Annotated in this window: 55 protein-coding genes (2 of these 55 cut by a window edge); 29 read left to right on the plus strand and 26 right to left on the minus strand. The window is 59.0% G+C overall.

Annotated elements, in window-relative coordinates:
• A protein-coding gene (locus ACR0C6_RS02270) for a MarR family winged helix-turn-helix transcriptional regulator (protein ID WP_299894401.1) crosses the window boundary here: on the plus strand, positions 1–136 show its final stretch. 362 nt of this gene lie to the left of the window's left edge; only the last 136 of its 498 coding nucleotides appear in the window; its start codon lies off the left edge, out of view; the stop codon is at positions 134–136.
• 117 nt (positions 137–253) lie between these two features.
• Here the strand turns inward: ACR0C6_RS02270 and ACR0C6_RS02275 are convergent, their stop codons facing one another.
• Together ACR0C6_RS02275 and ACR0C6_RS02280 are read right to left on the minus strand one after the other, a co-directional pair.
• A complete protein-coding gene (locus ACR0C6_RS02275) occupies positions 254–955 on the minus strand; it encodes a DUF1194 domain-containing protein (RefSeq protein ID WP_480618114.1) in 702 nt (233 codons plus the stop codon).
• Positions 952–1,380 (minus strand): VOC family protein, encoded by a 429-nt coding sequence (locus ACR0C6_RS02280; RefSeq protein ID WP_171639216.1) that lies wholly within the window; start codon positions 1,378–1,380, stop codon positions 952–954. The genes ACR0C6_RS02275 and ACR0C6_RS02280 overlap by 4 nt, the downstream gene beginning before the upstream one ends.
• A 175-nt stretch (positions 1,381–1,555) precedes the next feature.
• Between ACR0C6_RS02280 and thyX the strand changes: the two genes are divergently transcribed.
• On the plus strand, positions 1,556–2,464 hold the full coding sequence (gene thyX / locus ACR0C6_RS02285) for an FAD-dependent thymidylate synthase (RefSeq protein WP_480618115.1): 909 nt from the start codon (positions 1,556–1,558) through the stop codon (positions 2,462–2,464).
• Between the two features lie 364 nt (positions 2,465–2,828).
• Here thyX and ACR0C6_RS02290 read toward each other — a convergent pair whose 3' ends face one another.
• Entirely contained in the window at positions 2,829–3,035 is a 207-nt protein-coding gene (locus ACR0C6_RS02290; protein ID WP_152458488.1) for a cold-shock protein, read from the minus strand.
• Between the two features lie 214 nt (positions 3,036–3,249).
• Between ACR0C6_RS02290 and ACR0C6_RS02295 the strand changes: the two genes are divergently transcribed.
• The gene (locus tag ACR0C6_RS02295; protein WP_171228027.1) at positions 3,250–3,567 is read left to right on the plus strand and encodes an ArsC/Spx/MgsR family protein; all 318 of its coding nucleotides are present in this window, start codon (positions 3,250–3,252) and stop codon (positions 3,565–3,567) included.
• Positions 3,568–3,607: 40 nt separating this feature from the next.
• The gene (locus ACR0C6_RS02300; RefSeq protein WP_224853107.1) at positions 3,608–3,976 is read left to right on the plus strand and encodes a hypothetical protein; all 369 of its coding nucleotides are present in this window, start codon (positions 3,608–3,610) and stop codon (positions 3,974–3,976) included.
• A gap of 1 nt (position 3,977) precedes the next feature.
• On the opposite strand, the gene ACR0C6_RS02305 is transcribed toward ACR0C6_RS02300, so the two are convergent.
• From ACR0C6_RS02305 to thrS, 5 genes are all read right to left on the minus strand, one after another.
• Positions 3,978–4,496, minus strand: a complete 519-nt coding sequence (locus tag ACR0C6_RS02305; RefSeq protein ID WP_480618116.1) for a DoxX family protein — start codon at positions 4,494–4,496, stop codon at positions 3,978–3,980.
• Positions 4,493–5,254, minus strand: a complete 762-nt coding sequence (locus ACR0C6_RS02310) for an HvfC/BufC family peptide modification chaperone (RefSeq protein ID WP_480618118.1) — start codon at positions 5,252–5,254, stop codon at positions 4,493–4,495. Before ACR0C6_RS02310 ends, ACR0C6_RS02305 begins: the two co-directional genes overlap by 4 nt.
• Positions 5,251–6,108, minus strand: a complete 858-nt coding sequence (gene bufB / locus ACR0C6_RS02315) for an MNIO family bufferin maturase (RefSeq protein WP_480618120.1) — start codon at positions 6,106–6,108, stop codon at positions 5,251–5,253. Before bufB ends, ACR0C6_RS02310 begins: the two co-directional genes overlap by 4 nt.
• 71 nt (positions 6,109–6,179) lie before the next feature.
• A complete protein-coding gene (locus ACR0C6_RS02320) occupies positions 6,180–6,482 on the minus strand; it encodes a BufA1 family periplasmic bufferin-type metallophore (protein ID WP_152458482.1) in 303 nt (100 codons plus the stop codon).
• Positions 6,483–6,703: 221 nt separating this feature from the next.
• Complete coding sequence (gene thrS / locus ACR0C6_RS02325) at positions 6,704–8,662, minus strand: threonine--tRNA ligase (protein ID WP_480618122.1); 1,959 nt, start codon at positions 8,660–8,662, stop codon at positions 6,704–6,706.
• A 193-nt stretch (positions 8,663–8,855) separates the two neighbouring features.
• Between thrS and ACR0C6_RS02330 the strand changes: the two genes are divergently transcribed.
• From ACR0C6_RS02330 to ACR0C6_RS02345, 4 genes are all read left to right on the plus strand, one after another.
• Entirely contained in the window at positions 8,856–9,605 is a 750-nt protein-coding gene (locus ACR0C6_RS02330; protein WP_480618808.1) for an alpha/beta fold hydrolase, read from the plus strand.
• Positions 9,605–10,597, plus strand: coding sequence for an alpha/beta hydrolase (locus tag ACR0C6_RS02335; protein ID WP_480618124.1), 993 nt, complete (start codon positions 9,605–9,607; stop codon positions 10,595–10,597). The genes ACR0C6_RS02330 and ACR0C6_RS02335 overlap by 1 nt, the downstream gene beginning before the upstream one ends.
• A 49-nt stretch (positions 10,598–10,646) precedes the next feature.
• On the plus strand, positions 10,647–11,261 hold the full coding sequence (locus ACR0C6_RS02340) for a hypothetical protein (protein WP_480618809.1): 615 nt from the start codon (positions 10,647–10,649) through the stop codon (positions 11,259–11,261).
• An 84-nt stretch (positions 11,262–11,345) separates the two neighbouring features.
• Positions 11,346–12,056 carry an alpha/beta fold hydrolase gene (locus ACR0C6_RS02345; protein ID WP_480618126.1) on the plus strand — a complete coding sequence of 237 codons (711 nt, stop codon included), beginning with the start codon at positions 11,346–11,348 and terminating at the stop codon, positions 12,054–12,056.
• Here ACR0C6_RS02345 and ACR0C6_RS02350 read toward each other — a convergent pair.
• Positions 12,053–12,646 carry a DUF6151 family protein gene (locus ACR0C6_RS02350; RefSeq protein WP_480618128.1) on the minus strand — a complete coding sequence of 198 codons (594 nt, stop codon included), beginning with the start codon at positions 12,644–12,646 and terminating at the stop codon, positions 12,053–12,055. The two genes, ACR0C6_RS02345 and ACR0C6_RS02350, sit on opposite strands and share 4 nt — an antisense overlap.
• On the minus strand, positions 12,646–13,917 hold the full coding sequence (phaZ, locus tag ACR0C6_RS02355) for a polyhydroxyalkanoate depolymerase (protein WP_480618130.1): 1,272 nt from the start codon (positions 13,915–13,917) through the stop codon (positions 12,646–12,648). Before phaZ ends, ACR0C6_RS02350 begins: the two co-directional genes overlap by 1 nt.
• Positions 13,918–14,028: 111 nt before the next feature.
• Here phaZ and ACR0C6_RS02360 point away from each other — a divergent pair, with 111 nt between their 5' ends.
• The 3 genes from ACR0C6_RS02360 to phaR all read left to right on the plus strand — a co-directional run bounded on the left by ACR0C6_RS02360 (position 14,029) and on the right by phaR (position 17,095).
• Positions 14,029–15,831 carry a PHA/PHB synthase family protein gene (locus ACR0C6_RS02360; RefSeq protein WP_480618132.1) on the plus strand — a complete coding sequence of 601 codons (1,803 nt, stop codon included), beginning with the start codon at positions 14,029–14,031 and terminating at the stop codon, positions 15,829–15,831.
• Positions 15,832–15,961: 130 nt separating this feature from the next.
• Positions 15,962–16,408, plus strand: a complete 447-nt coding sequence (locus ACR0C6_RS02365) for a phasin family protein (protein WP_152458475.1) — start codon at positions 15,962–15,964, stop codon at positions 16,406–16,408.
• Positions 16,409–16,543: 135 nt separating this feature from the next.
• Positions 16,544–17,095 carry a polyhydroxyalkanoate synthesis repressor PhaR gene (phaR, locus tag ACR0C6_RS02370; RefSeq protein ID WP_171115229.1) on the plus strand — a complete coding sequence of 184 codons (552 nt, stop codon included), beginning with the start codon at positions 16,544–16,546 and terminating at the stop codon, positions 17,093–17,095.
• Between the two features lie 64 nt (positions 17,096–17,159).
• Here phaR and ACR0C6_RS02375 read toward each other — a convergent pair whose 3' ends face one another.
• From ACR0C6_RS02375 to ACR0C6_RS02405, 7 genes are all read right to left on the minus strand, one after another.
• Positions 17,160–18,374, minus strand: coding sequence for a DegT/DnrJ/EryC1/StrS family aminotransferase (locus ACR0C6_RS02375; RefSeq protein ID WP_480618134.1), 1,215 nt, complete (start codon positions 18,372–18,374; stop codon positions 17,160–17,162).
• 113 nt (positions 18,375–18,487) lie between these two features.
• Positions 18,488–19,792 (minus strand): NAD(P)/FAD-dependent oxidoreductase, encoded by a 1,305-nt coding sequence (locus tag ACR0C6_RS02380; RefSeq protein WP_480618136.1) that lies wholly within the window; start codon positions 19,790–19,792, stop codon positions 18,488–18,490.
• An 8-nt stretch (positions 19,793–19,800) separates the two neighbouring features.
• Complete coding sequence (locus ACR0C6_RS02385; protein WP_480618138.1) at positions 19,801–21,159, minus strand: glutamine synthetase family protein; 1,359 nt, start codon at positions 21,157–21,159, stop codon at positions 19,801–19,803.
• On the minus strand, positions 21,159–21,839 hold the full coding sequence (locus tag ACR0C6_RS02390; RefSeq protein WP_171639229.1) for a type 1 glutamine amidotransferase: 681 nt from the start codon (positions 21,837–21,839) through the stop codon (positions 21,159–21,161). Before ACR0C6_RS02390 ends, ACR0C6_RS02385 begins: the two co-directional genes overlap by 1 nt.
• Before the next feature lie 58 nt (positions 21,840–21,897).
• Positions 21,898–23,217 carry a glutamine synthetase family protein gene (locus tag ACR0C6_RS02395; RefSeq protein ID WP_480618140.1) on the minus strand — a complete coding sequence of 440 codons (1,320 nt, stop codon included), beginning with the start codon at positions 23,215–23,217 and terminating at the stop codon, positions 21,898–21,900.
• A 133-nt stretch (positions 23,218–23,350) separates the two neighbouring features.
• On the minus strand, positions 23,351–25,537 hold the full coding sequence (locus tag ACR0C6_RS02400; protein WP_480618141.1) for a xanthine dehydrogenase family protein molybdopterin-binding subunit: 2,187 nt from the start codon (positions 25,535–25,537) through the stop codon (positions 23,351–23,353).
• A gap of 3 nt (positions 25,538–25,540) precedes the next feature.
• On the minus strand, positions 25,541–26,005 hold the full coding sequence (locus tag ACR0C6_RS02405) for a (2Fe-2S)-binding protein (protein ID WP_480445527.1): 465 nt from the start codon (positions 26,003–26,005) through the stop codon (positions 25,541–25,543).
• A gap of 141 nt (positions 26,006–26,146) precedes the next feature.
• Between ACR0C6_RS02405 and ACR0C6_RS02410 the strand changes: the two genes are divergently transcribed.
• From ACR0C6_RS02410 to ACR0C6_RS02430, 5 genes are all read left to right on the plus strand, one after another.
• Positions 26,147–26,749 carry a TetR/AcrR family transcriptional regulator gene (locus tag ACR0C6_RS02410; protein WP_152458466.1) on the plus strand — a complete coding sequence of 201 codons (603 nt, stop codon included), beginning with the start codon at positions 26,147–26,149 and terminating at the stop codon, positions 26,747–26,749.
• Between the two features lie 138 nt (positions 26,750–26,887).
• Entirely contained in the window at positions 26,888–27,883 is a 996-nt protein-coding gene (dusA, locus tag ACR0C6_RS02415) for a tRNA dihydrouridine(20/20a) synthase DusA (protein ID WP_480618142.1), read from the plus strand.
• A 15-nt stretch (positions 27,884–27,898) separates the two neighbouring features.
• Positions 27,899–28,723, plus strand: a complete 825-nt coding sequence (locus ACR0C6_RS02420) for a sulfite exporter TauE/SafE family protein (protein WP_480618143.1) — start codon at positions 27,899–27,901, stop codon at positions 28,721–28,723.
• Entirely contained in the window at positions 28,720–29,502 is a 783-nt protein-coding gene (locus ACR0C6_RS02425) for a hypothetical protein (protein ID WP_480618144.1), read from the plus strand. Before ACR0C6_RS02420 ends, ACR0C6_RS02425 begins: the two co-directional genes overlap by 4 nt.
• Positions 29,503–29,538: 36 nt before the next feature.
• Entirely contained in the window at positions 29,539–30,267 is a 729-nt protein-coding gene (locus ACR0C6_RS02430; RefSeq protein WP_480618145.1) for a SpoIIAA family protein, read from the plus strand.
• A 653-nt stretch (positions 30,268–30,920) separates the two neighbouring features.
• Here ACR0C6_RS02430 and ACR0C6_RS02435 read toward each other — a convergent pair.
• Genes ACR0C6_RS02435 through ccmI form a run of 3 tightly spaced genes read right to left on the minus strand, consistent with a single transcriptional unit; the run spans position 30,921 to position 32,853 of the window.
• Entirely contained in the window at positions 30,921–31,154 is a 234-nt protein-coding gene (locus ACR0C6_RS02435; protein ID WP_171167523.1) for a DUF1289 domain-containing protein, read from the minus strand.
• 17 nt (positions 31,155–31,171) lie between these two features.
• Positions 31,172–31,636: a Holliday junction resolvase RuvX gene (gene ruvX, locus ACR0C6_RS02440; protein WP_152458392.1), complete on the minus strand. Its 465-nt coding sequence runs from the start codon at positions 31,634–31,636 to the stop codon at positions 31,172–31,174.
• Positions 31,633–32,853, minus strand: coding sequence for a c-type cytochrome biogenesis protein CcmI (gene ccmI, locus ACR0C6_RS02445; protein WP_480618146.1), 1,221 nt, complete (start codon positions 32,851–32,853; stop codon positions 31,633–31,635). Before ccmI ends, ruvX begins: the two co-directional genes overlap by 4 nt.
• Positions 32,854–33,029: 176 nt before the next feature.
• On the opposite strand from ccmI, the gene ACR0C6_RS02450 reads away from it, so the two are divergent.
• From ACR0C6_RS02450 to ACR0C6_RS02465, 4 genes are all read left to right on the plus strand, one after another.
• Positions 33,030–34,274, plus strand: coding sequence for a sarcosine oxidase subunit beta family protein (locus ACR0C6_RS02450; RefSeq protein WP_171205004.1), 1,245 nt, complete (start codon positions 33,030–33,032; stop codon positions 34,272–34,274).
• Positions 34,275–34,349: 75 nt separating this feature from the next.
• On the plus strand, positions 34,350–34,679 hold the full coding sequence (locus ACR0C6_RS02455; protein WP_170610145.1) for a sarcosine oxidase subunit delta: 330 nt from the start codon (positions 34,350–34,352) through the stop codon (positions 34,677–34,679).
• 67 nt (positions 34,680–34,746) lie between these two features.
• Positions 34,747–37,761 carry a sarcosine oxidase subunit alpha family protein gene (locus tag ACR0C6_RS02460; RefSeq protein WP_480618148.1) on the plus strand — a complete coding sequence of 1,005 codons (3,015 nt, stop codon included), beginning with the start codon at positions 34,747–34,749 and terminating at the stop codon, positions 37,759–37,761.
• Positions 37,754–38,320 (plus strand): sarcosine oxidase subunit gamma, encoded by a 567-nt coding sequence (locus ACR0C6_RS02465; protein WP_480445515.1) that lies wholly within the window; start codon positions 37,754–37,756, stop codon positions 38,318–38,320. Before ACR0C6_RS02460 ends, ACR0C6_RS02465 begins: the two co-directional genes overlap by 8 nt.
• A 34-nt stretch (positions 38,321–38,354) precedes the next feature.
• On the opposite strand, the gene ACR0C6_RS02470 is transcribed toward ACR0C6_RS02465, so the two are convergent.
• The gene (locus ACR0C6_RS02470; protein ID WP_480618149.1) at positions 38,355–38,786 is read right to left on the minus strand and encodes a hypothetical protein; all 432 of its coding nucleotides are present in this window, start codon (positions 38,784–38,786) and stop codon (positions 38,355–38,357) included.
• Positions 38,787–38,849: 63 nt separating this feature from the next.
• Positions 38,850–39,611: an FkbM family methyltransferase gene (locus ACR0C6_RS02475; RefSeq protein WP_480618151.1), complete on the minus strand. Its 762-nt coding sequence runs from the start codon at positions 39,609–39,611 to the stop codon at positions 38,850–38,852.
• A 100-nt stretch (positions 39,612–39,711) separates the two neighbouring features.
• Here ACR0C6_RS02475 and ACR0C6_RS02480 point away from each other — a divergent pair, with 100 nt between their 5' ends.
• The 3 genes from ACR0C6_RS02480 to ACR0C6_RS02490 all read left to right on the plus strand — a co-directional run bounded on the left by ACR0C6_RS02480 (position 39,712) and on the right by ACR0C6_RS02490 (position 41,874).
• The gene (locus ACR0C6_RS02480; protein ID WP_171228054.1) at positions 39,712–40,311 is read left to right on the plus strand and encodes a superoxide dismutase; all 600 of its coding nucleotides are present in this window, start codon (positions 39,712–39,714) and stop codon (positions 40,309–40,311) included.
• A 4-nt stretch (positions 40,312–40,315) separates the two neighbouring features.
• Positions 40,316–41,194: a metallophosphoesterase gene (locus ACR0C6_RS02485; RefSeq protein WP_171167533.1), complete on the plus strand. Its 879-nt coding sequence runs from the start codon at positions 40,316–40,318 to the stop codon at positions 41,192–41,194.
• A 218-nt stretch (positions 41,195–41,412) separates the two neighbouring features.
• Entirely contained in the window at positions 41,413–41,874 is a 462-nt protein-coding gene (locus ACR0C6_RS02490; RefSeq protein WP_152458383.1) for a baeRF12 domain-containing protein, read from the plus strand.
• Positions 41,875–41,917: 43 nt separating this feature from the next.
• On the opposite strand, the gene ACR0C6_RS02495 is transcribed toward ACR0C6_RS02490, so the two are convergent.
• On the minus strand, positions 41,918–42,469 hold the full coding sequence (locus tag ACR0C6_RS02495; protein ID WP_171167536.1) for an LOG family protein: 552 nt from the start codon (positions 42,467–42,469) through the stop codon (positions 41,918–41,920).
• A gap of 127 nt (positions 42,470–42,596) precedes the next feature.
• Between ACR0C6_RS02495 and ACR0C6_RS02500 the strand changes: the two genes are divergently transcribed.
• The 3 genes from ACR0C6_RS02500 (at position 42,597) to ACR0C6_RS02510 (ending at position 46,308) form a co-directional block, all read left to right on the plus strand.
• Positions 42,597–43,970: a LysM peptidoglycan-binding domain-containing protein gene (locus ACR0C6_RS02500; RefSeq protein WP_480618153.1), complete on the plus strand. Its 1,374-nt coding sequence runs from the start codon at positions 42,597–42,599 to the stop codon at positions 43,968–43,970.
• A gap of 76 nt (positions 43,971–44,046) precedes the next feature.
• Positions 44,047–45,852, plus strand: a complete 1,806-nt coding sequence (locus ACR0C6_RS02505; RefSeq protein ID WP_480618155.1) for an ABCB family ABC transporter ATP-binding protein/permease — start codon at positions 44,047–44,049, stop codon at positions 45,850–45,852.
• A 57-nt stretch (positions 45,853–45,909) separates the two neighbouring features.
• Complete coding sequence (locus ACR0C6_RS02510) at positions 45,910–46,308, plus strand: DUF2147 domain-containing protein (protein ID WP_152458379.1); 399 nt, start codon at positions 45,910–45,912, stop codon at positions 46,306–46,308.
• 44 nt (positions 46,309–46,352) lie between these two features.
• Here the strand turns inward: ACR0C6_RS02510 and ACR0C6_RS02515 are convergent, their stop codons facing one another.
• Together ACR0C6_RS02515 and ACR0C6_RS02520 are read right to left on the minus strand one after the other, a co-directional pair.
• Positions 46,353–50,141, minus strand: coding sequence for an efflux RND transporter permease subunit (locus tag ACR0C6_RS02515; RefSeq protein WP_480618156.1), 3,789 nt, complete (start codon positions 50,139–50,141; stop codon positions 46,353–46,355).
• Positions 50,138–51,364 (minus strand): efflux RND transporter periplasmic adaptor subunit, encoded by a 1,227-nt coding sequence (locus tag ACR0C6_RS02520; protein ID WP_171639247.1) that lies wholly within the window; start codon positions 51,362–51,364, stop codon positions 50,138–50,140. Before ACR0C6_RS02520 ends, ACR0C6_RS02515 begins: the two co-directional genes overlap by 4 nt.
• Positions 51,365–51,590: 226 nt before the next feature.
• Between ACR0C6_RS02520 and ACR0C6_RS02525 the strand changes: the two genes are divergently transcribed.
• From ACR0C6_RS02525 to der, 3 genes are read left to right on the plus strand one after another with little or no spacing between them, the layout of a single operon-like run.
• Entirely contained in the window at positions 51,591–52,262 is a 672-nt protein-coding gene (locus tag ACR0C6_RS02525; RefSeq protein WP_480445504.1) for a hypothetical protein, read from the plus strand.
• Between the two features lie 44 nt (positions 52,263–52,306).
• Positions 52,307–53,629 carry a PQQ-like beta-propeller repeat protein gene (locus tag ACR0C6_RS02530; protein WP_480445503.1) on the plus strand — a complete coding sequence of 441 codons (1,323 nt, stop codon included), beginning with the start codon at positions 52,307–52,309 and terminating at the stop codon, positions 53,627–53,629.
• 49 nt (positions 53,630–53,678) lie between these two features.
• On the plus strand, positions 53,679–55,142 hold the full coding sequence (gene der / locus ACR0C6_RS02535; RefSeq protein ID WP_152458374.1) for a ribosome biogenesis GTPase Der: 1,464 nt from the start codon (positions 53,679–53,681) through the stop codon (positions 55,140–55,142).
• A gap of 44 nt (positions 55,143–55,186) precedes the next feature.
• Here the strand turns inward: der and ACR0C6_RS02540 are convergent, their stop codons facing one another.
• A protein-coding gene (locus ACR0C6_RS02540) for a hypothetical protein (protein WP_480445499.1) crosses the window boundary here: on the minus strand, positions 55,187–55,608 show its 3' portion. Its footprint extends 1 nt past the window's final position; the window shows 422 of its 423 coding nt (coding positions 2–423); its start codon straddles the right edge of the window (only 2 of its three bases are visible, at positions 55,607–55,608); its stop codon occupies positions 55,187–55,189.

Below are 55,608 nucleotides of genomic sequence, written 5' to 3' on the forward strand. Positions count from 1 at the left end.
GTCCGACCTGTTTGCGCGTCACGCCGAAGGATTGCAAAGCAGAGGCGTGTTGGAGTTGGAAGGTATCGAAGACATCACCACGTCGCTGCGCCGCGTGGAGCGATATTGGACCGACCAGATCCGATACATCTACTGACCGCGGCTGTGCGTCGCGCAGAACCAAACCCGTCCTGCAATGATGCACAGGCCTGGCGGCCTTGTTCAAATGCTGGTCCAGAGAACAGGCCCGTAAATGCAGCGCTCAGGCGCGGACTTATTGCGGGTTTTCATCAAGCGCACCAATCTGCAAACCGCTCAATTCCCGTTTCAGCTTTTTCCGCATGGCCCGTTCGAAATCTTCGAACCCCTGAGCGACCTCCAAAAAGGCACCGGGACCATGCAGAACATTGTTTTTAAAAAACGGGATCAGAAAAAGTTCGCCTTCAAAATCCGCCGCGTTGATCACGAGGCCATTGACCACCACATTCTGGAACGCGAAGTGACGATAGGCTATTTGCGGCCCATAGCCATCGTTGTTTGAACCATCTCCGGACAGGTCAATCGTTTGAAACAAGCAGTCGGGTGCCTGGTTCATCAAGGTAGACCCGTAAGCCAGGGCATAGCCCATGGCGGTCGCTGATCCGGAATCTGATCTCACAGAGGCACTTATCTGACCGGAGGCGAAAAGCAGGTCGGCAACATCTTCTATCAGCAACCAATTCAAAATGACGTGCTGGGTGGACCGACCGCTCCATTCGTAAACAGCCAAAGCAACCGGCATAGGAGAGGAAAAAAAGGCCTCCTGCACTTCGGGTGCGATCAGCGCAGCGGCCAAACCCTGCCGTTGCAGTACGTCCTCGGCCTCATCGACCGACACTGAAATGTCCATGGCCAATGCAAGGGCCAGACGACACGTCTCGGCCTTGATCGGGCTGGCCAGCGCGGCCAACCCAAGCGTTATGACCCACCGGATCACCAGTGGCCAACGCTTTCCATGCTGGCCCAGGGTTCCTTCGGCTCCAGAGCATCGCCGTTTTGCAAAAGCTCGATCGAGATATTGTCGGGTGAGCGCACAAAGGCCATGCGACCGTCACGCGGAGGGCGATTGATCGTGACGCCATTGTCCTGAAGGTGCTGGCAAACCTCGTAGATATTGTCGACGCCGTATGCGAGGTGACCGAAATGGCGGCTGTCGCTGGGAAGGCCATCATCACCGTCCCAGTTGTAGGTCAGCTCGATGGGCGCATCCTCCTGCTCCGGAGGGGCCATGAAAATCAGCGAAAACCGCCCGGCTTCGCTGTCATAGCGGCGTGTTTCCTTCAGTCCCAGAAGCTTGTAAAACGCCATGGATTTTTCCAGATCCTTCACGCGGACCATGGTGTGAAGATATGTCAGCGCCATTTTGGTCATCCTTTTCGACTCAGTTTGCAAAGAGCTTAGCGCGCCGACCTAGTGTGTCGAGACCGCTGGGTCTGGCGAACTGAATTTTGCGTGGGTTGCGGCATATATCGCGGTTTCGATGTTGCGGTTGGCGAGATATAGTAGGGAGCGACTCATTGCCAGAAAGGAAAACTTGATGCCGCTGTCCGCTGACCAACAGGCCGAGATCGAAGCGCAACGTGCCCAATCGCATCCCACTCGTCGCGTCGTTTCAGCGGGAATGGAAGATCACCTGTACACCGCGCATCAGGTTCTGGATCACGGCTTTGTCCGCGTGATTGATTATATGGGCGATGATGCGGCCATCTGTCAGGCCGCGCGTGTGTCTTACGGCAAGGGAACCAAATCGGTTCAGAATGACGAAGGTTTGATCCGGTACCTGATGCGGCACTGGCATTCGACCCCTTTCGAAATGTGCGAGGTCAAACTGCATGTAAAGCTGCCGGTCTTCGTGGCGCGGCAGTGGATTCGGCACCGTACGGCCAATGTAAATGAATACTCGGCGCGGTATTCGATTCTGGATCGTGAGTTCTATATTCCCGCAGCCGAAGATGTGGCCGCCCAATCAGAAGTGAACAATCAAGGCCGTGGCTCTGCTTTGGAAGGTGAAGAGGCCGCGCGTGTTCTGGACATCCTCAAGGCTGACAGCGCGCGGTGCTATGACAATTACGAGGCGATGATCAGCCAGGACGGGCAGCAGGGGCTGGCTCGAGAATTGGCCCGGATGAACCTGCCCGCAAACATCTATACGCAGTGGTACTGGAAGGTCGACCTGCACAACCTGTTCCATTTTCTGCGGCTGCGCGCTGATCCTCATGCTCAATATGAGATCCGCGTCTATGCTGATACGATGTGCAAGATCGTCGCCGACTGGGTGCCCTTTGCCTACAAAGCCTTCGAGGACTACCGTCTTGGGGCCGTCAACCTGTCGGCTCAGATGGTTGAAAGCCTGCGCCGCATGCTGGCGGGTGAGGAGGTCACGCAGGAAAGCTCGGGCATGACGGCGCGGGAGTGGCGCGAATTCGAAGAGATCATTCGCAAATAGAATTCGAATTGCCGCGCACCAATTTCTTCGGAGTGTCATGCCAAGCGGCCCATCGCCTGGGCAGTGTGTGGGTTCTTGCGACGCATGCACGATGACCTGAAATCGGAACGATGGGCGTCGCAACGTGCCAGCGCCGCCTCGAGCACACAATGAAAGCCTGGGAAATCCGGTTCGCGGGCGGGGCTGGAGGCTGGTCGCAGGAACCCTGGGTATCCGACACCACCGCGGCGGATATACACCATAGGCGCCGCGCAAATGAACAATCCGCGCGCGGGTAATGGAACAGGCCCGGTAGGGGGTGGTTGACGGCCGGAAATTGGCCGCCAACCTTAATGGATCCATCCCGCGATCAGCGGGGATGTCGTTACAACGGCTTCAATTCCGCAGCCATTTGTCGGCCGTCGCGTCCGTCCTGCAACTCGTACGAGACTTTCTGATTGTCTGCGAGTCCGGTGAGGCCGGACCGTTCTACGGCCGAGATATGTACAAACACATCTTTGCCCCCTTCATCAGGGGCAATAAAACCATAACCTTTAGTGGTATTGAACCATTTCACGGTGCCGGTTGGCATGTCCCGTGTCTCCTTCTACTTGCGCATTGTCCCACAAATTGGTGGGGGCTGTGGTCAGCGTCACCACAAAAACGACTGTTTGGCACTTGCTGAACAGTCCGTTTCGTGTGTTTCGCCTTTTTCAACATTGCACGGTGAAGTAAAAAATCAAGAATAACCGCCTGAAACTGGCAAGTTTGCCTAAAATGCAATCAAATGCAGGAGCAGTAAAAACATGCGCCTTTATGGGTTGAAAACCTGTGACACCTGTCGCAAAGCATTGAAAACATTGCCAGACGCAGAGTTCGTGGATGTCCGCAGCGATGGCGTGCCGGATGCTGTGCTGTCGCAGGCTCTTGCTGACTTCGGCGATGCTTTGCTCAACACCAGGTCAACGACATGGCGCGGATTGGATGACAACCAGCGCGCGAAAGCACCTTTGGAGCTTTTGAAACAACATCCCACCCTGATGAAGCGCCCGTTGATCGAGAAAGGCGGAGAGCTGTTTCTTGGCTGGACCGCGGAAACACGCACGCAGCTTGGCATTTCTTGAGGAATGCTTATGTGCCTGCAAGCAACAGTGAGGACGTTCAATGCGTAATGCCGCCATGATCTTGGGCGTGATTGCCGGGCTGATCGGGATGATCGTCGGGTTTTTCGGCTATGCGAAGGTGGTCGTCATCGATCACGTCGGCGAGATAGACGGCGTTCTGAGGCAGGTGGACAACCCTGACATGATTCAGGCTGTGTCGATCATTGCGCCTTTGTTGGCCATTGCCGGGGGCGCGATGGCGCCCGCGCGCGCCCTTGTTGCCGGGATCCTGCTGCTGATTTCAGCGGCGGCGATGTATTACGCATTCGGATTTGGTGTGTTCACCATGTTCCCGATCGCGTTTGCCGGGGTTGCCGGGGTGCTTGGGCTGGCGGCAGGTAAACCGGACCAGCCCAAAGCGCATTTCTAGGTCATTTCAGACGCAGGATCCGATCAAGTGAGATGGGGCCTGCACCGTTGATTACGATCACCAGCATCAGGAACGTCCACATCGTGCGCTGATCCATAATGGATGGCGCCGCGTCGAACAGGCTGCCCAGTTTCACGCCATGGCCGGTGACATCGACCAGGGTCTGCACCCAGATGAAACCGATCATACCCAAGGCCGCCAGGCGGGTGAACAGACCGACCAGCAGCAGCGCGGGAAGGACGAATTCTGCAACCGTGCCAAAGAAAATGACGACCCGTTGAAAGAACGTCATTTGGGATACGTCGTAAAGGACGGCTTCGGCGGCTTTGGGGAAAATCTGACCGAAGGCACCGGCCGAAGGTGAAAAGATCGAGCCGTCGATCTTCAGCATCGCCGAGTTCCAGTAATAGACCAGAAGAACCGCGACAAAGACCAGTCGCGCCAGCGTGGGTGTAAGCCAGTTGGACGCCAGGTCCATTTTTCCCAGAACATTGTTGTGAAGTGAGATCAGGGCAGTCATGTCTCCAGCCTTTCGATAGTCACAGAAGTTATTGCACCGCCCTGCAAAAGCAGTGCCAGAGTGGTTCCAAGGTCAAATTCCGGTTGCGCCGCAGCGGTTTTTTCAAATGCTTCACCGATCGTGTCGCCGCCTTGCATATGGGCGATCCAATCGGCGCCGCCGGCGGGCAGCAACTGGGCAACCGGGTCGAATTCCGGGCGCGTGATCAAAACATCCTCGGCGCGCGCATCGGGTTTCGGCGCGTCGGTTTCGGTGTTGAAACGCCAGATCGCGTGAATGGGCCAGTCCGAGCGTACCACCCGCATGGCCGGGGCAAAACGCAGCCGGGCTCGCATGACCTGTTCGGGGTCTACGGCCAGCGCGTCTGCCGGGGCGGGTTGGCTGTCGGCGGCGTGGTACGACTTGCGCAAGGCAAGTTCCAGCCGCGCCACATCCGGCAGGTAACCAAGATGGGCGAGCTGCTGCATTCCGGCCAGGAATTCGGGAAAGGCTTCACCATAGAACATCATCAACGGTGATGATGGCGGGTGCTGGCGCAGAAATATCCCGGCCAGCCCGTCCATGTTCTGTGGCCCCAGCAACTTGGTAATGACTGGAAACGCCTGATGCATCGCTTCGGTCAAGGACACGGCGACATTGTTGCGATAGACGCTGAACCGACGACCGGCTGGCTGCGCCTGGGCGTCCAGCAAACCTTCGGGGACAGGGGCTGACGCATCCATCATGGCCGCGCGAAATTCGGATTGCGAAACGCTCATGCCGGGATCCGTTCAAGGGCGGTCTGCGCGCGAACGGCCTCTTCCCGCAAAATGGACCAGTCCGGTACGTCGGTGTCCCATTCGATCAGGACGGGCTTCGGCCCGGTGCGTTCCAGCACGTAGTCCAACAGCGCCCAGACCGGATCGACGACTTCACGCCCGTGGCTGTCGATCAGCAGCGGGTGGCCGTGATCGTCTTCATCCTCGTCATGACCTCCAAGGTGGATTTCCCCCACTTTTTCCAATGGATAGGCATCGATGTAACCCTGAGGAGAGAAATCCAGATTGGTGGCAGAGACAAAGACGTTATTGACATCCAGCAACAAGCCACATCCGGTGCGACGTGCAATTTCGCGCAGAAAGTCCGGCTCGGACCAGGTGCTTTCTTCAAAAGCCAAATAGCTTGAGGGGTTTTCCAACAGCATCTGCCGTCCGACGGTGTCCTGAACCTGATCGATATGATCGCAAACGCGCGTCAGTGTTGTGTCGGTATAGGGCAGGGGCAGCAGGTCGTTGTAGAAATGGGTGTCATGTGTGGACCAGGCCAGGTGCTCGGAAAAGCTGGCGGGACTCAGCCAGCCCACCAGATGTTTCAGCCGGGCCAGGTGATCAGGGTCCAGCGCGCCTTCGCCGCCTATGGACAGGCCGACGCCATGGACCGAGATCGGGAATTGTTCGGAAAGGTGGCGCAGCTGCGCCAGAGGCCGCCCGCCGTCGCCCATGTAGTTCTCGGCATGGATTTCCAACCATGCGACGGGCTGTGCGTGTTCAAGTATCTGAGCGAAGTGTTGCGGCTTGTAACCAACGCCCGGCGCTGCGGGCAGACGGTTCGACCGTTGGGCATCATCCAGCATGGGTCAGTTCCTTGATCACGAAAGGGAAGGGGCGGGCGATAGTGCCCGCCCCTGAATTCGTCAGGCCGTTCTTATGCGGGCAGATCGCGATCCAGGGCTTCCAGCGAGCCTTTGCGCGGGGTGCCGTCCGCCTGTGCGGGCAGTTCGATATCCGCGCAGGTGCCTGCGTCAACCAGGGTCCATGCGTTGCCCTGATAATCAACGGTCGAGGTGCCCGCGCAGGTGGTGCCGGGGCCCGCGGCGCAGTCGTTCTGACCGGCCAGCGATACGCCATAGCATTTTTCCTTTGCCTGAGCGGATGCAGTGGTTGCGGCGCCCGATACGGCGGCTGCGACTGCGGTTGCGATAACCAGGGACTTGGCTGTGTTCGACATCTCGGTAATCCTCTTGATGACTGGGTATGTCTGCTTGTGACAATGACAAAGGTAGTAGCTTGATAGACAGAGTTGAATTCACGAGCCCGTGTCTCACAAGCACGTCAAAGGGCGGCTTGCCCTCTTGCAGCGTAATGCATTGTTTTTGATGAAGAAAGAGCGAATTGTTTCAACCTGGCCCCAATTCGGGGGCCAGATTCCCAGCAATATGCTGCCGATTGTTACAGCAAATCCGGCGGGGTGGCTGCCTGCGACAGCTCGTTTGTTACAACGTCAAGCGGTTGGACCTGCGTCTGTTTTTCGCCCAGACGCCGGACACTGACGGTGCGGTCTTCAACTTCGCGATGGCCGACGGCCAGAATGACCGGAACTTTGCCGATCGAGTGTTCACGAACCTTGTAGTTGATCTTTTCGTTGCGAATGTCGGCTTCGGCCCGCACACCGGCTGCGCGCAGCGTTTCGACCACTTCGGCGACATAGCCATCCGCATCGGAGGTGATGGACGCAACCACGACCTGACGCGGCGCAAGCCAGAAGGGCAGCTTGCCGGCGTGTTCTTCGATCAGGATACCGATGAAACGCTCGAACGAGCCCAGCGTCGCGCGATGCAGCATGACGGGGCGGTGCTTGCCGCCGTCAGCGCCGATATAGGTGGCATCAAGGCGTTCGGGCAGCACGAAGTCAACCTGATGCGTGCCGCATTGCCAATCGCGACCGATCGCATCCGTAAGAACAAATTCCAGCTTGGGACCATAAAAGGCGCCTTCACCGGGGTTGAGCTCCGGCTCGATCCCGGCAGCACGTGTCGCGCTGAGCAACGCGGCTTCGGCCTTGTCCCAGACTTCATCCGACCCCGACCGTTTCTCGGGGCGATCCGAGAATTTGACCGAGAAGTTCTCGAATCCCAGATCCTTGTAGATCCGGGACAGGAACCGGATGAACTCTGCGGTTTCTGACTCGATCTGGTCTTCGGTGCAGAAGATGTGCCCATCGTCCTGGGTAAAGCCGCGCACACGCATGATACCGTGCAGCGCACCTGACGGCTCATAGCGGTTGCAAGACCCGAACTCGGCCATGCGCAGCGGCAGGTCGCGATAGGATTTCAGGCCCTGATTGAAAATCTGCACATGACAGGGGCAGTTCATCGGCTTGAGCGCGTTGATCGCCTTTTCGCGGGCATGTTCCTCGTCCACTTCGACGATGAACATGTTTTCCTGATACTTGTCCCAATGGCCCGATGCTTCCCACAGTTTGCGGTCTACAACCTGCGGCGTATTGACCTCGACATAGCCGCCGTTGCGCTGCTGGCGGCGCATGTAGTCCTGCAACTGGGTGTAGATCGTCCAGCCGTTGGGGTGCCAGAAAATCTGGCCGGGGGCCTCTTCCTGCATGTGGAACAGGTCCATTTCGCGGCCCAGCTTGCGGTGGTCGCGCTTGGCGGCCTCTTCCAGCATATGCAGGTGCGCTTTCAGCTTTTCCTTTCCGGTGAAGGCCACACCATAGATACGCTGCAACATCGCACGGTCGCTGTCGCCTCGCCAATAGGCGCCGGCGATGGACATCAGCTTGAACGCATCCCCCGGAACCTGCCCGGTATGTTGCAGGTGCGGACCTCGGCACAGATCCTGCCAGTGCCCATGCCAGTACATGCGCAGCGGCTCGTCGCCGGGAATGGCCTCGATCAGCTCGACCTTGTAGGGCTCGTTGTTGGCCTTGTAGAACTCGATCGCGCGCTCGCGGTCCCAGACCTCGGTGGTGACGGGATCACGCTTGTTGATGATCTCTTTCATCTTTTTCTCGATGAGGCCGAGATCTTCCGGCGTGAACGGCTCTTCGCGGTCGAAGTCATAATACCAGCCGTTTTCGATGACGGGGCCGATGGTGACCTTGGTGGCGGGCCAGATTTCCTGAACCGCGCGCGCCATGATATGGGCCAGATCGTGGCGGATCAGCTCATTGGCCTGGGCCTCATCCTTCATGGTGTGGATGGCGATCTGCGCGTCGGATTCGATGGGCCATTGCAGGTCCCAGTGCTGGCCGTCAACGGTGGCCGAGATGGCCTTTTTGGCCAGCGAGGTCGAGATGTCGGCAGCCACCTGCGCGGGCGTGACGCCTGCGGCGTAGGTGCGTGCATTGCCATCGGGAAAGGTGAGAGAGACGGATTGAGAATCCAGGGCCATATCGGCTCTCCTCGTCGGTTTGGCGCCCACTGAACGCCCGGTTGCGGGTTATGTGTGTTCGGTCCATGTGGCAGGTGCAACAATTACTGTCAAGTGTCGCATGGTGCGTAGCTGACGCAACGGGAAATCGAATTCCGGAATTGCGACCATCGTGCTGCCGTGCATGATGTTGCCCAAAGAGAAAGAGGATTTCATGGCAGCGACGGATTTTCTGGAGACGCCGCAGGGGCGGCGACTGGCTTACCACAAGACCGAAGGGGCAGGACCGACCATCGTTTTTCTGGGCGGGCTCAAATCGGACATGGAAGGCACCAAGGCCGTGCATCTGGAAGCCTGGGCACAGGCGCGGGGGCAATCGTTCTTGCGGTTCGATTATTCCGGCCACGGCGAAAGCTCGGGCGCGTTCACCGAGGGCTGTATCGGTGACTGGCATCAGGACACATTGGCCGCGGTAAAGGCATTGACGGACGGACCTTTGATCGTGGTGGGTTCATCAATGGGGGGATGGCAGGCATTGCTGCTGGCCAAGGTCATGCCCGCGCGAATTGCTGGCATGGTCACAATCGCCGCCGCGCCGGATTTCACCGAGGACGGGTATTGGGCTTCGTTCAGCGACGAACAAAAAGCTGCGCTGGACACTGTCGGCCATGTCGAGCTGCCGTCCGACTATATGGAACCCTATATCATCACCAAGCGCATGATCGAAGATGGACGCCAGAATTTGGTTCTGCGGGGCGCTCTGGATCTGCCGTTCCCGGTTCGGTTTCTGCAAGGCACCGCAGACACGGCGGTTTCGACAGAAACAGCCGTGCGGCTGCTGGAACATGCTGCGGGTCCGGACATGCGGCTGCTGTTGGTCAAGGGGGCTGATCATCGCTTCTCGGACGAGAAGTGCCTGGGTTTGATCGAGACCGCGGTACTTGACGTGTTGGGAGAAGCCTGATGCGGCGCTTTGGTTGGTTTCTGGGGCGCGCTCTTCTGGCGCTGGTTGTTCTTGGCGGCCTGGTCTACTGGTTCGGCCCGCGCGAGGAAGTGAACCTGCACCCGACTTTTGATTCTCGGAAATTTGGTGAAGGTGTTCAGGTTTATTTTGAAAGCACCGAGTCTGCCTATGATGACATCGTTCCGGGTGTCGAAAAGCGCGTGATCTGGCAGGACGGGTTCAAGGAACAGCGCACGCCGTATTCTGTTCTGTACATCCACGGTTTTTCAGCAAGTTCCGAGGAAATCCGCCCCGTGCCTGATCTGGTGGCTGACGCTTTGGGCGCCAATCTGGTCTACACGCGGCTGCAAGGTCACGGTCGGGATGGGCCGGCAATGGCCAAGGGTACGGCCTCGGGCTGGATGCAGGATACCGCCGAAGGGCTGGCAGCGGCGCGTGCGGTCGGGGAAAAGGTGATCGTCATTTCCACCTCGACCGGAGGAACGCTGGCGGCGGCCGCTGCGTTGGATGCCGACCTCAGCCAGGATGTGGTCGGCATGGTTTTTGTCTCGCCGAACTTTGGTGTGAATACCGTCGCGGCGTGGGTGCCTTCGTTGCCTTGGGCAAGAAGTTGGTTGCCCGTTCTCATGGGGCAAGAACGCGATGTGTCAGGGCCGGACCCAGAGAAGAACAGGTACTGGACGTCGGTCTACCCGTGGGAAGCCGTCGTGCCGATGTCCGTGCTGGTGGATACGGTCTATGCGCTGGATTTCTCTGAGGCCCTGATACCCGCCTTGTTCTGGTTTTCGGATGATGATCAGGTTGTGCAGCCGGACCGGACGCACAAGGTTGCCGAGGCCTGGGGCACTCCGGCAACGGTCGAGCTGGTGACGATGGGGCCGGGTGACGATCCGTCTTCGCATGTTATCGCGGGGCGGTTGATGTCGCCGGGTCAAACCGATGCCGCCGTTGCTGGCATTCTGGAGTGGCTGAAGGGCTTGGGGGTGGAGTAAACCCTGATTGATCGGATAAAAAGGATGCAAGATGCGTAAGCCGGGCAGCATGTGGAGCCTTGAGACCCTGGGTCGTGCCCGCTTGTCCCGGCATTTCTTCATGCGCGATTTTCTGTATTCGGAAATCGGCAACTTCCACCAAAAGCAGAATATTCCGGACAACCCGGATCTGGCGATCGAAACAGGTCGCGCGTTTTGCGAAACCCTTCTTGACCCTTTGGAAGAGACATTTGGCCGGGTCGCGGTCAGGTCGGGTTATCGTTCATCGTCCTTGAACCGGTTTGGCAATGAAAACAAGCTGAACTGCGCCCGAAACGATCACCCGCTGGAATGCCACATCTGGGATCGCGGGGAAGGGGATGCGCGGATTGCCGGGGCATCCATCGTTATCCCGTGGTTCGCGGATCAATATGCGCAGGGCAGGGACTGGCGGGATCTGGCGTGGTGGATGCACGATCATCTGGAGTATTCCGAAATCTGGTTCTTCCCCAAGCTCTGTGCGTTCAATCTTGTGTGGCGGCCCAGGCCGCATCGCCGGATCGACAGCTATATTGCTCCGCGTGGGTGTCTGTTGAGGCCCGGCGCTGAACCCGGTGAAGACCTTGCGACGCGGCAAGCCCGTTACGCCGATTTTCCGGCATTTCGCGCCATCGCCTACCCGTGAAGTTTTCCTTGCCCGGCTGCGGCAAAACTCTCATCCTGACAACAACTGGAAGGACTCGGAAAACCGAGCAGATGGAGCCCCCGCGTGAACGAACCGCTGGTGTTGTTGCCTGGGTTGATGTGTGATGCCCGGCTGTTTCGGCCTCAGATCGAGGTGTTGTCACGGTCACGGCCCGTCACTGTTGCACCTGTTTCCGGAGGCGAGCGAATTGAAGAGATCGCCTCGAGGCTGTTGGATCAGCTTCCACATCGGTTTGCATTGGCGGGCCTGAGCATGGGTGGTGTGGTGGGGCTAGAACTGATCCGGCGGGCACCGGAACGGGTGACGCGACTGTGCCTGATGTCGACGGACGCACAGGAGGACACACCTCAGATCGCGGCCAGTCGCGAGGATCTGATCATCGGGGCCCTGGGTGGGCGGCTGGAAGAAGTCATGCGCCAACTGGTCGGCACCGATACTTTGGCGCCGGGGCCCAGGCGAATCCCCATTCTGAATGATCTTTTGACAATGGCGAATGATCTGGGCGCCGAAACTTTTGCGCGCCAAATGCGTGCCTTGCAGCGCCGACCCGACCAACAGGGATCGTTGCGCCGGATCAAAGTCCCCACTTTGATCATGTGCGGTGCCCATGACACGCTTACCCCGGTCAGACGGCATTCTTTCATGTCTGACCTGATACCGGAGGCCGCGTTGGAGATCGTCGAAAATGCCGGACATCTGCTGCCGCTTGAAGCGCCCGATGCCGTGAACAAAGCCCTGGAAACCTGGCTGAATATCCCGCAAAGGTTTGTCTAGGGGTAAAGCGCTGCGCGTTCGTCTTTCGAAATGACATTCGGTACGACCGCAGGATCGCCGGTCTCGGGGTCGAAAAACGGCGTTTTCTTCCACCGTCCTGACAGGCGCGATAGCAGGGCGCGGCGCAAAAGGCCAAACGCCGCAAACCTGACCTTTTCGTGTTTTTGTTTTCCATCGGGTCTAGGGACAAACCCACGGGTCGTGACCGGCCCCAATGCGGAAACATCACCGGTCATCCTGCCGACGATAAACCCTGCAAAGGGCAAACGTGCAGTCTGTGGCGTCGTCGCCAGCGGGGCGTTGCAGCAGCTGGCATACCATCGCAGCATACCATTTGGGCTGAGTTTCATGGCCGAAAGGAATTGGCCTCCGGCGGTGATTTCGATTTCATCCGGTGCCATCTGGAAGATGTCCACCGGGCCGGGCGCCGGGTCGGGCTGCCCGAAATAAAGCTGCGCCGCGCGGCAGTCATGACAGAAACACTCGACATGGGTTCCAAGCCGAACGCCCCGGTCCGAGATTTGACCCTTCAACTGGCCGCAACTGCAGGAAAAGGCGGGGCCACGATGTAATGGCCCGCCCATGTTCATCAGGCGACCTTGTTGGTGTTCGCAGCGCGGCGACGTTTCTTGCGGCTGTTTTCGTTCATGAAATCAATCACAAGCGGGCGAATGTTGTCGCGCCAGCTGCGGCCCGCGAAAATGCCGTAATGGCCCGCGCCGGGTTCTACGTGGCTGGCCTTTTTGCTGTCTGGCAAACCGGTGCACAGGTCCAGGGCAGCAATACATTGACCGGGCGCCGAGATATCGTCATTCGCACCTTCGACCGATTTCACGGCAACATCGGTGATCTTGCCGATATCCACCTTGTGGCCGGCGACAACAAATTCGTTGCGTGCGATCTCGCGGTTTTTGAACACGCGTTCGACTGTTGACAGATAGAACTCGGCCGTCATGTCCATCACCGCAAGATATTCGTCATAGAAACGGTTATGCGCATCCAAGTCCGAGGCTTCGTTGCGGATAACACGCTGAATCTGATCGGAAAACGCCTTGGAGTGGCGATCGGCGTTCATCGACATGAACGAGGCCAGTTGCAGCAGGCCGGGATAGACCATACGCCCGACACCCTTGTACTTGAATCCGACCCGTTGAATCATGGTTTCTTCCAGCTGACCCATCGTCACACGGCGTCCAAAGTCGGTGACGTCGGTCGGGGTCGCGTCCGGGTCCACCGGCCCGCCAATCAGTGTCAGAGTGCTGGGTTGAGCCTTGGGTTCGACCTCGGCCAGATAGGCGGTGGCCGCCAGTGTCAGCGGGGCGGGCTGACAAACCGCGACGACATGCGTGTCCGGCCCCAGTTCCTTCATGAAATCTACAAGGTAGAGCGTGTAGTCTTCGACATCGAACTTGCCGGCAGACACAGGAATATCGCGCGCATTATGCCAATCGGTGATGTAAACTTCGCAATTGACCAGCAGGCTTTTGACAGTCGAACGCAGCAGCGTGGCGTAATGGCCGGACATGGGCGCAACCAGCAGGACCTTGCGCTGTTGTTCTTCCCGGCCGTTGACACGGAAATGAACCAGATCGCCGAAGGGGCGTTCCAGAACTGTCGTGATCTCGACCAGATGGTCCTTTCCATCCTCGCAGGTGAAAGTACGAATGCCCCAGTCAGGTTTGACGATCATTCGCTGGAAGGTTCGTTCGGTGACTTCGCCCCAGGCAGCCATCCAGCTGAACGCCGGGTTGGGTGTCATGGAAAACAGTGGGTAGGACGCCATCGCGCTTGCGGTTGCACCAAGCCACTGGTTGGTGTTACGCATGGACTCCATAAGGTCGTAGGTCATCATATAGCGCATAAATGGGGCCTCCTGAGTGTCATCCTGAGAGTTCGGACCATTCGTCGCTTTGCCCCCCAGCACCCACGACGTTATTCTGCATGGCAGCGAGGTTAGGGTGGAATTGTTAAAATGACAACAAGTGAAGACCAAATGCCGGACGTGTCCGAAGAACATATTGAACGAATTAAAGAAAATATGGAAAAGGTCGAGCAGCTCTCGAAGCGCCTGATTGAAATTATGGCGTCAAAAAAGTCGCACACCCCAGCGCTGGACGGCCCGAATCAAGAGCTTTTCGCACGAGCAGCAACGGCGTATTGGGCCGATGCATGGCAAAATCCCGCCAAACTGTTGGAGCAACAGATAGAATTCTGGGGCAAGTCGGTTCTCAACTTTGCCGAAGCGCAGAAAGCGCTGACAACGGGTGAGGTGGAAACCGAGGAAACCAAGCCCGGTGACAAGCGGTTCTCCAATCCCCTTTGGGAGACAAACCCTTATTTCCGACTGATCCGGCAGCAATACCTGACGAACGCGGAAGCGATTGCGCAGGCTGTCTCGTCGGTCGATGATCTGAATGCCAAGGACAAACGACGCCTACAGTATTTCTCGCAGCAGATCATCGACATGATGGCGCCCACGAATTTTCTGGCGACTAACCCGGATGCTCTGCAAAAGGCGGTCGAGACCGAAGGTCAGTCGCTGATAAAAGGGTTGGAGAACCTTGTTTCAGACCTCGAAGCCAATGATGGCGAGTTGGTCGTCAAACTGGCGGATGAAAGCGCGTTCGAGGTTGGTGGAAACCTGGCGACAACGCCGGGCGAGGTCATATATCGCAACCGGATGATGGAGCTGATCCAGTACAAGCCGGTGACTGAAACGGTTTATGAGACGCCCATCGTTCTGTTCCCGCCCTGGATCAACAAGTTCTATATTCTGGATCTGAAAGCCCAGAACAGCATGATCAAATGGATCACCGAACAGGGCTATACCCTGTTTGTCGTAAGCTGGGTGAACCCGGATGAAAGCTATGCCGAAACCGGCATGGAAGACTATATTCAGGACGGTTTCCTGACCGCAATCGAAACGGCCAAGAAGATCTGCAAGGTCAAACAGGTCAACGCAGTGGGTTATTGCATCGCGGGCACGACGCTGAGCCTGACCTTGTCCTTGCTGAAACAGCGTGGCGACAAATCGGTCAAATCCGCAACGCTGTTCACGGCACTGACGGATTTTTCCGATCAGGGTGAGTTTACGCCATTCCTGCAAAACGACTTCATCGACGGAATCGAAGAGGAAGTAAAAAAGGAGGGCGTTCTGCGGTCGTGGATCATGGCGCGCACCATGTCGTTCCTGCGATCACGCGACCTGATTTATGGTCCGGCCATTCGCAGCTACATGATGGGGGAAGTGCCTCCGGCCTTTGATCTGCTCTACTGGAACGGCGATGGTGCAAACCTGCCAGCAAAAATGGCCGTGGAATATCTGCGAGGCCTCTGCCAGCGCAACGAGTTCGCAACCGACGGTTTCGAGTTGATGGGGCACAAGCTGAAACTCGAAGACGTGGATGTGCCGCTGATGGCCATAACCTGCGAAACCGACCACATCGCGGCATGGAAAGACTGTTACCGCGGCGTGCAGAAAATGGGCTCGCGGTCCAAAACCTTCGTGGTTTCAGAATCGGGTCATATTGCGGGTATCGTGAACCCGCCCAGCAAGAAGAAATATGGCCACTACACGAACCCGGATATGAAGTCGGACGCCAGCACCTGGCTGAAAGAAGCTGATTTTCACGAGGGGTCCTGGTGGCCCATGTGGGACGCGTGGTTGAAGAAGCGGTCCGGCAAGCAGGTTCCGGCCCGTGAGCCGGGTGATTCGAAGCACCCGAGCCTTGCATCCGCACCCGGGACTTATGTTGTGGCGAAACCAAACGCCTGATTTCATTTTGAAACTTAAAAATTCTGCGCCGCAGCAAGAAAAAACTTGCAATGCTGCGGTGCAGCAATCATATTGTCCTCAAGCTGATGAAACCCGGGGTGGGCCCGGACCGGCTAAAAGGATTAGGACAATGGCAAAGACCCAAGACTTTACCGCGATCATGAAAGACATGATGGGTGCATTTCCGGTGGACACCACCGCAATGGAAGGCGCATTCAAATCGACCGCTTCGCTGAACGAGAAGCTGTCGGGCGTTGCCCTGGACGCTGCTGAGAAATCGGCCGAGATCTCGAACAAATGGACCAAGGACACCCTGGCCAAGCTGAGCGAGATGTCGAAAGCCAAGGCAGAGCCTGCTGACTACGCAAAAGCCGCAACCGACTTCGCAAGCGCGTCGGCTGAAGTTGCAGCTGAAAACCTGGCCGCTTTCGCTGAAATCGCGAAAAAAGTTCAGACCGAAACCGTCGAGCTGCTGATGGCTGCCGGCAAAGACGCCGCGGAAGAAGCAACCGCTGCCGTCAAAAAGGCGACCAACGAGGTCACCACCGCAGCCAAGAAAGCTGCAGCTGCAAAGTAAGAAACGTCTGCGAAGCGCACCCAACCCTCCCATTAGGTGCAATCGCGTTGGGCAGGTCCATTGACCTGCCCTTTCTTTTTGTGCTGCACTCGCATAACCTGTGCTGCAACGCATCATCCTTGGGGAGGGAACCCGGTGTCGGACCAAGAAAAACCGCTGCTTATCAAGCGCTATGCCAGCCGTCGGCTGTATAATACCGAGACCAGCGATTACGTGACGCTCGAAGATATCGCGGGGTTCATCCGCGACGGGCGCGAAGTGCAGATCATCGATCTGAAAACCGGCGACGACCTGACACGCCAGTATCTTCTGCAAATCATTGCCGAACATGAAAGCCGGGGTGAAAACGTGCTGCCGGTGAATGTGCTGAATGATCTGGTGCGCAGTTACATGCTGCCGGGTGGGGGAATGATGCCCCAGTTTCTGCAAAGCTCGTTCGAGATGCTGCGCGAAAGCCAAAACAAGATGATGGAAAACATGAGCGCGATGAATCCAATGTCTCAGATGCCGGGTTTTGACGCATTGCAGGCGCAGCAACAGGCTTTCCTGAAGGCGATGACGAGTGGGCTGTCCAGCGGATGGTCCAGCCCGGAAAAGGAAGAGGAAAAGTCCGAACCGAAAGAGGATCTGGACGACATAAAGAAACAGCTGGCCGAGTTGCAGCAAAAACTGTCCAAGTTGAACTGATCCGTTCCGAACAAAGAAACAGGCCCGCATTGTGCGGGCCTTTCTTGTTCAAAGCGCCGTTGCTTTAAGTGCCATAAACCGGCATGGGGCCGGTCACTTCGCCAACCGATGCCAGCAGGATGTCTGCAATCACGTCCAGCTCTTCGCGGGTCAGGCGGACGGGCAGGCGCACGTCACAGGCCTTCATCAGCATGTCGCGCGTCTTGGGTAGGTCGAAACTTTCTGGCAGGAATTGCCAGTTCCAGAAGGCGCGGGCGTTGTCTTCGCTCAGACCAAAAACCTGAACCTTGATGCCGCGTGCCTCGGACGCTGCGGCAAAGGCGCGGATCTCATGTTCCTGCATTCCGATAAGATTGAACTGGATCGAATCCGGCGCACGCTGCTCGGGAGGCAGGTGGGCGGGAACCTCGATATGAGACGAGGTGTTCAGGCGACCAGCCACGTAATCATGGTTCGCCAGGCCATCGCGGACGCGGCGCGCCAGTTCCGGAAGTTGCGGACGGATCACCGCCGCGCTGAGGTTGCTCAGGCGAAGATTGTACAGCGGCAGCTTGTTCTGCCAGCGGGCAAAGGCCTCTTCCAGTTCGGGTGAATTGTCACCCTGAGGACCTTTGTGCTTCTTCCAATTGTGCTCATACGCGCCCGACATGATGACGGCCCGCGCTACAAGATCTGCATCATTCGTGATCAGGATGCCACCTTCGCCGGCATTGATCATCTTGTAGGATTGGAACGAGAAACATCCGACCTTTCCGATCGTACCGATATTGCGGCCATGCCATGTGGTGCCCAGCGAATGCGCGGCATCCTCGATCACCGGAATGTTTCGTGCGTCGCACAAGGCCATGATCGCATCCATGTCGGATGTATGCCCGCGCATGTGGCTGATGATGACTGCCTGAACGTTGTCCAGCTTGGCCTCGAAATCGGCCATGTCGATGCGATAGTTTTCACCCACTTCGCACAGAACCGGAATGCAGTCGGCATGGACAACCGAAGACGGCACGGCCGCGAAGGTGAAGCCGGGGATCAGAACACGCGCATCGCGAGGCAGGCCCAGTGCTTTGAGCGACAGAAACAGCGCGGCCGAACAGGACGACACCGCCAAGGCGTATTTCGTGCCCAACAGTTCCGCGAACTCGGCTTCCAGCAGGGCCACCGGGGCATCCTGCGGTGCGGTATAGCGGAACAGGTCACCTGACTGCATCAGGGCCTCGATCGCGTCCTTGGCGGCGGCAGGGATGGGTTCGGCGTCGTGAACGTTGGGGGGCAGCGTCATATTTGGAATTCCCGAATTCTATCTTTGGGAAAGATAAAGATAATCGGAAGGCAATCCAAGCCCTCAATCGCCGGGCAGGCGAAAATTCACCAATCTGTCGCAATTTACGTGGATCAGACCCCAAGCCGGTCGCGCAGTGCGAACCATGTCATGGCCAGCACCAGAAGCGGGCTGCGCAGGGCAGGGCCGCCGGGGAAAGACAGCGCGGGCACGCGTGCCATCGTGTCAAACCCTTCGGCCTGACCCTGAATCGCCATCGCCATGAGTTGTCCGGCATGGGTCGCAGTGCCGACACCGTGACCGGAATATCCCGAAGCCGAAAGAATATTGGGTGCGACACGGGCCAGATACGGCATCCGCCGCATGGTGATGGCCAGCGTTCCGCCCCAGGCATAGTCGATCTTCACATCCCGCAAATGCGGGAAAATCTCGGTCATGGGTTTGCGGACCTTGGCGGCGACATCTGATGGAAAGCGATAGCCATAGCTTTCGCCGCCTCCGAACAAGAGGCGGCCATCGGCGCTGAGGCGAAAATAGTTCACCACGAATTTCGTATCCGCAACCGCCACATCCCGGGTCAAAACCCGGGCGGTGTCCTCTCCAAGGGGTTCGGTGGCCGCAATGAAATTGTTGATGGGCATGACCCTGGCGGCGACGGAACGATTGAGGCCGCCCAGATACCCGTTGCAGGCCAGAATGACGTGCTCGGCCCGAACGTTGCTGTGTGCAGTTCGGATCACCGCCGTCTGGCCCTCGTCAATCCCGGTCACTTCGGTGCTTTCATGGATGCGAACGCCCGCTTTGGCCGCGGCTTGCGCCAGTCCCAACGCCAAGTTCAGAGGGTGCAGATGCGCCGCACCCATATCCAGATACCCCCCGTGATAGGCGGGCGACGGGCACAGCGAATGACCCGCGTTTTCGTCCAACAGCTCGATCTGGTCGTATCCGTACCGCTCGGAAAGATGGCGGGCGTGGTCATGCAGTTCTTTTTGCTCGGATTTGCTCAGGCCCAGAACGGCGACACCGGGTTTCAGGTCACAGGCGATCTTGTGTTTTGCAATCAGGGATTTGACCAGATCCTTGGCGTCTTCGGCCAGTTCCCACAGCCTGGCGGCGTCGGCATCGCCTACAAGACGCTCGAGGTCTTCCTGATCCATCCGCTGTGCGCTGCCCAACTGGCCGCCGTTTCGGCCCGACGCGCCAAAGCCGACGCGGTGCGCTTCAAGCAGCACGACGTTGAACCCGGCTTCGGCCAGATGAAGGGCCGCGGACAGCCCCGTATAACCGCCACCGACAACGCATACATCCGCCTTGGTGTCTTCTGACAACGCGGGAAAGCGATCCATCGGATGTGCCGTCGCGGCATACCAGCTGTCTGGGTACTCACCTTTGCGGTCATTGGAATAGAGCAGGTTCACGGAAGGTCTCAGACGTTGATCAGCAGGTGTTCACGTTCCCAAGGAGAGATGACCTGCAGGAACTCTTCGTACTCGGCCCGTTTGACGATGCCGTAAACGCGGGCGAATTCAGGGCCCAGAACCTCGTGCAGGGCAGTGGCCTCGTCGAACAGGTCCAGCGCTTCGCCCATGACCTGCGGGATATCGCCCTCGCCTTCATAAGCGTCGCCATAGAACTGACGACGTGGGCGTTCCTGCTCGACCAGGCCAAGATAGCCGCAGGCAAGCGACAGCGCGATGCCCAGATACGGGTTGCAGTCCATCCCGGCGATGCGGTTCTCGACGCGCCGCGAGTCCGGGCCGGACAGGGGCACGCGAATACCGGTGGTGCGGTTGTCACGGGCCCATTCCAGATTGATCGGTGCCGCGTGATCCTTCACATAGCGCCGGTAGGAATTCACATAGGGCGCCATGACTGCCAGACCGGCGGGCAGGTGGTTCTGCAAACCGGCGATGAAGTGATAAAACGCGTCCGTCTCACCCCCTTGCGGACCGGAAAAGATGTTCTGACAGGTTTCCATGTCGATGATCGAGTGATGGATATGCATGGCCGAGCCCGGCTCTTCCTCGATCGGTTTGGCCATGAAGGTGGCAAAACAATTGTGGCGCAGCGCGGCCTCGCGGATCAGGCGTTTGAAATAGAAGACTTCGTCGGCCAGTTTCACCGGATTGCCATGGCGCAGGTTGATTTCCAACTGCCCGGCGCCGCCTTCCTGCGTGATGCCGTCGATCTCGAACCCCTGATGCTCGGCGAAATCATAGATGTCGTCGATCACCGGGCCAAACTCGTCCACGGCCGTCATGGAATAGGCCTGCCGCGCCGCGGCCGGGCGGCCGGAACGCCCCATCATGGGTTTGATGCCCTGCGCCGGGTCTACGTTGGGGGCAACCAGAAAGAACTCCATCTCTGGTGCAACAACCGGCTTCCATCCCTTGTCATGATAAAGCTGCACAACACGCTTGAGCACGTTGCGCGGGCTGTAGGGGATCGGATTGTCATCCCGGTCGTAGGCGTCGTGGATCACCTGCAATGTCCAATCCCCCGTCCACGGCGCAGCGGACGTGGTCGAGAAATCGGGCTTCAGGATCATATCCTTCTCGATGAACCCGTCATCGCCGGCCGCTTCGCCCCAGCCCCCTGTGATGGTCTGGTAAAAGATGCTGTCGGGCAGGTGGAAATAGGATTGCTTTGCGAATTTTGATGCAGGCACCGCCTTGCCGCGCGCAATGCCCGGCAGGTCCGAAATGATGCATTCAACTTCGTCCAGTCGTTGCCCGTGGAAATATGCCTTTGCGGCTTCCGGCAGTTTATCGGTCCAATCAGCCATCAGGCTCTCTCTTTCTTTAGAAACTCGGCCATGTGGCGCGCGATTTTGGCGTTGTCGTCCGGGGCCGTCTCGCGATTTGCGGCTTCGCGCATCAGGTCTTCGGGCACCACGCCCTTGCCCCGTGTCCGCATCAAGCCCGCCACGAATCCGTTGGTGAATTCCGGGTGGGCCTGTACTGTCCAGATTGCGTCCCCATAAGCCAGCATCGCGTTTTCGCAGAAGGCATTCCGGCCCAGAACCCGCGCTTCCTTCGGCAATTCGACAACCTGATCCTGATGCCAGGCATTCAGCCACAATCTGTTGCCGTCATATTCGTATTCCGTACGACCTACGGCCCATCCTTTCGAGAATTTCTCGACCTTGCCACCCAGTGCCTGAGCAATGATCTGGTGGCCAAAGCAAACGCCGATCAGGGGTTTTCCACTTTCCCGGATCTCGCGCACCAGCGCTTCCAGCGGGGCGATCCAGGGAAGGTCCTCGTAAACCCCGTGGCGCGATCCGGTAATGATCCATCCGTCCGCATCATCCGCACCATCGGGGAAAGTGCCGTCCACGACGGCGAAGGTCACGAACTCGAACCCGTTGTCACGCAGCAACGCGGGGAAAAGTTCGTCATAATCCCCGAATTCGTCCTGTAGCACTTCGGGGGTGTGGCCGGTTTGTAGAATACCGATTTTCATGTGTCACCAAATTTGATCAAATTAATCCTAACCGAGACTGGTTGACGCGGCAAGGGGGTCAAACCGTCTCGAGATAGCACAGCCAGTGATCCTCGGGCGGGATGTTCGCAAATCGGGTGATCTCTTGTCGCTTGGTCATGGTCAGATAGCGGATCAGGTCAGCGGGGAACATCCGGGCCACCAGGGGATCCGTGGCGAACCTGTCAATCGCGCTCGACCAATCCGGCATCAGTTGAGGCAGGTCCGAGATGTCATAGGCGTTCCCCGTGATCGGGGCAGGTGGGGTCAAGCCGTCCTCGATGCCGACAAGTGCCGCGCCCAGAACCGCGGTCAGCATCAGATAGGGGTTTATGTCCCCGCCGGCGACGCGGTGTTCGATGCGCCGTGCGGCCGGGGCTCCGCCCGGGATGCGAATGGCAGCGGTTCGGTTTTCATAGGCCCAGCAGGCGCCCGTGGGCGCATGTGCACCCGGTACCAGCCGAGTGTAGGAGTTGCCGTGGGGTGCAAATATCAACGTACTGCCCGGCATGGCCGCGACACAGCCCGCTACGGCAGACCGCAATATCTCGGTGCCTTCCGGCCCGTTGTTGTCGAACACATTGTGTCCGTTCTGGTCCAACACCGAGAAATGCACATGCATTCCGTTGCCCGCGTCATCGGCATAAGGCTTGGACATGAAGGTGGCCGCAAATCCGTGTCTGCGCGCCAAACCACGCGTCAATGCCTTGAAAAGCCACGTATCATCGGCACAGCGCATGGCGTCCTGATGGTTCAGGTTGATTTCGAACTGGCCGATGCCGCTTTCGGAAATGGCCGTCTGCGCGGGGATGCCCATTGCGGCGCAGCCATCGTACAGGTCGGTAAAGAACGCCTCGAACGCGTCCATTTCGGCAACCGACAGAACGGCCTCATCCGCAAGGCGCCGCCCTGTGATCGGATTCACCGGCGGTTGCGGCTGCGCGCCAGAAGCGTCAACGAGTGTGAACTCCAACTCCGTCGCGGCAACAACGGACCAGCCGCGTTGCGCATAGCGGTCGAGTGTGGCGGACAGGGCATGCCGCGGGTCGCCCGGGAAGGGTACGCCGTCATCATCATACAGACACATTGGCACCAGCGCTGTTTCCGTATCCAGCCAGGGCACGGGGACCGGGCCGCGTTCGGTCGGGCGCAGCACCCCATCTGCGTCGCCGGTTTCAAAGACCAGCGGGCTTCCTTCGATGTCAGCGCCCCACAGGTCTACGTTCAGTGCCGAAAACGGCATTCGCACGGCGCCTTTTCCCAGTTTGTCGGCATAGCCGGGGGGCACGCGTTTGCCCCGCATCTGACCATTCAGGTCACATGCGGCAACGCGAAAATTGTGCAGGGCTCTCAGATCCATTGGGGGCTCCGTCGGTGAAACTCCCCAGTGATTTACTTCAATGGATGTGCTTTGTCACCAAATTTGATCAAATTCTGACTTGGGTGTTCAAGGAACGCCCCGCGCCGGTATTGACCGGCGCGGAGAGCTGTTTTCAGGCAAAGCTTACGCCATGTTCTTCCATGGGCAATTGCGCCACATGCAAACCTGACAGGGCCTTGATCGCATTGGCCAAAGCCGGTGCCGACGGTGGCGTGCCGGGTTCTCCGACGCCGGTCGGCGCTTCGGCCGATGGCACGATGTGCACGTCGATTGCGGCAATATCTCCGATGCGCAGCGGTTCGTAATCCGGGAAGTTGTATTGATCCACGGACCCGCTTGTCAGGGTGATCTGGTCACGCATCACATGGCCGATGCCATAGCCGATGCCGCCTTCCATCTGGGCCCGCACGATATCGGGGTTCACGGCGATACCGCAATCCACGGCACAGGTGACCTTTTCAATCCTGATGCCACTTTCCGGATCGCCCGAGATTTCGACCACTTCAGCCGCGTAAGACCCAAAGGACTTGTGAACGGCAATCCCCTGCGACCGGCCTTCTGGCGCATTGCCCCAGTTCGCCTTTTCGGCCGCCAGCTTCAAAACAGCTGCCTTGCGCTGTTGGTCCGGGTTGCTGCTGTCGGACAGATGGGCCAGACGGAACTCTACCGGATCACGACCGGCGGCCTCGGCCACCAGATCCATCATGGTTTCCATCGTATAGGCGGTGTGGGTGTGCCCGACCGAGCGCCACCACAGAACCGTCGTCGCCTTTGGCGTGTCGGTCAGACCCACCGCCATGCCGGGGATGCTGTAGGGGCTGTCCGAAACGCCTTCGACCGAGCTGTGGTCGATGCCGTCATGAACCAGAACAGCCTCGAACGGGGTGCCTTTGATCACGGATTGACCGGCAATCTGGTGCTGCCACCCGACGATGTTGCCTTCGGCGTCCAGACCCACACGAACCTTGTGGCCAAAGGCCGGTCGGTAATACCCGCTGCGAATGTCGTCTTCGCGCGTCCAGACCAGTTTCACCGGGCGCGAGCGGTCAGTGACGACAAAGGCCAGGGCGGCCTCGACCTGATAATCCGCATCCGGGGTGGCGCGGCGCCCGAACGACCCGCCAGCCAGCATGGTTTTGATGTGGATCTTCTCGGCGGGCAGGCCAAAGATCTGCTGGTAGGCCATATGAGGACCCGTCGGCATCTGTGCCCCGTCATGCAGAACGATGTCTCCGTCTGCGGTCTGCTCGATGGTGCAGTTCAACGGTTCCATCGGGGCATGGGCCAGCAGTGGGAAGTAGAACGTTTTTTCAACGACCTTGTCCGCGCCGTCGATGGCGGCTGCCACAGCGGCAAAATCCGCCTTGTTGACGTTATACGTGGGCTCCGCCTCCAGCGCGGCCATGATCTCGGCCTTGATCTGGTCCGAGTTGCGGGTTTCCGCGCCGGACATGTCCCATTCGACCTCAAGCGCATCGCGTGCCTGAATCGCGGCCCAGGTGTTCTCGGCATACACCGCGACGCCTGCCTGATTGGGCAGAACCGCGGCGCTGATATAGCCTTTGACCTCTTTCGATGCGCTGTCATCAAAGCCCAGCGCGATGCCGCCCTTCGCTTCGGGGCGTTTGATCATGGCGATCATCTGGTTGGGTAGGTGAACGTCCATGGCAAACATCGCCTGGCCGTTGCTTTTGATTGCCGTATCCTTGCGGCGCACCGTTTCATTTCCGATCAGACGGAATTCGGATGGGTCCTTCAGGCGTGGCTCTGCCGGAGCGTCCAGTTGCGACGCAGCGGACACGAATTCAGCGATCGGAGCCGACTTGTCGCCTGCCTTCACGATGCCGTCTTCGATGGTGATGCCGGATGCATCCACGCCCCAGCTTTGCGCGGCGGCGTTGATCAGCATTTCGCGCGCGGCAGCACCGGCCTGACGGTATTGCAGCCACGAATTCGCCATCGCGGTCGAACCGCCGGTGCCCTGGAATGGGCCGAACAGCAGGTTGTTGTAGACATTCGGATCCGAGGGGGCGAACTCGTATTCGATCTGGTCCATGGTCAGGCCGATTTCTTCGGCAATCAGCGTCGGCAGTCCGGTCGCCGGGCCCTGACCTTTTTCAAAATGTTTGACGATGGCGGTCACGGTGCCATCGGCATCGATCTTCACAAATGGATTGAACTGCGCGGTCTCGGACGAGGCCGCGGCCAGCGCACCGTCCGGACGGGTGCCGACCAGGAGGACGGCACCGGCAGCGGCGGCGCTTTTCAGAAACCCACGGCGAGAAGTGTTGATGGTCATGGATCAGGCCTCCAGAATTTCAGACGCGCGCTGGATGCCGGCGCGAATGCGTTGATAGGTGGCGCAGCGGCAGGCGTTGCCGGACATGTACTCGTCAATCTCCTGGACTGACGGTTTCGGGTTCTCGGACAACAGCCCGACAGCCGACATCACCTGACCCGACTGACAATAGCCGCACTGGACGACATCCAGTTCGACCCAGGCCTGTTGTACGGCGGCACCGATCTTGTCGTCACCGACAGCTTCGATGGTCGTGACTTCGGCGTTTTCGACGTCTTCAATGAATGTCTGACAGGAACGGACGGGCTCACCATTTACGTGCACGGTGCAGGCCCCGCAGGATGCCACGCCGCAGCCGAATTTTGTGCCGGTCAGTTTCAGTTCGTCTCGGATCACCCAGAGAAGAGGCGTTCCGGGTTCGGCATCAACCTCGTGGGTCGTGCCGTTCAGGTTCAATTTAAGAGCCATGATGAGGGGGTCTCCTGTTGGTGCTGGTTTCCGCAATTGGTAAACTCGCAGGTTTACTTATGGCATATAGTTTTGCCTCTGTAAACTCTTGCGTTTACCTAGTGTTTGACCAGGGCACGTCAATAGGTCTATAGCTCTGACATGAACGAATGCAGCGCACAGAATGCGTCCAAGCGCGCACAGATCATCGAAGCTGCCGTGGCCGAGTTCCAGGAAAAGGGCTTTGCCGCGGCCAGTATGGATCGCATTTCAGCAAGGGCCGAAGTGTCCAAGCGTACGTTGTACAAGTACTTTGAAAGTAAAGAAAACCTGTTTCGCTCCATCGTGGTCGAATTGTCCAGCCGCTTTGCTGAAGTGCTGGAAATCCGGTATGAAAAAGGTCGCGATATTCGTACGCAACTTACTGAACTGGCCTGGGCCGAAGGGCGCATTCTGATGCGGCCCGATGTTATCGCAATGGCCCGGATGGTGATCAGCGAAACCTTGCGCAACCCGACGCTTGCGGCGGAAGCGCAGGGCAAGCTGGACAAGACGGCGACGTTCATTGCCATGCTCAAAGATGCGGCCGAGGATGGGCAGCTTCGGATCGATGATCCGGAACGGGCCGGGCGCGAATTCATTGGCCTGATCAAGGCGCGCGCCTTCTGGCCGCTGCTGTTTACGGGTGGGGTGCTCAGCGAAGCCGAGATGACGGAAACGATCGAAAGCAGTGTCCAGATGGTGATGAGCCGATATGGTGTCTGATCGGAAGCAGTTGGATCCTGATGGACGCAGTCGGGACGCCGCCAGAGGAATGTGTTAGGGCTTTTCGACTTGATTCGGATGGGCAAGGCCACTGACAGCCCATCGGATTTCGAAGCATAGCAGGACGGAGGCGTTGCTGTGACAGGCAAGGCAACACAGGCTGCGCGTCTAAGCGTGGCACCGATGATGGACTGGACAGACCGCCACTGCCGCTATTTCCATCGGCTGCTCAGCGCGGAAACGTTGCTGTATACCGAGATGGTGACGGCGCCGGCGCTCGTGCGGGGCGGGGCGTTGCATCTGTTGGACTACTCTCCCCAGGAACACCCGATTGCTTTGCAACTCGGCGGCTCTGACCCGGAAGAATTGGCGCAGGCGGCGAGACTGGGGGCTGAGGCCGGGTATGATGAGATCAATCTGAACTGCGGCTGTCCGTCGGATCGGGTGCAATCCGGCACTTTTGGCGCGGTCTTGATGAAAGACCCGGCCCGCGTTGCCGACTGCGTGACTGCCATGCGCGAAGCGGTGAATGTGGATGTCACCGTCAAATGCCGCATCGGAGTCGATGACCAGGAGCCCGAAGATGTATTGCCCGCGTTTCTTGAGCACATCAGCGCGGCAGGTTGCCAAAGGGTGACAATCCATGCCCGCAAGGCGTGGCTGCAAGGGCTGAGCCCCAAGGAAAACCGGGATATCCCGCCTTTGGACTATGACCTTGTGCATCGGATGAAGGATGAGTTTTCGGATCTTCACATATCGATCAATGGCGGCATCAACACGCTGGACGAGGCAGCCGCACATCTGGAAGCAGGTCTGGATGGGGTGATGATCGGCCGGGCCGCGTATCATCAGCCGAGCGACGTCCTGTCGGATGCTGACCGACGCATCTTTGGTACCGGAACGACGCGTGATCCGTTCGCGATCGTTCAACATATGGTGCCTTATGTGGAACGGCACCTTGCCAATGGCGGGCGCCTGCACCAGATCACGCGTCATATGTTGGGCCTTTTCGCAGGTCGTCCCGGAGCCCGCGCATGGCGGCGCGCCTTGTCTGAAGGGGCTGTGCAGGATGGGGCCGGACCCGAGGTGATGCTGCGGGCGCTGGATCATGTGGCGCCCATGGCAGAAGTTTAAGCGGCAGGGGGAACGATGCCCGAGACGATGTTGCTGGCCCAGATGCTGGGCCTTTTGCTTGCAATCGGAGCGCTGGCCGGCGTGCTTGCCGGATTGCTGGGGGTCGGCGGGGGAATCGTCTTGGTGCCCGCCTTTTTCTATGCGTTTCAAACTCTTGGCTATGGCGGCCCGCAGTTGATGCAACTGTGTCTGGCCACGTCGCTGGCCACGATCATCGTGACATCGGTCCGATCCGTTCTTGCGCACAACAAAAAGGGTGCGGTGGATTGGGATATCCTGCGCGACTGGGGGCCGGGGATCGTCGTCGGTGCGATCATCGGAGTTCTGGTTGCCTCGGCCCTGCGGACCGAAGCCTTGCAGGCGCTGTTCGGCATATTGGGAATGGTGATCGGGGCCTATCTGGGGCTGGGTCGTTCGGAATGGCGGCTGGGTGATGTTATGCCCGGTGGGGTAAAGCGGGCCATCCTGTCCCCCGCGGTCGGGTTTCTTTCGGTTCTGATGGGAATCGGCGGCGGCAGTTTTGGTGTGCCGCTTATGAGCCTCTACAACACGCCGATCCACCGTGCCGTCGCAACCGCCGCCGGGTTTGGCGTGATCATCGCCGTGCCCTCGGTCATCGGGTTTTTGTTTCTGGATATCGCACCGGAACACCGGCCTCCGCTGACCATTGGGACGGTCAATCTGGTGGCGTTCGGTATTGTCGTGGCAATGACGATGATCACCGCGCCCTGGGGGGTGAAGCTGGCCCATGCGATGGATCCGAAACCTTTGAAGCGCGTATTCGCTGTGTTCCTTACGCTGGTGGCGCTCAATATGCTGCGCAAAGCGGTGGGTTTGTGAAGGATTTTGACGTCAGGGGCTGGGTGAAATTCCCGTATGATCCAGTGCTTGCGGCCTGGGTCGGCCATGCGCTGCCTGCCGCACGGGCCGCGGTAACGGACGCGGCCCATTCTGATTGGCTGGATTGTGACGGAACGTGGTTCATCGGTGTTGACGCGTTGCCCAATGACGCGCAGGGCAGGGTTGGCCAATCGGGGCCTTTGGCCGGAACCGCCATGTCATTCATTGCAGGGCGTTACGGGCAGTTGCCGCTTCACAAAGGTCAAGTCTCGGTCATACATCCGGGATATCCACGCCCGCGTCGCGGGGAAAACGAAGCCGCCGCGCGGTATCGCAGAAACCGGGACGCGGCCCATGTGGACGGTTTGCGCCCAATGGGGCCGGATCGTCGCCGCCGGGTGGATGAACCGCACGCCTGGATTTTGGGCATACCGCTGACCGAGGCCGGCCCGGATGCGTCGCCCCTGGTGTTGTGGGAAGGCAGCCATCATATCCTGGGCGCGGCGTTCAGGCGCGCCCTTGCGGGGACGCCACCAGAGCGTCTGCATGAAGTCGATGTTACGGATATCTACCAATCCGCCCGTCGCGAGGTTTTCGAAACCTGCCCGCGAATCGAACTGCCGGCCAAACCGGGCGAGGCTTACGTGCTGCACCGCCACTGCCTGCACGGGGTTGCCCCCTGGGCGGAAACGGCAAGCGCAGGGCTGGATGGACGGATGATCGCCTATTTCCGCCCGGAATGCGCCGGGGGTGTGGCGGAATGGATCGAATCCACGTAACCTCCTGTCATTGTTTGGCTTTGGAGGTTTTGACCGATGATTACGGTCCATACGAATTCTGATGGTGCATTGATAGAAGTAGAGTTGTCGGGGCAAGTCACCAGCGCCGACTATGCCGATGTCCTGGTTCCTGCAATCGAAGCAGCGCTAACCGAACACGATTCCGTTCGGCTTTTGGCCGTCGTGCAGCCCGAGTTCAAGGGGTATGATCTGGGCGCGGCCTGGTCCGACACCAAGCTGGGGCTCAGCCACTGGCGGGGGTTTGACCGGATCGCGGTTGTTGCCGATCAGGGCTGGGTGCAAACCAGCATCCGATTGGCCGCCCCGATCCTGCCATGCCCCGTTCAGGTCTTTGAACTGGCCGAGCTTGAAGCCGCCCGGCGCTGGATGCGCGAGTCGTTGGGATCCATTCACGTGACCGATCTTGACGGCCCATGTGTGCAGATCAGCCTTTTGGGAAAACTGGACCCCGAGGAGTACAAGCAGGCCGAACGCGACCTGGACGCTTTGTTGCAGGGCCGGTCCGGGTTTCGGTTGCTGATCGACCTGCGGGAATTTGACGGCTGGCAGGGGTTGTCCGCTCTTGCAGCACATTTTCGTCTGGCCAGCCGCCATATCGGGCAACTGGATCGCGCGGCCATCGTCGGGGACAAAAGCTGGCAGCACATGGCACAACGTGTCGCCAGTCATGTCTTGGGCACGCGGACTCAGTTCTTTCCGTCCGAGGAAATCGAAAACGCAAAAACCTGGTTGGCCGCCGGGTAAGGCCCTGCTCGGCGCGCCAACCTGCATCTTGTGATCTTGCTGCCAACTGGCGGATTGCGTGCTTTGTTCTCTGGGCAGAACAAAGCACCTTTGAGCGCAAATTGACCTAATCTGATTGGTTTGTTTCGCGGAACGACACGCGCCACATGTCTTGAAACCGGTCTTGATTCCGTGCCGGTCAAGAATTGTGACGTAAGGGAACTGGTGGGTTTTTCCGTGGAATATCTGACCTTAAGGTCAACACGGACCAAAAACCGTGTGTTTTCCCCCTAAATTTGACCGGAAATGCCCTTACCTACGCCCTGTCGCTGCGGGCCTCCACTCACGTTGAACAGATGCGTTCATGAGCTGGCCCCTTTAAGGAGCTCGAACTCGGCCCGCGGCGGCACAGTTATTGGAAGCGGGAAGTTTGCGATGACACTTAGGTTATTGATGGAAAGATTTGCGGCACGCAAGACGCCAGTTTTCAAGGCGGACAAGACCAGCACGAAACATGTCCAACGTGCAGCGAAAAAATACGGGACTGCAAAAACAAGCAGATCCGAAATCGCAGCACTGTTCGAGTCAGAGCTGCGCGGACAAGACACAAACGGGTCGGTCCGCAACAAATCCAATGACCACAGGGATACGTCCCCAAAGCAGACTGGCTGACTTCAGGAACCGTTTATGCGCGCTGCACGCCCGCCACGACGTTTGCTGAGGCGCGGCTTTCTGGTTGGCAGTTCTTCCATGATTTCGGCGCGTTCGCTGCTGTCCATCTTGGACCAGCGGGTGATTTCGTCAATCGTGCGATAGCAGCCGGTACAGATACGTTCAGTCGGGTGAACGACACAGATCTGGACACAAGGGCTTTCGACCTCATTCCTTTTCCAAACCATATTCGTCATCACTGGTCTCCGACCCGTTACAAAAAGCGCAGCCTGTCCAGCGCCCCTTGCAAGATATAGCTGGCCGCAACGTGATCAATAACCTGTCCGCGACGTTTTCGTGTCGTATCCGCCTCAAGTAGTGCTTTTTCTGCCGCAACCGTGCTGAGCCGCTCGTCCCAAAATCCGATGGGCAATTCGGTCAGGCGGGACAAATTGCGCGCAAATGCCCGCGTTGACTGGCATCTTGGCCCTTCGCTGCCATCCATGTTCTTGGGCAGGCCCAGCAAGATGCCCCCGATCTCGCGATCGGTCACAATTTCGATCAGGCGCGCGGAATCGAGCGTGAATTTCTTGCGCCGTACCGTTTCCAGCGGGCTGGCGACACCGCGCATGCGGTCGGACACGGCGACGCCGATTGTCTTTTCTCCAAGATCCAGCCCCATCAGGGCACTCATCGGTTGCAGCGCGGCTGCAAATTCTTCGAAAGCGTCATGGATCATTGAGCGATCCCGGCTTGAAGGGCCGCCGCATCGATGATCTGCAACGCCTCTGAATTGCCGGCAAAGACTTCCATGGCCTCATCGCGGATATCGATGGCGCGCTGGCCCTGGCCAAGAACGCCCAAGGCCGCGATCAGGCGGGCCCATTCCTCGGGGGATCCGCCTTCTGTCGCCAGCCGATCAGACAGCTGGTCCACCATACCCTGAATCATCTGCTGCCGTTCTTCGGGGCTCAGCTCTGCGGCGGCGGCCATGTCTTCCTGGCTGGGGCCGGGTGCTGTGCTCAGATCCGGTGCATTGAAAACGCCGGCCCTAAAGGCCAGTTCATCGATCTGAGCCCGAATTGCTTCGACCCAGGGCGCACCCGCGGGAGAATCCTGCAACGTTTCGACCCACATGCGATAGGCAAGGTCCGGCCGCCCGATCTGGGCCAGCATCTGCCCCCAATAATAGCGCGCCGGGCCGTGACGGGGGTCACGGTTCAGCGCTTCGATCAGCGCCTGTTCCGCTTTGGGTGAGACATACCCACCTGCGGCCAGAATCATCATTTCAGCCAGGTCCGCAAAGGTATCAGCCGTGGCGCTGTCTCCGGACAGCTCGATCACCTTTTGCTGCGCGGTGTACCCATCCTTGAAGTTGCCCGCATTCGTCTCGTGTTGCGCCAGCAACATCTGACCCTGCAAATCGTCCGGCCGGCTCGCAACGGTTTCCCGCAACTGCTTTAGCAGGTTGGCATAGCTTTCTTCCAGCTGCGCTGGTCGAGGTGGGGTCGCCAGTTCTTCCGCTGCGCTTTGGGATGGCCGGTTGGCGCGCACTTCCTTGGCCAGTTCAAGCCGTGCGGTCAGCGGCATGTCAGGCAAACCAACGGCCCCGGTGCGATGATACATCGCCAACGCTCCACCGATCAGAAGCAACGAGATTGCCAGGATCGACAACACAGAAACCGCACGAGATGGCCCGGCGCCGGCGCCCTCTTTCTTCATTTGATCATCTGCGGCCAGAATGCGACGGGAAATTTCCGTGCGCACCCGTTCGGCGTCGGCCTCGCCAATGACCCCGCGCGCCAGATCCCGGTCCACACCGGCCAACTGTTCGCGATAAACTCGCAGATCGTATGCCGCCGCGGGTTCATCCCCACGGCGTTTGCGCAGCAGGGTAAAGCTGAGAAAAGCTGCGATCAGCAGCGCGACAAGAAAAATCAGAACCCAGAACGTCATGGTCCCTCCGAGGATGCTGCCCTGACTTAGACCTGTGAGGCGTCCGACAAAAGGGACAAATGGCCGCGAATGAGCGACATGTCGCAATAGTGCGATATTGCGGCGTTGCACGGCAGGGTTAAAATGCCGTCACACGGCATATCTGCGCCCAATCACCGAACCGGATGGATTCGCACATGAAACACTATTCAGCCTTTGCTGTGGCGCGGGAAGCTCTGCGCTATCACACCGGATGGGAGCGCGCCTGGCGCTCACCCGAACCCAAGAAGCGCTATGACGTCATCATCGTTGGCGCTGGCGGTCATGGTCTGGCGACCGCGTATTACCTTGGCAAGAACTATGGCATCCAGAATGTCGCGGTTATCGAAAAAGGCTGGCTGGGCGGCGGCAATACTGGTCGCAACACGACGATCATCCGTTCGAACTATCTGCAAGACCCGTCTGCGGCGATCTACGAGAAAGCGCGCAGCCTCTACGAGGACCTGAGCCAGGAACTGAACTACAACATCATGTTCAGCCCGCGCGGCGTCATCATGCTGGCGCAGACCCAGCACGAGATCCGCGGCTACCAGCGCACGGCCCATGCCAACGCGTTGCAAGGAGTCAAGACGGAATGGATCGGCCCCGAGCGCGTCAAGCAACTGGTGCCAATCATCAATCTGGATGGCCCCCGGTATCCGGTTCTGGGCGGCCTTTGGCAGGAACGCGGGGGCACTGCGCGCCATGATGCGGTTGCGTGGGGCTATGCGCGTGCCTGTTCGGCGATGGGGATGGATATCATCCAGCAATGCGAAGTCACCGGTGTGCGCTCGGACAACGGTCGCGTTGTCGGGGTCGATACCACCAAGGGTGCCATCGATTGTGACAAGCTGGGCATCGTCGTCGCGGGCCATTCGGGTCAGTTGGCCGAGATGGCGGGCTTCCGCCTGCCGCTGGAAGCCGTCGCGTTGCAGGCGCTTGTGTCCGAGCCCATCAAACCCTGCATGGACGTGGTCGTGATGGCCAACACCGTGCACGGCTACATGTCACAATCCGACAAGGGCGAAATGGTGATCGGCGGGGGAACCGACGGGTTCAACAACTTCACGCAGCGCGGGTCGTTCCACCATATCGAGGAAACGGTGCGGGCGCTGGTTGAAACCTTCCCGATGATTTCGCGCCTGAAGATGCTGCGCCAGTGGGGCGGGATCGTTGACATGACCGGTGACCGTTCGCCCATCCTGTCGAAAACACCGTTGCAGGGCTGCTTTATCAATGGCGGCTGGGGCACCGGTGGTTTCAAGGCGATTCCGGGTTCCGGCTGGGGGATGGCACAGTTGATGGCGACGGGTCATTCACCGCTGACCGAAGCCTTCTCGATGGACCGCTTTAAAGAAGGCCGCTTCATCGACGAAAGCGTCGCCGCCGGGGTGGCGCACTAGGGGGATTCCCGAAGGTGCCAGAAAACAGAATTCAGGTCGGCCCCCGCGCCGACCGACCGCCAAAAGGATGACAACATGCTAATCCTGAATTGCCCCTATTGCGGCGTAGACGCCGAAGAAACCGAATTGGCCGCCGGCGGCGAAGCGCATCTGAAGCGTTTCGGTCCGGGCTCGTCCGATGACGAATTCCACGACTACCTGTTCATGCGTGAAAACCCGAAAGGTGTTCATTTCGAGCGTTGGCGGCACGCCAATGGCTGCGGCAAATGGTTCCACGCCGCGCGCTGCACGCAGACACTCGAAGTGTTTGGCACCTATACGGCTCAGACCTCCGAACCGCCGCAAGACATCAAGGATGCCATCACTGCCAAACGGCCCGGCTGGACGTGGAGAGAGTTCTCCTGATGCTTCATCTTTTCAAAAATATTCCCGCCGGAGGCTTTGACGCCTCCACATGCGAAAGGTCCGCGACATGAGCACCCGTCTCGCAAAACAAGGCCGGCTGATTGACCGGTCGAAAAAGGTCACATTCACCTTCAACGGAACCTCGATGCAGGGCTATGAGGGGGATACGCTTGCCTCGGCCCTGCTGGCCAATGACCAGATGATGGTTGGCCGGTCGTTCAAATACCACCGTCCCCGCGGCGTTGTCGCCAGCGGCGCGGAAGAGCCGAACGCCCTTGTCGGCCTGGGGCAGGGCAACCGGTTCGAGCCGAACCAGCGTGCCACGACGACCGAGGTGTTCAACGGTTTGACCGCGATTTCACAGAACCATTGGCCAAGTCTTGAATATGATATCGGTGCGGTGAACACGGCCTTTGCCCGGTTTCTGCCGGCCGGCTTCTACTACAAGACGTTCATCCACCCCAAACCCTTCTGGAAACACGTCTACGAACCGTTCATCCGGCAGTCGGCGGGATTGGGCAAGGCGCCCGACAAAGACAACCGGGATGCCGACACGTATGAACATTTCTACGCCTTTACCGATGTTCTGGTGATCGGCGGCGGTGTGGCTGGTTTGCAGGCAGCCAAAGCGGCGGCACAATCCGGTGCCAAGGTCCTGCTGATCGAGCAGACGGCGCATTGGGGCGGTCGCGCTCCGGTTGACGGCGGCACCGTGGATGGTGAGCCTGTGGATAAGTTCGTGGAACAATTGGTTTCCGAACTCGAAACAATGGACAACGTCATCATGCGCACGCGCTGCATGGGAGCGGGTGTTTACGACCATGGTTATGTGTTGGGGTACGAACGCCTGACGGATCACACGCCGGGCGTGCAGGGCCCGCGCCACCGCTTGTGGCGCATTCGCGCCAAGCAAATTGTGACGGCGACAGGTGCAATTGAAAGACCATTGTCCTTTGCTGGCAACGATGTTCCGGGTGTTATGCTGGCTTCGGCCATGCGCGATTATGTCGTGAACTGGGGGGTTGCTCCGGGCGATCGGGTCATCGTCGCCACCAACAATGATGACGCTTACCGCACCGCGATTATCCTGAAACAGGCAGGTGTGGATGTTTTGCGCATTGTTGACGCACGGGCAACGGCCGGACCTTTGGCGGAAGAAGCCCGCCAGTTGGGTATCCGCGTTGATCCGGGCAAAGCCATTGCCAAGGTCAAAGGCGGCAAGCGGGTCAAAAAGGTTGCCATCTGCAATCAAGAGGGCATCGGCGGCGCGCGTGAAGAGGTTGAGGCGGATGCAGTCGCCATGTCCGGCGGCTGGTCTCCGGTCGTGCACATGTGGTCGCATTGCGGGGGCAAGCTGATCTGGGATGAGGCGAACGCGCATTTCCGGCCGGATCCCGAGCGTCCGCCGCTGGGCGCCGACGGCAAAGGGTTCGTTGTTGCTGCTGGCGCGTCCAACGGTCCTCTGGCGTTGCAAGATGTTCTGACAGACGCCCATGCGGCCGGCAAGGCGGCCGCCAAGGCGGCTGGCTTCAAGCCCAAGAACACCAAGGCGCCCGCAGGGGAAACAACCGCCGAAGCGCCGATGGAAGCGGTCTGGCTGATGCCGGCAAATGCAGAAGTCCAATTGCGCATGAAATCCTGGCTGGACTTCCAGAACGACGTCAAGGTTTCTGACGTCCAACTGGCCGCGCGCGAAGGGTATGAAAGCGTCGAACACACCAAGCGCTATACCACGCTGGGCATGGCGACCGATCAGGGTAAGTTGAGCAACATCAACGGATTGGCGATCCTTGCTGATGCGCTGGAATCCGAGATTCCCAAGGTTGGCACAACCACCTTCCGCCCGCCCTATACGCCCATCTCGATGGGTGCGATCGGCGGTGAGGCCCGGGGTGAGGTCTTTCAGCCGATCCGTCGGACACCGATGCACAACTGGCACGACAGGAACGGCGCCGACTGGGAGCCGGTCGGTCACTGGCGCCGGGCCTATGCCTATGTATGCCCCGGCGAATCCGTGCATGACGCGGTCAATCGCGAGGTCAAGAACACCCGCGAGAATCTTGGCCTGCTGGATGCCTCGACGCTGGGCAAGCTGATCGTCAAAGGCCCGGACGCCGGCAAGTTCCTGGACATGATGTACACCAACATGATGTCCACGCTGAAGGTCGGCAAGTGCCGCTATGGCCTGATGTGTTCGGAAAACGGCTTCCTGATCGACGACGGCGTTGTCGCCCGCATCGACGAGGACACATGGCTGTGCCACACCACCACCGGCGGGGCCGAGCGTATCCATGGTCACATGGAAGAATGGCTTCAGACCGAATGGTGGGACTGGAAAGTCTATGTCGCCAACGTGACCGAGCAATACGCGCAGGTCGCCGTGGTCGGCCCCAATGCCCGCAAGGTGCTTGAAAAGCTGGGCGGCATGGATGTCAGCAAAGAGGCGCTGCCGTTCATGGAATGGCGCGATGGCAAGATCGGAGGCTTCGATTGCCGGGCCTACCGCATTTCGTTCTCGGGCGAGCTGTCTTATGAAATCGCCGTTCCCGCCAGCCAGGGTCAGGCGTTCTGGGATGCCTTGATGGAGGCCGGCAAAGAGTTCGGCGTGATGCCGTATGGCACCGAATGTCTGCACATCCTGCGGGCCGAGAAGGGCTTTATCATGATCGGGGACGAGACCGACGGCACCGTGATCCCGCAGGATCTGGGGCTGCACTGGGCGCTGTCCAAGAAGAAAGAGGACTATCTGGGCAAACGCGCTCATTCCCGCAGCCACATGGCGGATCCCGAGCGTTGGAAACTGGTCGGTCTCGAGACTGTGGACGGATCGGTTCTGCCGGATGGTGCTTACGCGGTGGGCGAGGGCGTCAATGCCAACGGTCAACGCAACATGATCGGCCGTGTGACGTCGACATATTACTCGGCCAATCTGGGCAAAGGCATCGCCATGGGGCTGATCAAACACGGCCCCGACCGCATGGGCGAGATCGTCGAGTTCCCGGGCACGGACGGCAAAATCTACAAAGCCAAGATCGTGGACCCGATCTTTTATGACAAGCACGGGGAGAAGCAGAATGTCTGAACCCATCAGCGCATTGAACCACGCCAGCTATGACGGCATCGCCAAGGTCCAGGAATGCGGCCTGCAAGGCATGATAACCCTGCGCGGCGACCTGTCCGACAAGGTGCTGGCCAAGGCCGTCAAGGATGCAACCGGTCAGAAAGTGCCGGGTCAGCGCGAGGTGCTTGTGACCGGCGAAACCGGCGTGGCTTGGATGTCGACCGACGAGTTGCTGGTTCTGGTGCCTTATGCCGAGGTCGAAGCCAAACTGGCCGACATGGTCGGTGCCCTGAATGGCACCCATGCTTTGGCGGTCAACGTCTCGGATGCCCGCGCCGTATTCAGCGTCTCTGGTGCCAGCGCAAGAGAGGTGCTTGGCAAGGTCGCACCCGTCGATCTGTCGGCGGATGCATTCCAGCCCGGCCAGATCCGCCGCACGCGTTTGGCGCAGGTGGCTGGTGCTTTCTGGATGGATGATGAACAGACCTTCCGCGTGGTCTGCTTCCGTTCCGCTGCGGATTACGTGTTCAAACTGCTCAAGGTGGCAGCACAGCCCGGCAGTGAAGTCGGGGTCTACTGAACAAAAAAAGCCCCGGTTCATCCGGGGCTTTTTCTTACTTGACTGTCGAACAGGTCCCTACTCCGAAAGGTTTGTTCGAGAAATTTCCCTGAACGAATGCCATGCGGACGGCGACCGTATTGTCGGTTGTTTTCAGGTTCGCCTGATATCGAACGCGGACATTGCCGCCGGCAACCATTTTTTGATCGAGGTTCCAGATAATACGATATCCCTTGGCGCCGCGGTCTTTAAATTTTGCCTTGGCCCAATCCTGGTACGAAGTGGCGGCCATCGCCGAAGATGCGGCGGGGTCGATCCGGAACGCATACTCTGGCGCAATCCAGCCATGGGCGTCCTGTTTGGTCATCTTGCAATGATAGGTAACCGTTTCTGCCGCAGCGGTTTGCGCAAGCAATGCGACGACTGCAATCGGTAAAAGTCTTTTCATTTTATCCACTTGGGCATGATTCTTGGTGTGTGCACTCAAACTGATACACATCAATGCCGCAAGCGGGACCTCGCGTGAACGAAGAAAAAAACGCCAGACGTTCTACCCATGCAAGAGAACGGTGTGAAAACGGCTCAGGCCGTCTTTGGTCAGCAAGTCCGAAGTCTTTACAGGCTGCGCCCTGTCATCCGACAGCTTTGCGTAATAACCCAGTTCATCCATCAACGCGGTGACACGTTCGTGCCTCTGGTCTTCCGGAAGCAGAGGCGCATGAAGAGACAGAAGAAGGGCGGGGCGGCGTTTCTTCAGCCATGCGGACAAAGTGGGGGCAACAATGAATTCCGCGCCCTCGATGTCCATTTTGACCAGCGAAACCCGAGACAGGTCGTTTGTTTTTTCGAATTGGTCCCAGGCGATCGTCAGCGCGTCAGACCCATGCGCCCCGTCGTGCAGAAGCGAACTGGTAGAATCCCCGGGTTCACCGCGCACAGAGGCCATGCGTGCCACACCAAATCGATCTGACAGGGCGACCCCGAATGCCGAAACGTTCTGAATGCCGTTCAGATCAAGGTTCCATGCCAGATGCCGAAACGCGGTCGGGTCAGGCTCAAAACACCAGACATGCCGTGCCCTTCGCGCACCGTACAGCACCGTCGGGCCAATCCACGCGCCGATGTCCAGATAGTCGCTTTGAGGGGACAGGAACCGGTCAAGAACTGCAAATGTTTCAGGTTCCCAAGCGCCCGCAGTGGCTTTGCGCCAGAATTTCGAATGGTACGGGTCCAGACGAAAGGGCTCGCCGTTCAGATTGCCCGCATAATATCCGCGGGCGCGATAGAACATCTTGCGCGCCTGTGTCAGCATCGCCTGCCTCCGGGTTTTCTTGCCACGCCCCTTGACCTGCGGCGGCTGTCAAAGCATTTAACCTTGGGAACCGCAACTTACATTTAAACAGGGGGCCGACATGGCTTTTGAACTTCCTGATCTTCCTTATGCACATGACGCGCTGGCAGCCAAGGGTATGTCCGCGGAAACATTGGAATATCACCACGACCTGCACCACAAGGCCTACGTCGACAACGGCAACAAGCTGATCGCCGGCACCGAATGGGACGGCAAGTCGCTGGAAGAGATCATCGTTGGTACTTACGACGCAAACGCCGTGGCACAAAACGGTATCTTCAACAACATCAGCCAGTTGTGGAACCACAACCAGTTCTGGGAAATGATGGGGCCGGGCGAGTCCAAGATGCCGGGCGAGCTGGAAAAGGCGCTGACCGAAAGCTTCGGTTCGGTAGATGAATTCAAGTCGCAATTCAGTGCCGCCGGTGCGGGTCAGTTCGGTTCAGGCTGGGCGTGGCTGGTCAAGAACGCCGATGGCTCGCTGGCCGTCACAAAGACCGAGAATGGCGTGAACCCACTGTGCTTTGGTCAAACCGCGCTGCTGGGTTGCGACGTTTGGGAACACTCCTACTACATCGATTTCCGCAACAAACGCCCGGCCTACCTGTCGAACTTCCTCGACAATCTGGTGAACTGGGAAAACGTCGCATCGCGGATGTAACGTATTGAACCGACGTCGGTTTATAAAGGGCCTGCTGGCGGTGACGCTGGCAGGCCTTGTCACGGCCGCCTACGGGTTCATCATTGAACCCGCGGTTCGGTTGCGCGTGCGCAAATGGCGCATTCAGCGGGACGACTGGACAGCGCCGCCGCTCAGAATCGCCGTACTGTCCGATATGCATGTGGGCGAGCCCTATGTCGGCCTGAACCGCGTAAAGCAGGTGGTCCGTCGAACCAATGCGCTGGCTCCGGACGTGATCCTGCTGTTGGGTGATTTCTTTGCAAGCCACAAAGGTGTCTCGGACACGGTCAAGATGCAGGACCTGGCCCCTGTGCTTGCCGGGCTTGAGGCGAAGAATGGTGTCTTTGCCGTTCTGGGCAATCACGACTGGTGGGATGACAGGTCGGCTCAGCGGCGCGGGTCCGGGCCCAATCGCTATGCCGAAATTCTGGAACAGAACGGCATTTCGGTGTTGTCCAATGCCGCGATCAAACTGGAAACTCAGGGCATCTGGTTGGCCGGGCTCGAGGATCAGCTGGCGATCTGGCGCAACGGCAAGCCGCAAGGATTGGACGATCTGGAAGGTACTCTGGCGCAGATCACCGATGACGCTCCGGTTGTGATGATGGCGCATGAGCCCGATGTGTTTCCCACTGTGCCCGGGCGGGTGGCCTTGACGCTTTCAGGGCACACACATGGTGGCCAGGTGCGCCTGTTCGGCTGGTCGCCTGTGGTGCCATCGAAATTCGGCAATCGCTATGCCTATGGCCATGTACGCGAAAATGGGCGCGATCTGGTCGTTTCGGGCGGTATCGGCTGTTCGATCCTGCCGGTTCGTCTGGGCGTCACGCCCGAAATCACCGTTGTCGAGATGTCCGCCTAAAGGGTTGATGACCAGCCGGTGAAAACCCGCCGATACGTGCTCTTTCTGCATGACGGTATCTTGTTTGCTGTTTTCCAGTACACATCTCTGTAGGGCAGAGGGAGAAACTGCTTATCAATTCAAACAATGATCGGGCTGCGCACTGTTCGTGCGTCAACCACCGCGCATGTCCGGCAGGTCGAGGGATACCCAGAACACAACCTAATCAGGAGATCGCAATGGTCGCACTTACACAGGGAACTTGGGTTATTGTTGCAGATGGAGAGAAAGCGCTGGTGATGGAGAATATCACCGACGCCGACGATCCCAACCTTGTCGTCGTCGCTGTCGAAGAACAAGACGGCCCGACCGGAAAACCGACGGACCGCGCAGGTCGTCGCAACGACGGCGGACCAAAACAGAAATCGGCAATTGAAGAACCCACGTGGAAGGCGCACGCAAAATCTCTGTTCGTGCAGGATCTGGCGAACCTGTTGAATCGCAAGGGGCTGAAAGGCGCCTATGACAGGCTGGTTCTGGTGGCCAGCCCTCATGTTCTGGGCCTGTTGCGGCGTCGGTTGCACAGCGAGGTGCTGGGAAAGGTCGTGGCCGAGGTCAACAAGACCCTGACCAATCATCCTTTGCACAAGGTCGAACAGGTGGTGCGCCACAGTCTGCAACCCAAAGCCAGACTGGCCTGATCAATACGGCGGGCGGTTCAACCGCCCGCACGGTTTCCCATCCTCAGGTCAGCTTGTCCCGCAGGGCGATCATGGCAGTATCGGCGTCTTCGACCCAGGTGATGAAATCCGCCAAAGACGTGTCGGCAAAGCCTTGCCCGATCACCTGATCCAACAATGTGTGCAACGCGTCCCAATAGCCGTTCACATTGACCACGACGATTGGCTTGTCATGCAGGCCAAGCTGGCGCCATGTCAGCGCTTCGAACAGCTCGTCCAGCGACCCCGGACCGCCCGGCAGAACCACGACGGCGTCGGCGTTCATGATCATGACCTTCTTGCGCTCGTGCATTGTCTCGGTGATCACGAAATGGGTTAGATCCGTTTTTCCGACCTCGCGCTTGACCAGATGCACCGGGATGACGCCGAAAGTTTCACCACCGGCATTCTGCGCGGCGCGCGCCACTTCACCCATCAAACCGACATCCCCGGCTCCGTAGACCAGCCGCCAGCCTTCCTGCGCCAGCAGGCTGCCAAACTGCCGCGCAGTTTCAGAATAAGCCTTCTCGGCTCCATTGCGTGACCCGCAGTACACACAGACTGATTTCTGAGACATCAAAGAGGGGCTCCGGGGTTGTGTCAGGGGTTTTGACCCGTGATAGCGGGATTGTTAGATTGGCTCAACTGTCCGTCGGAAAGCTTTTCAACGCAAAGCTTTTGCCCGGTGGAGTGAAAGGAAAATAATGGACGCCAAATCGGGAAACGGAAGCTCGGGCAATTTCATCTGGGGGGTGATTGCGGGTCTTGTTGCGATATTGGGTGCGGGTGGATTGTATCTGTCCGGCGTCTTCACCAAAGCGCCCGAGCCGAGCACCCCGCAGGAAACCGCCTCTGCCGTGGCCCCGGAACCTGTAGGGCAGGATGCGCAGGTTTCGGAACCGGAAGTGGCTGAACAGGCGGCTCCTGCGGATGAAGGGCCCACGACCGAGCCTGCCGAGGACACAAGCGAAACCGCCGACGCCTCTGACGCGGATACTGCCGTTGCCAAGACGGATGATACCGCGCCCGAGCCAGCGGCCCCTCCGGCGCTGGATCAGATTTTTGTTGAGCCAGATGGCACGGCGCTGTTGTCCGGCGATGCCGAGCCCGGCAGCCGGATCGAGGTGCTGCTGAACGGCGAAACCCTGCACAGCTTTACCGTGGACGGCAGCGGCCAGTTTGCCGAATTCGTTTCGATCCCGTTCAGCGACGCGGCTCAGGGGTTGGTCCTGCAAAGCAAGGATGGCGAACGGATCACACAGTCCGACGACTATCTGATTGCGGCATTGCCAAAGCCGGTCGAAGAAGCGCCTGTAACTGAAGAATCGCCGGCATCCGATCCGGACGGGCCGGCCGATGCCGAAGACGCCACGATCCCGACAGCCGATGCAGATGTCGAGCCCGAAACGGCGACCGAAGTTCAAGCGCCAGAAACTTACGTGACCGGAACCGAAACCACGGTGCCGGAGGCCGAGGAAACGCAAACCACCGACTTGCCGACACAGACACCCGAACCGGATCAGCAGATTGCGGTGCTGCGGTCCGGCGAAGAAGGGGTTGAACTGGTGCAGCCGCCTGTGGTGCGGGATACGCCCCCCGATCAGATCGCACTGGATACAATCGGATATTCTGATACCGGCAATGTCCAGCTGACGGGGCGTGTGCAGGACGGTGCAGCCGTTCGACTGTACCTGAACAATCGTCTGATCGCCGATCTCGACCCGAAAGAGGATGGATCCTGGCGCAGCGATATGGAGGGGATTGATCCGGGTGTCTACACGCTGCGCGTGGACGCGGTGAATACGGACGGGACGGTGCTGAGCCGGGTCGAAACGCCGTTCAAGCGAGAGCCGGTTGAAGTGCTGGATGCCGCCGTGGCGGCCAGCCAGGCCAACGCGCAGGGCGAAGCAGCTGCCATCCGTTCGGTTACGGTTCAACGGGGCGACACGCTGTGGGCCATCTCGCGCGATCGGTTTGGCGACGGGGTCCTGTATGTACGGCTGTTCGAGGCCAATCGCGACCTGATCCGCGATCCGGATCTGATCTATCCGGGGCAGGTCTTCACCATACCTGAATAAGCATCGCCTTTGGCCCAAGCGGGCCGGGGTCAATCTCTGACCGCAGTTAAGGTACGTGATGAGACGAACACCTACTATGACCCCGGACGATACGGCGCCGCGCGACGAACGAAGCTCGGGCTGGCGCACGATCCGCAAAGTGGCACCCTATCTTTGGCCACAGGATGAGCCATGGGTAAAGCGCCGCGTGGTGATTGCTATGGTCATGCTGGTTCTGGCCAAGCTGATCGCGGTCTATACGCCGATCCTTTACAAAGGTGCAGTTGACGCCCTGGCAGGTGAAGGCGTGCCGCCGGTGGCGCTGGGCGCGGTCGGGCTGACGGTTGCCTATGGCGTGGCGCGGATGCTGACCGTGGGTTTCCAACAACTGCGGGATGCGGCCTTTGCGCCCGTAGGGCAAAGGGCCCTGCGGGCGTTGGCGCTCGAGACCTTTCGGCATATTCACAACCTCTCGATGCGTTACCACGTGTCCCGCCGTACCGGAGGGCTGAGCCGCATCATCGAACGGGGTGTCAAGGGCGTCGAGTTCCTGTTGCGCTTTCTGCTGTTCTCGATCGGGCCGCTGATCCTGGAACTGCTGCTGGTGGCGATCATCCTGATGTGGCTGTTCGATGTCTGGTATCTGGTGGTCGTCGCCGTCACAATCGGCCTGTATATCTGGTTCACATTTGCCGTAACCGAATGGCGGGTGAAGCTTCGGCGCGAGATGAACGATCAGGACACCGAAGCCAATCAGCGCGCCATCGACAGCCTGCTGAATTTCGAAACCGTCAAGTATTTCAATGCCGAAGCCCGCGAAGCTGAACGATATGATGTGTCGATGAAAGCCTATGCCGGGGCGGCGTTGAAAACGGCTTATTCGCTGGCATTTCTGAATTTTGGCCAGTCATTCCTGATCACCTGTGGTCTGATCGGTGTGATGGTTCTGGCTGCAATCGGGGTTCAGAGCGGGAACCTGACAGTGGGCGATTTCGTCATGGTCAACGCCTACATGATCCAGATCACCGTACCGCTGAACTTTCTGGGGACGGTCTATCGGGAAATCCGGCAGTCGTTGGTCGATATGGGCCAGATGTTCGATCTGCTTGAACAGCCCGCCGAAGTCACCGACAGACCCTGTGCGCCCAACCTCAAGGTGAATGGCGGCGAAGTTACGCTGGACGACGTGCATTTCGGCTATGACCCTGAGAGGGAGATCCTCAAAGGTGTTTCGTTGACCGTTCCTGCCGGGCAGACCGTGGCCATCGTCGGGGCAACCGGGTCTGGCAAATCAACCATCGGGCGGCTGCTGTTCCGGTTCTACGATGTGACCAAAGGATCCTTGAAGATCGACGGGCAGGATGTGCGGGATGTGACGCAGTCCAGCCTGCACGCGGCCATCGGCGTTGTGCCGCAGGACACGGTATTGTTCAACGACAGCATCCGGTACAACATTGCCTATGGCCGTGACGACGCCACCCCGGAGGAGGTCGAGGCCGCCGCCCGAGCTGCGCAAATTCACGATTTCATCACCTCGCTGCCCGAAGGCTATGACACTATGGTCGGCGAACGCGGGCTCAAACTGTCAGGTGGCGAAAAACAAAGGGTCGGCATCGCGCGGACTTTGCTCAAGAACCCGCCGATCCTGTTGCTGGACGAGGCGACCTCGGCCCTGGACACGGATACCGAGCAGGACATCAAGGATGCGCTGGCGCGCGCAGGAGAGGGTCGTACGGTTATCACCATTGCCCATCGCCTCAGCACCATTGCCGAAGCTGATCGGATCGTGGTTCTGGAAGCGGGCGAGGTCATCGAACAGGGCACGCATGACGAGTTGCTGGCGCGGTCGGGGCGGTATGCCCAATTGTGGAACCGGCAGCAATCGGACGGGGAAGCGGCCTGAAGATCCAAACATGGGGCGAAACATGGTAGGATACACCAAACCAGGAGGGTGCCTGTCATGATGAAGCGACTGAAATCACGACTATCGTCTATTGTGATCGCGATTTGTCTGCCCGTCATTGTGGTGGCAGATCCCATCGTGGGTGTCTGGAAGACTGAACCTGACCGCAAGAACCTGATTTCGCACATCAAAATCACGGCGTGTGGAGATAAGTTCTGCGGTCGGATCCTTTCGGCCTATGACGCTTCAGGCAAGGAAGTCCAAACACCGAATATCGGCAAAAAACTGTTCTGGGACGTGGTCGGTGAAGGCGGTGGAAAATACGGCGGCGGCGAATTCTGGGTCCCGCTGATCAACGTGGATGCGGTGCCACAGATGACGTTGCAGGGGGACAAGCTGCTGGTCAAAGGATGCGAACATGCGATTTGCGCGCATCAGACGTGGTCCCGGTTGTGATGATGGCCAAATGAAAAAGGACCGGGAAAACCGGTCCTCTTCCTTTATTCAGCAGCTTTCAGCGGCGGGCCAGAGGGGCGACCAGACTGATCTGATCGACTGTCCTGTTCTGATCCTTCAAAACGCGAGTCGTCCTCCCACACAATTTCAGTGGCCTGCATCTGCCGGGCAGAGCGCCCTATCGCCATGTCCTGCGCGATCTGGCTGGACCGGCCTGCCGTTACACGGGCCAGAACTCGGCTGAGCCAAATCGCATAGGTTGTCACCCAGACCCGCAAGGCCAGAAGCGATGGCGTCACGATCAGCGTCAGGACAGTTGCAATGCCCAGGCCAAACACCACCGCTGTGGCCAGCTGTTTCCACCACAGTGCGGTGGGGCTGTCGATGGAATAGCCGCCATTGATGAAGTCCAGCGACAGGCCGAACATCATCGGCGTCAGACCGGCCATCGTTGTCAGCGTGGTCAGCAGCACAGGGCGGATACGGGACTCTGCGGTGCGGATGATCGCCTCGATCCTTGGCATATAGCTGCTGTATTCCTGATAGGTGTCGATCAGAACGATATTGTTGTTCACCACGATACCGGCCAGGGCCACGATGCCGGTCCCGGTCATGATGATCGAGAAGGGCTGTTCCATCACGATCATGCCGATCAGAACCCCGGTAGTGGACAGAACCACCGCCAGCAGCACGAGAACTGAATTGTAGAACGAGTTGAACTGCGCCAGCAGGATCACGAACATCAGCCCCAGGGCGCCCATGAACGCGTTCACCAGGAAGGCGCCGGATTCTTCCTGCTCTTCCTGATCACCGGTCCATTCCCAGCTGATCGCGTTGGCGAACGGGCCGGTTTCCAGCCATTCTGTCAGCACCGCAATTCGCTCGTTCGGGTTGATCAGCGCAAACTGCGCGTCCCCGTCGTCGATTGCGCTGCGCAGCTGGTCGACGCTTTCTGCGCCGGTCAGTTGAACCAGTTCATATGACTTTCCACCCGTACCATTCAGAACGGTGCCGTTCGGTGTGTAGCCTTCCGTCACTTCACGCATGACGGCCAGCCGCACCTGTTTTCCATCGGGGCCTTCGGTCACGACCTTGCTCAGCCCCGGTTCGACATCCGCTTTGACGTCGTAGTATCGCTGCTGGTCGACGCGGTTGATTTCGGCCAGCTTGGCCACGGGTTTGCGCGTTACGAAGTTCGACAACGGCACCAAACCGTCCGGGGTACGAACCTTGAGTGTATCCAGTGTCGACAAAACGCGGTCTTCTTCGGGCAGGCGAACGCGAATTTCGATCTCTTCGTCATTGCTGTCCGGGCGCATCTCGCCCAGCAATATGCCGCGGGTTACCAACTGGACCATCGCGCCGACGGTTGCCACGTCGGCTCCGAACCGACCGGCCTTGGCGACATCCACGTCAATCTGCCAGTCGATGCCGGGCAGGGGCAGGGTGTCTTCGGTCTTGATCAGGCCCGGCGTGGTGTCGAAAACCTCGCGGGCGGTGATCGCTGCCGAGGTCAGGTCTTCCCACCCGTCACCCTTGATGCGCAGATGCACAGGCTTGGCTGAAGCAGGGCCTTGCTCCAAGGGCAGAATCTCGACGATGATACCGGGGATCGTTGCAAGTTGGGCATTCAGTTCATCAATCACGAAGTCGCCGTCATATTCGGGCGCCACGAAGTGCCGCTCGAACAGGCCCCACAGAGCGGATTCCGAGATGTTGGGACGATCTTCCCACGGGATGATTTCGAACTGAACTCGGCCCACTGTATCGGCGGGCGCCTGAGCGCCACCGTTATTCTGGTTCAGGCCACCTTCGCCGGCAAAGGCAAAGACATTGATGACCGCGGGATGAGATCCGATGATCTCTTCGGCGGCAAGAACCATCGCGTCTTTTTCAGCCAGGGAAAGGTTTCCGCGAGCACGCACATATGCGGTGGCCTGTTCAGGTTCGCTTTCCACGAAGAATTCAACCCCGCGGGATTCCTGAGGAAACCAGACGAAGGCCACGAAATACACCGCCGTGAAAACCGTCAGCAGGGAAACGATCGGCATGATTGGATTGCCGACAAGGAACCGAACGACGTGGCCAAAAAACGTGTGTTCGTCCGCTGTATGAACGTGGTCCTCTTCGGCGCGTTCAATTTTGGCCGCGCTTAGGGTTACGGACCCGGCAAACGCCCCGAACAGGAACAGCAGCGCCCCGGCGATCGAGCCACCGGGCAGCAGGTAGTTGGGGTTCAGAACCTGCATCGCACCCAGAAAGATCATGTACAGCGACGGCGGCACCATAAGCACCCGGACCCACCATGGCGTGCGGGCCCGCAACCAGGTCGAAGACCGATCGAAGAGGCGGCTCAGGCGGCCGGATACACCGCCCATGACCGGCAGATAGATCAGCGCCACGATCAGCGACGCCGACAGAACGAAGATCAGCGTGACCGGCAGCATTCCCATGAACTCACCGGGAATACCGGGCCAGAACAACATGGGCAGGAACGCACAGAGCGTTGTTGCGGTCGAGGACACGATGGGCCAGAACATGCGTTGGGCGGCCTCGACATAGGCGTGCATCGGGCCCACGCCTTCCTTGATACGTTTGTCGGCGTATTCCACCACGACGATGGCGCCATCCACCAGCATCCCCACCGCTAGGATGAGGCCGAACATCACAATGTTCGAGATGCTTACACCCATGACCGCCAGAAACGCAAAACACAGCAGGAACGAGGTCGGGATCGCAAAACCGACCAGCAGGGCGGCCCGCGTACCCAGCGAGGCAAGAACCACGATCATCACCAGCGCAATCGCGGTCAGAACCGAGCCTTCAAGCTGGCTGACCATCGAGCCGACGATGCGGCTCTGGTCGTTCGATGTGCCCAGGTCAACCGCCGCCTGAAGCTCGGGCGGCCACTTGGTCTTTGCATGCGCAATGGTTTCCTTCACCTGCGCGACGGTGTCGATCAGGTTGTATCCTTTGCGTTTGACCACCTGCAACGCGACGGTCGGTTCGCCGTTGAAACGGGCTGTCCCTTCGCGGTCTTCGAAAGTGTAGTTGATCTGCGCCAGCTCCCCCAAGGTGACGACCCGATCACCGTTGACCTTGATGGGCAGGCCGTAAACATCCTGTGCGGTTTTGAACGACGACGGTATCTTGACCGAGAAGGTGCCCTGCGCGGTTTCAACTTCACCGGCTGCAATCAACTGGTTGTTGTTCCGTACCACGTTGATCAGCTCGTCCGCCGTCACGTTGTAAGCTTCAAGCCGAAGCGGGTCGATCACGACCTCGAGCATCTCGTCGCGATTGCCTGCGATACCGGCTTCGAGAACGGAATCCAGAGCCTCAAGATCGTCCTGCAGATCCTTGGCGACACGGGCCATCGTGCGTTCGGGAACGGGACCGGTCAGGTTCACGATGACGATCGGGAATTCGGAAAAGTTGATCTCGGTCAGGGAATATTGTTCTGCGCCTTCGGGAAAGTCCGCCTGAGCTGTGTTCATTGCGTCACGCACATCGGCCATGATCGCGGTCTTGTCCCAACCGAAGTCAAATTCCAGCGCGACCCCCGCATAGTTTTCGGCAGCGGTCGATGTCATTTCCTTGAGCCCGTCGAGATCCGCCAGTTCGGTCTCCATCGGCTTGATCAGCAGGTTTTCAGAATCCTCTGCGGAAATCCCGGGAAACTGCACAGATACAAACAGGGCAGGGATTTCGATATCCGGCTCGCCTTCTTTCGGAAGCGAGACATAGGCAAATCCACCGATAACCAGCGAGATGGCGATAAATGCCAACACCATGCGGGCCCGATCAGCGGCCCATGCGACAACACCGGTCATTGTGAAGCTTCCCGATAGGTCGGCGCAACGGTCACACCGCGTGTCACGAACTCTTGTCCGACAATGATTATGTCGGCTGTTTCGGGCAGACCGTCGACCCAGACACCCTCTGCCGTGTCACGCAGAATGCGGACAGGCAGGAAATCCACCACATTGCCGGTGCCGACAGTACGGACACCCAACTGACCCTCGTTGCTTAGGGTCAGGGCGGATTGCGGCAGCAGATGTGCCTTTGTGCCTTCGGCTGCGATGCGGATGGTCGCGGTCTGACCGTCGCGAATGGTCAGATCCGGGTTCGGAACCGTGATTTCAACTTCGAACGTACGCGTTGTTTCATCAGCCGACCGGCTGAGGAAAGTGACGCGGCCGCCAAGCTGCCGACCTGTGACCAGCGTTGCCGATGCCTCGGACCCCACCTGAACACGGTTGACTTCGGTTTCCGGCACGAACCCGACCAGTTTGATCGGATCAAGCTGAATGACGGTTGCGCACAGCGATCCGGGCTGCATCAGGCTGCCCAGTTCTGCGGTGTCGCTTTCCAGCAGGCCCTTGAACGGAGCTTTGATGGTCAGGCGTCCAACCTCTCGCTGCGCGGCTTCAACTGCGGCTGTGGCTGCTTCGATTCCGGCCCGAGTCGCCTCCAGCTCGGCTTCGGCGGATTTTACACCTGCTTTGGCGGCGCTCATCGCAGCCTCGCTGGAAATCCGGCGGGTTTCCGAAGCAAACCCGGTTTCCGCCAGTTTGCGCGAAGCCGTCAGATTGATTTCGGCCTCGGCCACACGTGCATGCGCCTCTTGCAAACGGGCTTCAGCCTCGGGAATGCGGCTTTCGGCTTCGAGTTTTCCGGCCAGCGCCTCGGCCAGTTGCGCTGGGCGCGTGCCGGGGTCGAGTTCACACAGAACATCCCCGGCCTCGACAAAGGCACCTTTGCGCTTGGGTTCCGAGATGACCGTGGATGTGGTTTCCGACAAAACCTCGACCTGCCGGTTCGCCTTGGTTTGTCCTCGCAGCAGAACCGCACTGTCAATTTCGCGCGCCTGCGAACGCAGGGCGACCACGCCAACGGCATCAATATCGGTCTCGTCGGATTCGGCGGCTTCGGTCTGCACCGCTTCTTCCGCTTCGCCACGCCCGGCGAAAGCAAACAAAGAGTCGCGCTCAAAAACAAGAAAATACAACGCAATAATAACCAGAAGGGCGTTGATGAAAGAAATCAAACGCATTCAGTGTTTCTCCTAGAATTCGGTGCCAACAAAAGCGGGGCCGTCTTGGTATGAAATGGGGCGTCGGCTGTGTAATTTCTACACTAAACTGAATAGTTCGGTTTAGTTTTTTTCGCAAGAGAGAAGCCAAGCGGTGAAAATGCGCAAAATCGGACCCTTGGCTTGGCGTTGGTGCCGGGGTATGACATGGCGCACTTATGCAAGACACACAGCCCAGGGGGCAGGAATGAGCGACACCGACAGTTTCATTGATGAGGTCACGGAAGAGGTACGCCGTGACCGGATGTATCTGCTGCTGCGCCGCTGGGGCTGGGTTGGTGTGGCGGCGGTCGCGCTGATTGTCGGCGGGGCGGCATTCAATGAATACCGCAAATCCCGCGATACGGCGCAGGCGCAGGATCTGGGTGACTCGATTCTTGCGGCCCTGTCGGAAAACGATTCTGATGCACGGGCAGCCGGTTTGCGGGAAATCGAGGCGCAGTCGCCGGGCGGGAATGCTGTTCTGAACATGCTGCTGTCTGCGTCCCAGCTTGAAGCGGGATCGCGCGAAGAGGCGGTCAACAGTCTGAACGCGGTTGCCGTGCAGGGGGATTTGCCCGAGATCTATCGTGCGATCGCAAGCTTCAAGGCGCTTTTGTTGCAAAGCGACACCTTGCCCGCCGCCGACCGTCGACAGCAGTTCGAAGCGCTGGCAGCGCCGGGTGCGCCCCTTCGACTGCTGGCCGAAGAACAACTGGCCCTGATCGACGTGTCCGAGGGCAATGTCGATGCGGCACTGGACCGCTTGCAGGCGCTGCGTCAGGACGCCGAGGTCGGTATTGATCTGCAACAGCGTGCGGCCCAGCTGATTATCGCGTTGGGCGGCGAACCCGAGCCATTGGCGGCACAACAGGGCTGACCAGGCGGGACAAAAGACTTAATGACAGGCGAGTTCGGAACACCATGGTAACAAGACTAATTTCCCGCGCGGGATTGCCGGTTGCGGCACTGGCTTTGACCGCATTGACCGCCTGTGAACCTCCCGAAGCGATTTTGCCCGGAGAACGTGAAGACATCCGTCCGGCGTCTGATCTGGAAACAGTGGAAAAAAGCGGCTCTCAGCCCATCAGCTTGCCAGCTCAGAAAGCAAATGCCAGCTGGCCGCAAAGCCCTGGTACGGCTGCTTACCGAACCACGAACGCGGCACTGCGTGCCACGCCACAGCGGGTCTGGTCCGTGTCGATCGGGCAGGGTGACTCGCGCAAGCAACGTATCACCGCCGAACCGGTGGTTGCAGGCGGGTTGATCTATACACTGGATGCGGGGGCGACGGTGTCAGCGGTCACGCCGCAGGGCCAGTTGGCCTGGGATACCGATCTGGTTCCGCCAAGCGACGGTGATGCAGACGCCACCGGTGGCGGCATGGCGTATTCGAACGGCGTTCTCTATGTGTCGTCCGGGTTCGGACGACTGACCGCATTGGATGCAAAAACGGGCGCCGTGCGTTGGCAGAAGCGATTGGATGCAACCGGAAGCGGCTCTCCGATGGTCAATGACGGGTTGTTGTACCTGGTTGCGGGGGACGAAACCGGGTGGACCATCAACACCAAGGATGGGCGTATCGCCTGGCAAATCGAAGGCACGCCCAGCGTCGGTAACGTTCTGGGCGCACCGGCACCGGTGATTGCCTCGGACCTGGCTGTGTTTGCATTCGGGTCCGGCGATGTTGCGGCCACCTTCCGCCGTGGGGGCATCCGTCGCTGGAATGCGTCGGTCGCAGGCGGGCGGCGGGGACGGGCCGCCGCGCAGATCGTTGACGTGACCGGCAGTCCGATGGTTGTCGGAAACACAATCTATATCGGCAACCATTCTGGCCGGACCGTTGCCTTTGACGCTGCCACCGGTGAACGCCGCTGGACCGCCGATGAAGGCGCGGTCGACACTGTCTGGCCCGCAGGCAACAGCATCTTCCTGATCAGTGACCGCAGTCAGCTGGCGCGCTTGAATGCGGCCGATGGCTCGGTCATCTGGGCGCAGGATCTGCCAAGCTTTGTCAAGGACAAGCGAGGCCGCCGCGGTCCGATCTTTGCACATTACGGTCCGATCCTGGCCGGAGGCCGTATTGTGATTGCATCCAATGATGGTTATCTGCGCTTCTTCAATCCGGTTAACGGGGCACTGGTTCACCAGGTCGAAGTTCCCGGAGGTGCAACTACGGCTCCGGTTGTCGCCGGGCAAACGCTGTATGTCGTTTCCTCTAAGGGGGATCTACACGCTTTCCGTTGACGGCAAGATGCGCTAAAGGGCGCTTCTTGAGTCTTGAAAGTTGAGTATCATGTCGCTGACCCTCGCCATCGTGGGGCGCCCGAATGTGGGCAAATCCACCCTGTTCAACCGCCTTGTGGGCAAACGTCTGGCCCTGGTCGACGACCAGCCCGGCGTGACGCGTGACCTGCGCGAAGGCGAAGGGCGTCTGGGCGATCTACGCTTTACAGTGATTGATACGGCGGGTCTTGAGGACGCGACGGATGACAGCCTTCAGGGGCGGATGCGCCGTCTGACGGAACGTGCCGTGGACATGGCTGATGTCTGCCTGTTCATGATCGACGCGCGCGTGGGTGTGACACCAACGGATGAAATGTTCGCAGAGATCCTGCGCAAACGGTCCAAGCACGTGATCCTTGCGGCCAACAAGGCCGAAGGCAATGCTGCGGATGCGGGTGTTCTGGAAGCTTACAACCTTGGTCTGGGTGAACCGGTCCGCTTGTCGGGCGAACATGGTGAAGGGATGACGGACCTCTATGCGCAGCTGATGCCTCTGGCGGATGCGGCAGAGGAAAAACAGGTCGAGGACGCCCCGCAAACGGACATTGAACTGGACGAAGACGGTGAGGGCGAGACGCCGCTGATCACCGCGGCCAAGCCCTTGCAGGTTGCGGTGGTGGGGCGTCCGAATGCGGGCAAATCCACCTTGATCAACAAGATCATCGGCGAAGACCGTCTGTTGACCGGGCCAGAAGCCGGGATCACGCGTGACGCAATCAGTTTGCGAATCGACTGGGCTGACCCGGACGGCCAAAGCACGCCGATGCGGATCTTTGACACCGCAGGGATGCGCAAGAAAGCAAAAGTACAGGAAAAGCTGGAAAAGCTTTCCGTGTCGGACGGTCTGCGCGCGGTAAAATTTGCCGAGGTCGTCGTTGTGTTGCTGGACGCCGCGATCCCGTTTGAACAGCAGGATCTGCGGATTGCCGATTTGGCCGAGCGCGAAGGCCGGGCCGTTGTCGTCGCCGTCAACAAGTGGGACATCGAAGACAACAAGCAGGAAAAGCTGCGCGAGTTGAAAGAGTCGTTTGACCGTCTGCTGCCGCAACTGCGCGGCGCGCCGCTGATCACGGTGTCTGCCAAGACGGGCCGGGGGTTGGAGCGTTTGCGCGCCGCGATCCTGCGCGCCCATGACGTCTGGAACCGCCGGGTGCCGACTGCCGCCTTGAATCGCTGGCTGACCGCGATGCTGGAACAACACCCGCCGCCAGCCCCACAGGGACGCCGGATCAAACTGCGCTACATGACGCAGGCCAAAACCCGACCTCCGGGGTTTGTGGTGATGTGTTCGCATCCCGACAAAATGCCTGAAAGCTATACCCGTTACTTGGTGAACGGATTACGGCAGGATTTCGACATGCCCGGAACACCGATCCGCCTGACGCTGCGCGGGCAGGGGGACAAGAACCCCTACAAGGGTCGGCGCAAGAAAAACGCGGGCGCATTGGCCAAGCATCTGAAGGGACGCGGGTAAGCTGAGCACCAGAATCAGGGCTTTGATGACACAGGCAGACTGTCTCAATCGTTCCCAAGGACGAATGTGCGGTTCGCTTCTGCGGCATTGGCGATACCCTCTGACGTCCCATTGCCCTGTTCAATGGCCGTCGCCAGTTCGGTCGCGGCTGAACCTATCGTGAAGATCGATGCAATTCGCGTTCGACCTCCGAAAAGACCTTTGGAAGCGTCGGCATTGTCATAGGTCAGGTCAAATGTCGAAACCAAACTGACCGCCTCATCATTGGGTCGTTTGTTTTGATTGCGTGATATGGGCGGAACCAGCGTTGTCACGCGGCGCTGCACACCTGCGTTGACCTCGACAGGCAGTGCCTTGGCTGGATCAGAGCGCAAGGCGATGTTCACGCCGCTGCGTTCCCCATAGACCAAACTGCGATCCTGAACCGAGGTGCAGCCCGCGACCGCGCAACTCGTGCAGGACTGCA

Source organism: Ruegeria sp. AL12 (assembly GCF_056540885.1).

What these genes read in the sequence shown, in the direction of transcription:
- ACR0C6_RS02280 (WP_171639216.1), bottom strand. Translation starts at nt 1,380, where the DNA reads ATGGCGCTGACATATCTTCACACCATGGTCCGCGTGAAGGATCTGGAA.
- thyX (WP_480618115.1), top strand. Translation starts at nt 1,556, where the DNA reads ATGCCGCTGTCCGCTGACCAACAGGCCGAGATCGAAGCGCAACGTGCC.
- ACR0C6_RS02290 (WP_152458488.1), bottom strand. Translation starts at nt 3,035, where the DNA reads ATGCCAACCGGCACCGTGAAATGGTTCAATACCACTAAAGGTTATGGT.
- ACR0C6_RS02295 (WP_171228027.1), top strand. Translation starts at nt 3,250, where the DNA reads ATGCGCCTTTATGGGTTGAAAACCTGTGACACCTGTCGCAAAGCATTG.
- ACR0C6_RS02300 (WP_224853107.1), top strand. Translation starts at nt 3,608, where the DNA reads ATGCGTAATGCCGCCATGATCTTGGGCGTGATTGCCGGGCTGATCGGG.
- ACR0C6_RS02305 (WP_480618116.1), bottom strand. Translation starts at nt 4,496, where the DNA reads ATGACTGCCCTGATCTCACTTCACAACAATGTTCTGGGAAAAATGGAC.
- ACR0C6_RS02310 (WP_480618118.1), bottom strand. Translation starts at nt 5,254, where the DNA reads ATGAGCGTTTCGCAATCCGAATTTCGCGCGGCCATGATGGATGCGTCA.
- bufB (WP_480618120.1), bottom strand. Translation starts at nt 6,108, where the DNA reads ATGCTGGATGATGCCCAACGGTCGAACCGTCTGCCCGCAGCGCCGGGC.
- ACR0C6_RS02320 (WP_152458482.1), bottom strand. Translation starts at nt 6,482, where the DNA reads ATGTCGAACACAGCCAAGTCCCTGGTTATCGCAACCGCAGTCGCAGCC.
- thrS (WP_480618122.1), bottom strand. Translation starts at nt 8,662, where the DNA reads ATGGCCCTGGATTCTCAATCCGTCTCTCTCACCTTTCCCGATGGCAAT.
- ACR0C6_RS02330 (WP_480618808.1), top strand. Translation starts at nt 8,856, where the DNA reads ATGGCAGCGACGGATTTTCTGGAGACGCCGCAGGGGCGGCGACTGGCT.
- ACR0C6_RS02335 (WP_480618124.1), top strand. Translation starts at nt 9,605, where the DNA reads ATGCGGCGCTTTGGTTGGTTTCTGGGGCGCGCTCTTCTGGCGCTGGTT.
- ACR0C6_RS02340 (WP_480618809.1), top strand. Translation starts at nt 10,647, where the DNA reads ATGTGGAGCCTTGAGACCCTGGGTCGTGCCCGCTTGTCCCGGCATTTC.
- ACR0C6_RS02350 (WP_480618128.1), bottom strand. Translation starts at nt 12,646, where the DNA reads ATGAACATGGGCGGGCCATTACATCGTGGCCCCGCCTTTTCCTGCAGT.
- phaZ (WP_480618130.1), bottom strand. Translation starts at nt 13,917, where the DNA reads ATGCGCTATATGATGACCTACGACCTTATGGAGTCCATGCGTAACACC.
- ACR0C6_RS02360 (WP_480618132.1), top strand. Translation starts at nt 14,029, where the DNA reads ATGACAACAAGTGAAGACCAAATGCCGGACGTGTCCGAAGAACATATT.
- ACR0C6_RS02365 (WP_152458475.1), top strand. Translation starts at nt 15,962, where the DNA reads ATGGCAAAGACCCAAGACTTTACCGCGATCATGAAAGACATGATGGGT.
- ACR0C6_RS02375 (WP_480618134.1), bottom strand. Translation starts at nt 18,374, where the DNA reads ATGACGCTGCCCCCCAACGTTCACGACGCCGAACCCATCCCTGCCGCC.
- ACR0C6_RS02385 (WP_480618138.1), bottom strand. Translation starts at nt 21,159, where the DNA reads ATGGCTGATTGGACCGATAAACTGCCGGAAGCCGCAAAGGCATATTTC.
- ACR0C6_RS02390 (WP_171639229.1), bottom strand. Translation starts at nt 21,839, where the DNA reads ATGAAAATCGGTATTCTACAAACCGGCCACACCCCCGAAGTGCTACAG.
- ACR0C6_RS02395 (WP_480618140.1), bottom strand. Translation starts at nt 23,217, where the DNA reads ATGGATCTGAGAGCCCTGCACAATTTTCGCGTTGCCGCATGTGACCTG.
- ACR0C6_RS02400 (WP_480618141.1), bottom strand. Translation starts at nt 25,537, where the DNA reads ATGACCATCAACACTTCTCGCCGTGGGTTTCTGAAAAGCGCCGCCGCT.
- ACR0C6_RS02405 (WP_480445527.1), bottom strand. Translation starts at nt 26,005, where the DNA reads ATGGCTCTTAAATTGAACCTGAACGGCACGACCCACGAGGTTGATGCC.
- ACR0C6_RS02410 (WP_152458466.1), top strand. Translation starts at nt 26,147, where the DNA reads ATGAACGAATGCAGCGCACAGAATGCGTCCAAGCGCGCACAGATCATC.
- ACR0C6_RS02420 (WP_480618143.1), top strand. Translation starts at nt 27,899, where the DNA reads ATGCCCGAGACGATGTTGCTGGCCCAGATGCTGGGCCTTTTGCTTGCA.
- ACR0C6_RS02430 (WP_480618145.1), top strand. Translation starts at nt 29,539, where the DNA reads ATGATTACGGTCCATACGAATTCTGATGGTGCATTGATAGAAGTAGAG.
- ACR0C6_RS02435 (WP_171167523.1), bottom strand. Translation starts at nt 31,154, where the DNA reads ATGACGAATATGGTTTGGAAAAGGAATGAGGTCGAAAGCCCTTGTGTC.
- ruvX (WP_152458392.1), bottom strand. Translation starts at nt 31,636, where the DNA reads ATGATCCATGACGCTTTCGAAGAATTTGCAGCCGCGCTGCAACCGATG.
- ccmI (WP_480618146.1), bottom strand. Translation starts at nt 32,853, where the DNA reads ATGACGTTCTGGGTTCTGATTTTTCTTGTCGCGCTGCTGATCGCAGCT.
- ACR0C6_RS02450 (WP_171205004.1), top strand. Translation starts at nt 33,030, where the DNA reads ATGAAACACTATTCAGCCTTTGCTGTGGCGCGGGAAGCTCTGCGCTAT.
- ACR0C6_RS02455 (WP_170610145.1), top strand. Translation starts at nt 34,350, where the DNA reads ATGCTAATCCTGAATTGCCCCTATTGCGGCGTAGACGCCGAAGAAACC.
- ACR0C6_RS02460 (WP_480618148.1), top strand. Translation starts at nt 34,747, where the DNA reads ATGAGCACCCGTCTCGCAAAACAAGGCCGGCTGATTGACCGGTCGAAA.
- ACR0C6_RS02465 (WP_480445515.1), top strand. Translation starts at nt 37,754, where the DNA reads ATGTCTGAACCCATCAGCGCATTGAACCACGCCAGCTATGACGGCATC.
- ACR0C6_RS02475 (WP_480618151.1), bottom strand. Translation starts at nt 39,611, where the DNA reads ATGCTGACACAGGCGCGCAAGATGTTCTATCGCGCCCGCGGATATTAT.
- ACR0C6_RS02480 (WP_171228054.1), top strand. Translation starts at nt 39,712, where the DNA reads ATGGCTTTTGAACTTCCTGATCTTCCTTATGCACATGACGCGCTGGCA.
- ACR0C6_RS02490 (WP_152458383.1), top strand. Translation starts at nt 41,413, where the DNA reads ATGGTCGCACTTACACAGGGAACTTGGGTTATTGTTGCAGATGGAGAG.
- ACR0C6_RS02495 (WP_171167536.1), bottom strand. Translation starts at nt 42,469, where the DNA reads ATGTCTCAGAAATCAGTCTGTGTGTACTGCGGGTCACGCAATGGAGCC.
- ACR0C6_RS02500 (WP_480618153.1), top strand. Translation starts at nt 42,597, where the DNA reads ATGGACGCCAAATCGGGAAACGGAAGCTCGGGCAATTTCATCTGGGGG.
- ACR0C6_RS02505 (WP_480618155.1), top strand. Translation starts at nt 44,047, where the DNA reads ATGACCCCGGACGATACGGCGCCGCGCGACGAACGAAGCTCGGGCTGG.
- ACR0C6_RS02510 (WP_152458379.1), top strand. Translation starts at nt 45,910, where the DNA reads ATGATGAAGCGACTGAAATCACGACTATCGTCTATTGTGATCGCGATT.
- ACR0C6_RS02515 (WP_480618156.1), bottom strand. Translation starts at nt 50,141, where the DNA reads ATGACCGGTGTTGTCGCATGGGCCGCTGATCGGGCCCGCATGGTGTTG.
- ACR0C6_RS02520 (WP_171639247.1), bottom strand. Translation starts at nt 51,364, where the DNA reads ATGCGTTTGATTTCTTTCATCAACGCCCTTCTGGTTATTATTGCGTTG.
- ACR0C6_RS02525 (WP_480445504.1), top strand. Translation starts at nt 51,591, where the DNA reads ATGAGCGACACCGACAGTTTCATTGATGAGGTCACGGAAGAGGTACGC.
- ACR0C6_RS02530 (WP_480445503.1), top strand. Translation starts at nt 52,307, where the DNA reads ATGGTAACAAGACTAATTTCCCGCGCGGGATTGCCGGTTGCGGCACTG.
- der (WP_152458374.1), top strand. Translation starts at nt 53,679, where the DNA reads ATGTCGCTGACCCTCGCCATCGTGGGGCGCCCGAATGTGGGCAAATCC.